This window comes from Lysobacter niastensis (assembly GCF_015453285.1).
GTDB classification, from domain to species: domain Bacteria; phylum Pseudomonadota; class Gammaproteobacteria; order Xanthomonadales; family Xanthomonadaceae; genus Lysobacter_J; species Lysobacter_J niastensis.
The window spans coordinates 54,929-110,735 of record NZ_JADLZT010000011.1; the positions used below are offsets into that span (position 1 = coordinate 54,929).

At 66.7% G+C, this 55,807-nt stretch carries 55 protein-coding genes, 5 tRNA genes and 1 pseudogene (2 of these 61 cut by a window edge); 19 read left to right on the plus strand and 42 right to left on the minus strand.

Annotation, left to right across the window (positions count from 1 at the left end; genetic code table 11):
* The 30 genes from rplB to IU514_RS17270 all read right to left on the minus strand — a co-directional run.
* Positions 1–623, minus strand: the 5' portion of a protein-coding gene (gene rplB, locus IU514_RS17125; protein WP_194932367.1) for a 50S ribosomal protein L2. The gene continues 205 nt to the left of window position 1, outside the view; only the first 623 of its 828 coding nucleotides appear in the window; its start codon is at positions 621–623; its stop codon lies off the left edge, out of view.
* Between the two features lie 10 nt (positions 624–633).
* Positions 634–930, minus strand: a complete 297-nt coding sequence (gene rplW / locus IU514_RS17130) for a 50S ribosomal protein L23 (protein WP_194932368.1) — start codon at positions 928–930, stop codon at positions 634–636.
* On the minus strand, positions 927–1,532 hold the full coding sequence (gene rplD, locus IU514_RS17135) for a 50S ribosomal protein L4 (RefSeq protein ID WP_194932369.1): 606 nt from the start codon (positions 1,530–1,532) through the stop codon (positions 927–929). The genes rplW and rplD overlap by 4 nt, the downstream gene beginning before the upstream one ends.
* 12 nt (positions 1,533–1,544) lie before the next feature.
* A complete protein-coding gene (rplC, locus tag IU514_RS17140) occupies positions 1,545–2,198 on the minus strand; it encodes a 50S ribosomal protein L3 (RefSeq protein WP_194932370.1) in 654 nt (217 codons plus the stop codon).
* Positions 2,199–2,208: 10 nt separating this feature from the next.
* Positions 2,209–2,520, minus strand: coding sequence for a 30S ribosomal protein S10 (gene rpsJ, locus IU514_RS17145; RefSeq protein WP_014161383.1), 312 nt, complete (start codon positions 2,518–2,520; stop codon positions 2,209–2,211).
* 478 nt (positions 2,521–2,998) lie between these two features.
* Positions 2,999–4,189: an elongation factor Tu gene (tuf, locus tag IU514_RS17150; RefSeq protein WP_194932371.1), complete on the minus strand. Its 1,191-nt coding sequence runs from the start codon at positions 4,187–4,189 to the stop codon at positions 2,999–3,001.
* An 81-nt stretch (positions 4,190–4,270) separates the two neighbouring features.
* Complete coding sequence (fusA, locus tag IU514_RS17155; RefSeq protein ID WP_194932372.1) at positions 4,271–6,391, minus strand: elongation factor G; 2,121 nt, start codon at positions 6,389–6,391, stop codon at positions 4,271–4,273.
* Between the two features lie 153 nt (positions 6,392–6,544).
* Positions 6,545–7,012 carry a 30S ribosomal protein S7 gene (gene rpsG, locus IU514_RS17160; RefSeq protein ID WP_194932373.1) on the minus strand — a complete coding sequence of 156 codons (468 nt, stop codon included), beginning with the start codon at positions 7,010–7,012 and terminating at the stop codon, positions 6,545–6,547.
* A 56-nt stretch (positions 7,013–7,068) separates the two neighbouring features.
* On the minus strand, positions 7,069–7,443 hold the full coding sequence (gene rpsL, locus IU514_RS17165) for a 30S ribosomal protein S12 (protein ID WP_194932374.1): 375 nt from the start codon (positions 7,441–7,443) through the stop codon (positions 7,069–7,071).
* A 270-nt stretch (positions 7,444–7,713) separates the two neighbouring features.
* A complete protein-coding gene (gene rpoC / locus IU514_RS17170) occupies positions 7,714–11,943 on the minus strand; it encodes a DNA-directed RNA polymerase subunit beta' (protein WP_194932375.1) in 4,230 nt (1,409 codons plus the stop codon).
* Positions 11,944–12,033: 90 nt separating this feature from the next.
* Positions 12,034–16,185, minus strand: coding sequence for a DNA-directed RNA polymerase subunit beta (gene rpoB, locus IU514_RS17175; protein ID WP_194932376.1), 4,152 nt, complete (start codon positions 16,183–16,185; stop codon positions 12,034–12,036).
* A 291-nt stretch (positions 16,186–16,476) separates the two neighbouring features.
* Positions 16,477–16,851 carry a 50S ribosomal protein L7/L12 gene (gene rplL, locus IU514_RS17180; RefSeq protein WP_194932377.1) on the minus strand — a complete coding sequence of 125 codons (375 nt, stop codon included), beginning with the start codon at positions 16,849–16,851 and terminating at the stop codon, positions 16,477–16,479.
* 65 nt (positions 16,852–16,916) lie between these two features.
* The gene (gene rplJ, locus IU514_RS17185; RefSeq protein ID WP_194932378.1) at positions 16,917–17,447 is read right to left on the minus strand and encodes a 50S ribosomal protein L10; all 531 of its coding nucleotides are present in this window, start codon (positions 17,445–17,447) and stop codon (positions 16,917–16,919) included.
* Between the two features lie 334 nt (positions 17,448–17,781).
* Positions 17,782–18,480 carry a 50S ribosomal protein L1 gene (gene rplA, locus IU514_RS17190; protein WP_194932379.1) on the minus strand — a complete coding sequence of 233 codons (699 nt, stop codon included), beginning with the start codon at positions 18,478–18,480 and terminating at the stop codon, positions 17,782–17,784.
* A gap of 3 nt (positions 18,481–18,483) precedes the next feature.
* The gene (rplK, locus tag IU514_RS17195) at positions 18,484–18,912 is read right to left on the minus strand and encodes a 50S ribosomal protein L11 (RefSeq protein WP_194932380.1); all 429 of its coding nucleotides are present in this window, start codon (positions 18,910–18,912) and stop codon (positions 18,484–18,486) included.
* A gap of 205 nt (positions 18,913–19,117) precedes the next feature.
* Positions 19,118–19,687 carry a transcription termination/antitermination protein NusG gene (nusG, locus tag IU514_RS17200; protein WP_194932381.1) on the minus strand — a complete coding sequence of 190 codons (570 nt, stop codon included), beginning with the start codon at positions 19,685–19,687 and terminating at the stop codon, positions 19,118–19,120.
* 3 nt (positions 19,688–19,690) lie between these two features.
* Positions 19,691–20,068, minus strand: coding sequence for a preprotein translocase subunit SecE (secE, locus tag IU514_RS17205; protein WP_194932382.1), 378 nt, complete (start codon positions 20,066–20,068; stop codon positions 19,691–19,693).
* An 88-nt stretch (positions 20,069–20,156) separates the two neighbouring features.
* Positions 20,157–20,232 (minus strand) — tRNA-Trp (locus tag IU514_RS17210).
* A gap of 142 nt (positions 20,233–20,374) precedes the next feature.
* A complete protein-coding gene (gene tuf, locus IU514_RS17215) occupies positions 20,375–21,565 on the minus strand; it encodes an elongation factor Tu (protein WP_194932371.1) in 1,191 nt (396 codons plus the stop codon).
* Positions 21,566–21,668: 103 nt separating this feature from the next.
* A tRNA-Thr gene (locus tag IU514_RS17220) sits at positions 21,669–21,744 on the minus strand.
* Positions 21,745–21,780: 36 nt separating this feature from the next.
* Positions 21,781–21,854: transfer RNA gene (locus IU514_RS17225), tRNA-Gly, on the minus strand.
* A gap of 108 nt (positions 21,855–21,962) precedes the next feature.
* Positions 21,963–22,048 (minus strand) — tRNA-Tyr (locus IU514_RS17230).
* A 130-nt stretch (positions 22,049–22,178) separates the two neighbouring features.
* Positions 22,179–23,270 (minus strand): redox-regulated ATPase YchF, encoded by a 1,092-nt coding sequence (gene ychF, locus IU514_RS17235; protein ID WP_194932383.1) that lies wholly within the window; start codon positions 23,268–23,270, stop codon positions 22,179–22,181.
* Positions 23,271–23,334: 64 nt separating this feature from the next.
* Entirely contained in the window at positions 23,335–23,916 is a 582-nt protein-coding gene (gene pth / locus IU514_RS17240; RefSeq protein WP_194932384.1) for an aminoacyl-tRNA hydrolase, read from the minus strand.
* Positions 23,917–23,979: 63 nt separating this feature from the next.
* On the minus strand, positions 23,980–24,633 hold the full coding sequence (locus tag IU514_RS17245; RefSeq protein WP_194932385.1) for a 50S ribosomal protein L25/general stress protein Ctc: 654 nt from the start codon (positions 24,631–24,633) through the stop codon (positions 23,980–23,982).
* Positions 24,634–24,751: 118 nt separating this feature from the next.
* Positions 24,752–25,711, minus strand: coding sequence for a ribose-phosphate diphosphokinase (locus IU514_RS17250; protein ID WP_194932386.1), 960 nt, complete (start codon positions 25,709–25,711; stop codon positions 24,752–24,754).
* Positions 25,712–25,793: 82 nt separating this feature from the next.
* Positions 25,794–25,870 (minus strand) — tRNA-Gln (locus IU514_RS17255).
* Between the two features lie 30 nt (positions 25,871–25,900).
* Positions 25,901–26,773 carry a 4-(cytidine 5'-diphospho)-2-C-methyl-D-erythritol kinase gene (gene ispE / locus IU514_RS17260; protein WP_194932387.1) on the minus strand — a complete coding sequence of 291 codons (873 nt, stop codon included), beginning with the start codon at positions 26,771–26,773 and terminating at the stop codon, positions 25,901–25,903.
* Positions 26,770–27,396 (minus strand): lipoprotein insertase outer membrane protein LolB, encoded by a 627-nt coding sequence (gene lolB, locus IU514_RS17265; protein WP_194932388.1) that lies wholly within the window; start codon positions 27,394–27,396, stop codon positions 26,770–26,772. Before lolB ends, ispE begins: the two co-directional genes overlap by 4 nt.
* The gene (locus tag IU514_RS17270; RefSeq protein ID WP_194932389.1) at positions 27,393–29,099 is read right to left on the minus strand and encodes a tetratricopeptide repeat protein; all 1,707 of its coding nucleotides are present in this window, start codon (positions 29,097–29,099) and stop codon (positions 27,393–27,395) included. The genes lolB and IU514_RS17270 overlap by 4 nt, the downstream gene beginning before the upstream one ends.
* 116 nt (positions 29,100–29,215) lie before the next feature.
* Here IU514_RS17270 and hemA point away from each other — a divergent pair, with 116 nt between their 5' ends.
* The 7 genes from hemA to ppk2 all read left to right on the plus strand — a co-directional run bounded on the left by hemA (position 29,216) and on the right by ppk2 (position 35,636).
* Positions 29,216–30,487, plus strand: a complete 1,272-nt coding sequence (gene hemA, locus IU514_RS17275) for a glutamyl-tRNA reductase (RefSeq protein WP_194932390.1) — start codon at positions 29,216–29,218, stop codon at positions 30,485–30,487.
* A 127-nt stretch (positions 30,488–30,614) separates the two neighbouring features.
* Positions 30,615–31,700 (plus strand): peptide chain release factor 1, encoded by a 1,086-nt coding sequence (gene prfA, locus IU514_RS17280; RefSeq protein ID WP_194932391.1) that lies wholly within the window; start codon positions 30,615–30,617, stop codon positions 31,698–31,700.
* 29 nt (positions 31,701–31,729) lie between these two features.
* Positions 31,730–32,182 (plus strand): GNAT family N-acetyltransferase, encoded by a 453-nt coding sequence (locus IU514_RS17285; RefSeq protein ID WP_194932392.1) that lies wholly within the window; start codon positions 31,730–31,732, stop codon positions 32,180–32,182.
* Between the two features lie 4 nt (positions 32,183–32,186).
* Positions 32,187–33,935 carry an O-linked N-acetylglucosamine transferase, SPINDLY family protein gene (locus tag IU514_RS17290; RefSeq protein ID WP_194932393.1) on the plus strand — a complete coding sequence of 583 codons (1,749 nt, stop codon included), beginning with the start codon at positions 32,187–32,189 and terminating at the stop codon, positions 33,933–33,935.
* Positions 33,936–33,962: 27 nt separating this feature from the next.
* A complete protein-coding gene (gene moaB, locus IU514_RS17295; RefSeq protein ID WP_194932394.1) occupies positions 33,963–34,484 on the plus strand; it encodes a molybdenum cofactor biosynthesis protein B in 522 nt (173 codons plus the stop codon).
* A 16-nt stretch (positions 34,485–34,500) separates the two neighbouring features.
* Positions 34,501–34,863 (plus strand): helix-turn-helix domain-containing protein, encoded by a 363-nt coding sequence (locus IU514_RS17300; RefSeq protein ID WP_194932395.1) that lies wholly within the window; start codon positions 34,501–34,503, stop codon positions 34,861–34,863.
* A complete protein-coding gene (ppk2, locus tag IU514_RS17305; RefSeq protein ID WP_194932396.1) occupies positions 34,860–35,636 on the plus strand; it encodes a polyphosphate kinase 2 in 777 nt (258 codons plus the stop codon). The genes IU514_RS17300 and ppk2 overlap by 4 nt, the downstream gene beginning before the upstream one ends.
* A 29-nt stretch (positions 35,637–35,665) precedes the next feature.
* On the opposite strand, the gene IU514_RS17310 is transcribed toward ppk2, so the two are convergent.
* The 3 genes from IU514_RS17310 to IU514_RS17320 are packed head-to-tail and all read right to left on the minus strand — an operon-like array spanning position 35,666 to position 37,807.
* Positions 35,666–35,935: an acylphosphatase gene (locus tag IU514_RS17310; RefSeq protein WP_194932397.1), complete on the minus strand. Its 270-nt coding sequence runs from the start codon at positions 35,933–35,935 to the stop codon at positions 35,666–35,668.
* Positions 35,932–36,537 (minus strand): TlpA family protein disulfide reductase, encoded by a 606-nt coding sequence (locus IU514_RS17315; protein WP_194932398.1) that lies wholly within the window; start codon positions 36,535–36,537, stop codon positions 35,932–35,934. The genes IU514_RS17310 and IU514_RS17315 overlap by 4 nt, the downstream gene beginning before the upstream one ends.
* A 1-nt stretch (position 36,538) precedes the next feature.
* A complete protein-coding gene (locus tag IU514_RS17320) occupies positions 36,539–37,807 on the minus strand; it encodes a YihY family inner membrane protein (RefSeq protein ID WP_194932399.1) in 1,269 nt (422 codons plus the stop codon).
* Between the two features lie 120 nt (positions 37,808–37,927).
* On the opposite strand from IU514_RS17320, the gene wrbA reads away from it, so the two are divergent.
* The 4 genes from wrbA to IU514_RS17340 are packed head-to-tail and all read left to right on the plus strand — an operon-like array spanning position 37,928 to position 39,738.
* Positions 37,928–38,521 (plus strand): NAD(P)H:quinone oxidoreductase, encoded by a 594-nt coding sequence (gene wrbA, locus IU514_RS17325; protein WP_194932400.1) that lies wholly within the window; start codon positions 37,928–37,930, stop codon positions 38,519–38,521.
* The gene (locus tag IU514_RS17330; RefSeq protein WP_194932401.1) at positions 38,518–38,847 is read left to right on the plus strand and encodes a DUF2069 domain-containing protein; all 330 of its coding nucleotides are present in this window, start codon (positions 38,518–38,520) and stop codon (positions 38,845–38,847) included. Before wrbA ends, IU514_RS17330 begins: the two co-directional genes overlap by 4 nt.
* A gap of 53 nt (positions 38,848–38,900) precedes the next feature.
* Positions 38,901–39,389, plus strand: a complete 489-nt coding sequence (locus IU514_RS17335) for an asparaginase domain-containing protein (RefSeq protein ID WP_194932402.1) — start codon at positions 38,901–38,903, stop codon at positions 39,387–39,389.
* Between the two features lie 4 nt (positions 39,390–39,393).
* Positions 39,394–39,738: a DUF488 domain-containing protein gene (locus IU514_RS17340; protein ID WP_194932403.1), complete on the plus strand. Its 345-nt coding sequence runs from the start codon at positions 39,394–39,396 to the stop codon at positions 39,736–39,738.
* A gap of 170 nt (positions 39,739–39,908) precedes the next feature.
* On the opposite strand, the gene IU514_RS17345 is transcribed toward IU514_RS17340, so the two are convergent.
* From IU514_RS17345 to sufT, 4 genes and pseudogenes are all read right to left on the minus strand, one after another.
* Positions 39,909–41,900 (minus strand): S8 family serine peptidase, encoded by a 1,992-nt coding sequence (locus IU514_RS17345; RefSeq protein ID WP_417498540.1) that lies wholly within the window; start codon positions 41,898–41,900, stop codon positions 39,909–39,911.
* Between the two features lie 348 nt (positions 41,901–42,248).
* Positions 42,249–42,629 carry a proprotein convertase P-domain-containing protein gene (locus IU514_RS19060; RefSeq protein ID WP_324187865.1) on the minus strand — a complete coding sequence of 127 codons (381 nt, stop codon included), beginning with the start codon at positions 42,627–42,629 and terminating at the stop codon, positions 42,249–42,251.
* Positions 42,609–44,324, minus strand: a pseudogene (locus IU514_RS17350) (S8 family peptidase); the annotation flags it as partial. The gene IU514_RS19060 and the pseudogene IU514_RS17350, both read right to left, overlap by 21 nt.
* A 496-nt stretch (positions 44,325–44,820) precedes the next feature.
* Complete coding sequence (gene sufT, locus IU514_RS17355; RefSeq protein WP_194932405.1) at positions 44,821–45,378, minus strand: putative Fe-S cluster assembly protein SufT; 558 nt, start codon at positions 45,376–45,378, stop codon at positions 44,821–44,823.
* Positions 45,379–45,564: 186 nt separating this feature from the next.
* Between sufT and IU514_RS17360 the strand changes: the two genes are divergently transcribed.
* Positions 45,565–45,987, plus strand: coding sequence for a hypothetical protein (locus IU514_RS17360; RefSeq protein WP_194932406.1), 423 nt, complete (start codon positions 45,565–45,567; stop codon positions 45,985–45,987).
* Between the two features lie 45 nt (positions 45,988–46,032).
* Here IU514_RS17360 and pdxR read toward each other — a convergent pair whose 3' ends face one another.
* A complete protein-coding gene (gene pdxR, locus IU514_RS17365; RefSeq protein WP_194932407.1) occupies positions 46,033–47,466 on the minus strand; it encodes a MocR-like pyridoxine biosynthesis transcription factor PdxR in 1,434 nt (477 codons plus the stop codon).
* 139 nt (positions 47,467–47,605) lie between these two features.
* On the opposite strand from pdxR, the gene IU514_RS17370 reads away from it, so the two are divergent.
* From IU514_RS17370 to IU514_RS17380, 3 genes are all read left to right on the plus strand, one after another.
* On the plus strand, positions 47,606–48,124 hold the full coding sequence (locus IU514_RS17370; RefSeq protein WP_194932408.1) for a hypothetical protein: 519 nt from the start codon (positions 47,606–47,608) through the stop codon (positions 48,122–48,124).
* Between the two features lie 388 nt (positions 48,125–48,512).
* Positions 48,513–49,019: a hypothetical protein gene (locus IU514_RS17375; protein ID WP_194932409.1), complete on the plus strand. Its 507-nt coding sequence runs from the start codon at positions 48,513–48,515 to the stop codon at positions 49,017–49,019.
* A gap of 95 nt (positions 49,020–49,114) precedes the next feature.
* Positions 49,115–49,576 carry a hypothetical protein gene (locus tag IU514_RS17380; protein ID WP_194932410.1) on the plus strand — a complete coding sequence of 154 codons (462 nt, stop codon included), beginning with the start codon at positions 49,115–49,117 and terminating at the stop codon, positions 49,574–49,576.
* 51 nt (positions 49,577–49,627) lie between these two features.
* Here the strand turns inward: IU514_RS17380 and IU514_RS17385 are convergent, their stop codons facing one another.
* Entirely contained in the window at positions 49,628–51,019 is a 1,392-nt protein-coding gene (locus tag IU514_RS17385) for an NAD(P)(+) transhydrogenase (Re/Si-specific) subunit beta (protein ID WP_194932411.1), read from the minus strand.
* The gene (locus IU514_RS17390) at positions 51,016–51,321 is read right to left on the minus strand and encodes an NAD(P) transhydrogenase subunit alpha part 2 (protein ID WP_194932412.1); all 306 of its coding nucleotides are present in this window, start codon (positions 51,319–51,321) and stop codon (positions 51,016–51,018) included. Before IU514_RS17390 ends, IU514_RS17385 begins: the two co-directional genes overlap by 4 nt.
* A gap of 128 nt (positions 51,322–51,449) precedes the next feature.
* On the opposite strand from IU514_RS17390, the gene IU514_RS17395 reads away from it, so the two are divergent.
* From IU514_RS17395 to IU514_RS17410, 4 genes are read left to right on the plus strand one after another with little or no spacing between them, the layout of a single operon-like run.
* Complete coding sequence (locus IU514_RS17395; RefSeq protein WP_228760828.1) at positions 51,450–51,800, plus strand: hypothetical protein; 351 nt, start codon at positions 51,450–51,452, stop codon at positions 51,798–51,800.
* An 18-nt stretch (positions 51,801–51,818) separates the two neighbouring features.
* Positions 51,819–52,415 carry an RNA polymerase sigma factor gene (locus IU514_RS17400; protein WP_324187861.1) on the plus strand — a complete coding sequence of 199 codons (597 nt, stop codon included), beginning with the start codon at positions 51,819–51,821 and terminating at the stop codon, positions 52,413–52,415.
* On the plus strand, positions 52,412–52,786 hold the full coding sequence (locus IU514_RS17405; RefSeq protein WP_194932414.1) for a hypothetical protein: 375 nt from the start codon (positions 52,412–52,414) through the stop codon (positions 52,784–52,786). Before IU514_RS17400 ends, IU514_RS17405 begins: the two co-directional genes overlap by 4 nt.
* A gap of 2 nt (positions 52,787–52,788) precedes the next feature.
* On the plus strand, positions 52,789–53,271 hold the full coding sequence (locus tag IU514_RS17410) for a DUF3106 domain-containing protein (RefSeq protein ID WP_194932415.1): 483 nt from the start codon (positions 52,789–52,791) through the stop codon (positions 53,269–53,271).
* 56 nt (positions 53,272–53,327) lie between these two features.
* Here the strand turns inward: IU514_RS17410 and IU514_RS17415 are convergent, their stop codons facing one another.
* A complete protein-coding gene (locus tag IU514_RS17415; RefSeq protein WP_194932416.1) occupies positions 53,328–54,449 on the minus strand; it encodes an NAD(P) transhydrogenase subunit alpha in 1,122 nt (373 codons plus the stop codon).
* Between the two features lie 75 nt (positions 54,450–54,524).
* Positions 54,525–55,807, minus strand: the 3' portion of a protein-coding gene (locus tag IU514_RS17420) for a DUF1631 family protein (RefSeq protein ID WP_228760829.1). Its footprint extends 895 nt past the window's final position; only the last 1,283 of its 2,178 coding nucleotides appear in the window; its start codon lies off the right edge, out of view — the gene reads right to left on this strand; the stop codon is at positions 54,525–54,527.

Below are 55,807 nucleotides of genomic sequence, written 5' to 3' on the forward strand. Positions count from 1 at the left end.
GCCTTACCCAGCTTCTCGAGGTTGTGCTCGTCGTTGCCGACTTCGCCGATGGTGGCGCGGCACTCGGCCGGCACCTTGCGCATTTCGCCGGAGCGAAGACGCAGCGTGGCGTAGCCCTGCTCGCGAGCGATCAGCTGGACGCCGGCGCCAGCGGCGCGGGCCAACTGGGCACCCTTGCCCGGCTTCATCTCGATGCAGTGCACCGTCGAGCCGACCGGGATGTTGGTCAGCGGCAGCGTGTTGCCGACGCGGATCGGGGCGTCGCGGCCCGCGATCACCTGGTCACCGCTCTTCAGGCCCTTGGGGGCGATGATGTAGCGGCGCTCACCGTCGACGTAGCACAGCAGCGCGATGTGGGCGGTGCGGTTCGGGTCGTACTCGATGCGCTCGACACGCGCCGGAATGCCTTCCTTGTCGCGCTTGAAGTCGATGATGCGGTAGTGCTGCTTGTGACCACCACCGACATGACGGGTGGTAATGCGGCCGTGGTGGTTACGACCACCGGTCTTGCCCTGCTTCTCGACGAGCGCCGCGTGCGGCGCACCCTTGTGCAGGCCCGGGGTCACCACGCGCACCGCGCTACGGCGGCCGGCGGAGGTGGGCTTGAAAGTCATCAATGCCATGGGTCTTTCCTCAGGCCTTGGCCATCACGTCGATCGACTGGCCTTCGGCCAGCTTCACGTACGCCTTGCGCCAGTCACCGCGACGGCCCATGCGGAAACGGAAGGCCTTGTTCTTGCCCTTCACGTTGACCACATTCACCGCCTCGACCTTAACGTCGAACAGCTTTTCCACGGCGACCTTGATGTCGGCCTTGGTAGCGTCCGTCGCGACTTCGAAGACGTATTGGTTGGAAACTTCCTGCAGACGAGCGGTCTTCTCGGACACGCGCGGCGCACGGATGATGCTGTAGAGCTTGGCGTCGTTCATGCCAGCCACTCCTCGATCTTCTTGACCGCGTCGGCGGTGACCACGACCGAGTCGGCGCCGACGAGGGCAACCGGATCCAGGCCCTGGACGTCACGCACTTCGACGTACGGCAGGTTGCGCGCCGAGAGGTACAGGTTCTCGGTGGCATCTTCGGTGACGATCAGCGGACGCTGGCCGACTTCCAGGCCCTTGAGCTTGGCGACCAGGTTCGAGGTCTTCGGCGCGTCGACGTCGAACGACTCGACAACCATGATGCGGCCCTGGCGGTTCAGCTCGGACAGGATCGCGGCCATCGCGGCGCGGTACATCTTGCGGTTGACCTTCTGCGCGAAGCTGCGCGGCTTGGCCGCGAAGGTCACGCCGCCGCCGACGAAGATCGGAGCCGTCAGCGCGCCGTGACGCGCACCGCCGCCCTTCTGCTTCTTCGACTTCTTGGTCGTGCCGTTGACTTCCGAACGGGTCTTTTGTGCCTTGGTACCGGCGCGACCGGCGTTGCGATAGGCAACGACTACCTGGTGGACCAGGTCTTCGCTGAAATCGCGGCCGAAGATCGCGTCGGAGACCGACAGCGTCTTGCTGCTATTGGTGATGGCGAGTTCCATCGTCATCTCTCCTTATGCCTTGCTCGAGGGACGCACGATGACGTCGCCGCCCGGCGCACCCGGCACAGCACCCTTGATCGCGATCAGGCCACGCTCGGCGTCGACCTTGACCACTTCCAGGCGCTGCGTGCTCTGGGTAACCGCGCCCATGTGGCCGGCCATCTTCTTGCCCGGGAACACACGACCCGGCGTCTGGCGCTGACCGATCGAACCCGGGGAACGATGCGACAGCGAGTTACCGTGGGTGGCGTCACCCATGGTGAAGTTCCAGCGCTTGATGGTGCCCTGGAAGCCCTTACCCTTCGTCACGCCCTGGACGTCGACCAGCTGGCCGGCCTCGAAGATGTCGGCCTTGATTTCGCCGCCCACTTCGAAACCGCCGATCTGGTCGGCTTCCACGCGCAGCTCCCACAGGCCACGACCGGCTTCGACCTTCGCCTTGGCGAGGTGACCGGCTTCCGGCTTGTTGACGAGCGCGGCGCGGCGCACGCCCACGGTCACCTGCACGGCGCTGTAGCCGTCGGTTTCCGAGGTCTTGATCTGGGTGATGCGGTTCGGGGTGGCCTCGATGAGGGTCACCGGAACCGACTTGCCGTCCTCAGTGAAGAAACGGCTCATGCCGGCCTTGCGACCGACGATGCCCAACGAATACTTCTTCGCGGTCATGGTGGCAGCCTCAGGTCAGCTTGATCTGGACATCAACGCCAGCCGCGAGTTCGAGCTTCATCAGCGCGTCCACGGTCTTGTCGTTGGGGTCAACGATGTCGAGCACGCGCTTGTGCGTGCGGGTCTCGTACTGGTCACGCGCATCCTTGTCGGCATGCGGGGAGACGAGGATGGTGTAGCGCTCGATCTTGGTCGGCAGCGGGATCGGGCCGCGCACTTGCGCGCCGGTCCGCTTGGCCGTCTCAACGATCTCGCTGGCCGAGCGGTCGATCAGGCGATGATCGTACGCTTTGAGCCGGATTCGGATCTTCTGGTCCGCCATGACGGTGTTCCTTGGTTAAAAGAGCGACGGGTCGGCCTCTGGGTGTGCCGAACCCCACAAAACGCCAAAACTCCGAAGCTACACCCTCGCTCCGGAGCATCCTTGCCTGAAAAACAAGGCAGGCCGGTTACCCGGCCCGCCCAGACGGAGGTGGAACGCACGAAGGGCCCCGTTTAGCGTTCCTTGGAAGCCCGAGGGCCCGGAACGTACGGAGCGCTGCCGTGCGACATTTCCCTGTCTGGCGAATACGAGACGCGTCCTGCATCTCATTTCGCTGGTCACGGCCCTCTGCAGATGCAAAGTGCCGCGGTAGTCCGACATTCTAATCGGATATCCACAGCTGGCGCAAGCGGGCTGTAGAAACCGGAAGGCCAAACCTGTTCAGCAAGCCCGGCACCCTGAAGGCGCCGGATCCCCGCCTTCGCGGGGATGGCGAACTGACACCCCTGCGCGCCGTTGGCGCGCAGGGGCCGGTTCATTACTTGATGATCTTGGCCACCACGCCGGCGCCGACGGTACGGCCGCCTTCGCGGATCGCGAAACGCAGGCCTTCGTCCATCGCCACCGGGTTGATCAGCTGGACGACCATCTTGATGTTGTCGCCCGGCATGACCATCTCGACGCCTTCCGGCAGCTGCACCGCGCCGGTGATGTCGGTCGTGCGGAAGTAGAACTGCGGGCGGTAGCCCTTGAAGAACGGGGTGTGACGGCCGCCCTCGTCCTTCGACAGCACGTACACCTCGGCCTCGAACTCGGTGTGCGGGGTGATCGAACCCGGCTTGGCCAGCACCTGGCCACGCTCGACGTCGTCACGCTTGGTGCCGCGCAGCAGCAGACCGGCGTTGTCGCCCGCCTGACCCTGGTCCAGCAGCTTGCGGAACATCTCGACGCCGGTGACGGTCGTCTTCTGCGTCGGACGGATGCCGACGATTTCGATTTCGTCGCCCACCTTGATGATGCCGCGCTCGATACGGCCGGTCACCACGGTGCCGCGGCCCGAGATCGAGAACACGTCTTCCACCGGCATCAGGAACGGCTTGTCGATCGCGCGCTCCGGCAGCGGGATGAACGTGTCCAGCGCCTCAACCAGCTTCAGGATCGCCGGCACGCCGATCTCCGACTGGTCGCCTTCCAGCGCCAGACGGGCCGAGCCGTGGATGATCGGGGTGTCGTCGCCCGGGAACTCGTACTTGCTCAGCAGCTCGCGAACTTCCATCTCGACCAACTCGAGCAGCTCGGCGTCGTCCACCATGTCGGCCTTGTTCAGGAACACGACGATGTACGGCACGCCGACCTGGCGCGACAGCAGGATGTGCTCGCGCGTCTGCGGCATCGGGCCGTCAGCGGCCGAGCACACCAGGATCGCGCCGTCCATCTGGGCAGCACCGGTGATCATGTTCTTCACGTAGTCGGCGTGGCCCGGGCAGTCCACGTGCGCGTAGTGACGGTTCGGGCTCTCGTACTCGACGTGTGCCGTCGAGATCGTGATGCCGCGCGCCTTCTCTTCCGGCGCCGCGTCGATCGCGTCGTATGCCTTGAACTCGCCACCGAAACGCTCGGCGCCCACCTTCGTCAGCGCTGCCGTCAGCGTGGTCTTGCCGTGGTCGACGTGACCGATCGTGCCCACGTTCACGTGCGGCTTGGTGCGCTCAAACTTACCCTTAGCCATGGTTGTCTCTCTTTAAAAGTTGTTACTTGTTGAACTGTTGTAGCAAGGCGCCGGCGGGGGCCGGCGCCTCGGGGACCTGCATTAACCGCCCTTCTTCATCACCGCGTCGGCGATGTTGTTGGGGGCTTCGGCGTAATGGTCGAACTCCATCGTGAACGTCGCGCGACCCTGGGTCAGCGAACGGATCGTCGTGGCGTAACCGAACATTTCACCCAGCGGAACCATCGCATTGATGGTCTTGCCCGACGGCGTGTCGTCCTGACCCTGCAGCAGGCCGCGACGACGGCTCAGGTCGCCCATGACGTCGCCGACGTACTCTTCCGGCGTCACGACTTCGACCTTCATCATCGGCTCGAGGAGAACCGGATCGGCTTTGCGGAAGCCTTCCTTGAACGCCATCGACGAGGCGAGCTTGAACGCCATTTCCGACGAGTCGACGTCGTGGTACGAGCCGAACACGAGCTTGACCTTGACGCCCACGACCGGGAAGCCGGCCAGCGGACCGCTGGTGATCGTCTCGCGCAGGCCCTTCTCGACCGCCGGGATGAACTCCTTCGGAATCACGCCGCCGGTGATGTCGTTGACGAACAGGAAATCGTTCTCGACATCCGGGTTGGCCTTGTCGGCCTCGTTCATCGGAGACAGCTCGATCACGACGTGACCGTACTGACCCTTACCACCCGACTGCTTGGCGTGCTTGTAGTCCGACTTCACGTCCGACTTGCGGATCGTTTCGCGGTAGGCGACCTGCGGCTTGCCGACGTTCGCCTCGACGTTGAACTCACGGCGCATGCGGTCGACGATGATGTCCAGGTGCAGCTCGCCCATGCCGGCGATGATGGTCTGGCCCGATTCTTCGTCGGTACGCACGCGGAACGAGGGATCTTCCTGCGCCAGACGGCCCAGGGCCATGCCCATCTTTTCCTGGTCCGACTTGGTCTTCGGCTCGACCGCCATCGAGATGACGGGCTCCGGGAAGGTCATGCGCTCGAGCGTGATGACGTGATCCTGCGCGCACAGCGTGTCGCCAGTCGTCACGTCCTTCAGGCCCACGGCTGCCGCGATGTCGCCGGCGCGGACTTCCTTGATTTCGTCACGCTGGTTGGCGTGCATCTGCAGGATGCGGCCCACGCGCTCCTTCTTCGACTTGACCGGGTTGAACACCTGGTCGCCGGAGTTGAGCACGCCCGAGTAGACGCGGAAGAAGGTCAGCGAACCGACGAACGGGTCGGTCATGATCTTGAACGCCAGTGCCGAGAACGGCTCGGTGTCAGACGCCTTGCGGGTGTCTTCCTTCTCGTCCTCGTCGATGCCCTGGACCGGCGGACGGTCGGCCGGCGACGGCAGCAGGTTGATCACGCCGTCGAGCATGGCCTGCACGCCCTTGTTCTTGAACGCCGAGCCGCAGAACACCGGCACGATCTCAACGCGCAGGGTGCGCTCGCGCAGGCCGGCGATGATCTCGGCCTCGTTCAGCTCGCCTTCGTTGAGGTACTTGTCCATCAGCGCTTCGGACGCTTCGGCGGCGGCTTCAATCATGAAGCTGCGCGCCTCTTCGGCCTTGGCCTGGAGGTCAGCCGGGATGTCGCGGTACTCGAACTGCGTGCCCTGCGAAGCCACATCCCAATGGATGGCCTTCATCTTGAGCAGGTCGACCACGCCCTCGAAGCCGTCTTCGGCGCCGATCGGCACCTGCATCGGCACGGCGTAGGCGCCGAGGCGGGCCTTCAGCTGCTCAACGACCTTGTCGAAGTTGGCGCCGGTGCGGTCCATCTTGTTGACGAACGCCATGCGCGGCACCGAGTACTTGTTGGCCTGGCGCCACACGGTCTCGGACTGCGGCTGCACGCCACCGACGGCGCACAGCACGAACACCGCACCGTCGAGCACGCGCAGCGAGCGCTCGACTTCGATGGTGAAGTCGACGTGGCCAGGGGTGTCGATGATGTTGAAGCGGTGCTCAGGCAGGGACTTGTCCATGCCCTTCCAGAACGCGGTCGTCGCGGCCGACGTGATGGTGATACCGCGCTCCTGCTCCTGCTCCATCCAGTCCATCGTCGCGGCACCTTCGTGCACTTCGCCGATCTTGTGGCTGACGCCGGTGTAGAACAGGATGCGTTCCGACGTGGTGGTCTTGCCGGCATCGATGTGGGCCATGATGCCGAAGTTGCGGTAACGCTCGATGGGAGTGGTGCGAGCCACGGGACCCTCTCGTATGTTTTCAAATTCCAGATGGCCGGACGCCGCCTCTGGGGCGGCCTCCGGTTCGCATGGCGGCTTTCTCGCCGCCGCGGCAGCACGGACGTGCTGCTGAGGCCCTGGACACCCTCAACGGGCGCCCGCGGGTCGCTCAGATCACCAGCGGTAGTGGGCGAACGCCTTGTTCGCTTCCGCCATGCGGTGGGTTTCTTCGCGCTTCTTGATCGCGCCGCCACGGTTCTCCGAGGCATCGATCAGTTCAGCCGCCAGCTTGCGCGGCATGCTGTTTTCGCCGCGCTTGCGGGCGGATTCGATCAGCCAGCGCATCGCCAGCGCCATGCGGCGCGACGAACGGACTTCGACCGGGACCTGGTACGTGGCGCCGCCGACGCGACGCGACTTGACCTCGACGGCCGGCGACACATTGCCCAGGGCCTTCTCGACCAGCTCGAGGGCGTTCGGGTTCTTTTCCCCGATCACGTCCATCGCGCCGTAGACGATCTTCTCGGCGACGGACTTCTTGCCGCTCTGCATGACCATATTGATGAAACGCGCGATCGTTTCGCTGCCGTGCTTGGGATCGGGCAGAACTGAACGCTGCGGAGTGGAGCCTTTACGCGACATGGTGCGTACCTATTCTCGTGATTCTTGTACGGCGACCGGTTGACCGGCCGACCGGATTATTTCTTCGGACGCTTGGCGCCGTACTTGGAGCGACCCTGGCGACGCTTGGCGACACCAGCGGCGTCGAGCGAACCGCGCACAGTGTGGTAACGCACACCCGGCAGGTCCTTGACGCGGCCGCCGCGGATCAGCACAACCGAGTGCTCCTGCAGGTTGTGACCTTCACCACCGATGTACGAGATGACCTCGTAACCGTTGGTCAGGCGCACCTTGGCCACCTTGCGCAGAGCCGAGTTCGGCTTCTTCGGGGTGGTGGTGTACACGCGGGTGCAAACGCCACGACGCTGCGGGCAGTTCGCCAGCGCCGGCGAGGCGCTCTTGTAGGTTTCAGGGCTGCGCGGCTTGCGCACCAACTGATTGATCGTCGCCATCTGGAGCTCTTTGATGTAAGGGCCGGGATGACCCTTGCGTGAAAACGAACGGCAAGCCGGGGAAACCCCAGCTTACCGAGACGAAAAAGTATAGCCCGCGCCAGACCTTGCGGTCAACGCGGACTAAACCTTGCGTCCGAAGCGGCCACTTTGAGCCGTCCGGACTATCTGCGATCCCGCCCTTCCTGGGCCGAACACGAGGCGCTCCATGCGCCTCATTTCGTGATCTGGATGGCCTCCGTGGAGGCCATCGAACTTGCGAATTGTAACTCAGGAAGCGCTGGAAGTGTCGACATCGGCCTCGGCGGCTTCCGTCGTCACCTCGACCACCGGGGCGGTCGTGCCTGCCAGCGTCTCTAGCTCGGACTCGGTCAGACCCGAGGCGCTGCGGCGACGCTGCTTGTGGTACGCCAGGCCAGTACCGGCCGGGATCAGGCGACCCACGATCACGTTTTCCTTGAGGCCACGCAGGCCATCGCGGGTACCGCGCACGGCAGCCTCGGTCAGCACGCGGGTGGTCTCCTGGAACGAAGCAGCCGAGATGAACGACTCGGTCGCCAGCGAGGCCTTGGTGATGCCCAGCAGGACCGGGTCGGCCTTGGCCAGAATCTCGCCCTTGGACTGCAAGCGGGCATTCTCTTCGACCAGGCGCTGACGCTCGACCTGTTCACCGTTGAGGAACTTGCTGTCGCCAGCATCGGTGATCTCGGCCTTGCGCAGCATCTGGCGAACGATCACCTCGATGTGCTTGTCGTTGATCTTCACACCCTGCAGGCGGTAGACGTCCTGGATTTCCTTGGTCAGGTACACGGCCAGCGGCTCGACACCCAGCAAGCGCAGGATGTCCTGCGGGCTCGGCTCGCCGTCCACCACGGTTTCGCCCTTCTCCACGTGTTCGCCTTCGAACACGATGATCTGGCGGTACTTCGGGATCAGCTCTTCGTGCTCGTTACCGTCGGTGTCCTTGATGATCAGGCGCTGCTTGCCCTTGGTGTCCTTACCGAACGACACGATGCCCGAACGCTCGGCCAGCACCGCCGGATCCTTCGGCTTGCGGGCTTCGAACAGGTCGGCCACGCGCGGCAGACCACCGGTGATGTCGCGGGTCTTCGACGCTTCCTGCGGGATCTTGGCGACGACGTCGCCCACGCCCACCGGCGAACCGTCCTGCAGGTTCACGATCGAGCGCGGCGGCAGCAGGTACTGCGCCGGCAGGTCGGTACCCGGGATGGTCAGGTCCTTGCCGCTCTTGTCGACGATGCGGACGATCGGACGCAGATCCTTGCCCTGCGAACCGCGACGCTTCGGATCGGTGATCTCGCGCGAGGCCAGGCCGGTCAGTTCGTCGGTCTTCTCGATGACGGTGACGCCGTCGACGAAGTCGATGAAGCGCACGAAACCAGCCACTTCCGACACGATCGGGTGGTTATGCGGATCCCAGTTGGCAACGGTCTGGCCAGCCTTGATCTCGGCGCCGTCCTTGACGCTGACGGTCGCACCGTACGGCAGCTTGTAGCGCTCGCGCTCACGGCCGTGGCCGTCGAGCACCGACAGTTCGCCCGAGCGCGACACCGCGACCAGGTGACCGGCTGCGTGGTCGACGTGCTTGAGGTTGTTGAACTTGATCGTACCGGTGGTCTTGACCGTCACGTTGTCGATGGCGGCGGCACGCGAAGCCGCACCACCGATGTGGAACGTACGCATCGTCAGCTGCGTACCCGGCTCACCGATCGACTGCGCGGCGACAACGCCGACCGCTTCGCCATGGTTGACCAGGTGACCACGACCCAGGTCGCGGCCGTAGCAATGTGCGCAGACGCCGAAGGCGCTTTCGCAGGTGATGGTCGAACGCACCTTGATCGACTGCACGCCGGCGTCTTCGAGCTTGGCGACCCAGCCTTCGTCGAGCAGCGTGTTGCGGGTGACGATCGGTTCCTCGTCGTTGCCCGGCAGGAACACGTCCTCGGCCACCATGCGGCCCAGCACGCGGTCGCGCAGCGGCTCGACCACGTCGCCGCCTTCGACGATCGGGGTCATCATCAGACCCTCGAGCGTGCCGCAGTCGGTCACGGTGATCACGACGTCCTGCGCCACGTCGACGAGGCGACGGGTCAGGTAACCGGAGTTCGCCGTCTTCAACGCGGTATCGGCCAGACCCTTACGGGCGCCGTGGGTCGAGATGAAGTACTGGAGAACGTTCAGGCCTTCGCGGAAGTTCGCCGTGATCGGCGTTTCGATGATCGAGCCGTCCGGCTTGGCCATCAGGCCGCGCATACCAGCGAGCTGGCGGATCTGCGCCTGCGAACCACGCGCGCCCGAGTCGGCCATGATGTAAATCGAGTTCATCGACTTCTGCGGGACCCGTTCGCCCTTGGCGTTGGTCACGGTGTCGGTGCCGATCGCGTCCATCATCGCCTTGGCCACGCGCTCGTTGGTGCGCGACCAGATGTCGACGACCTTGTTGTAGCGCTCACCGGCGGTCACCAGGCCCGACTGGTACTGCTCCTGGATCTCCAGCACTTCGGCTTCGGCTTCGTCGAGGATGCCCTTCTTTTCGACCGGGATCAGCATGTCGTCGATGCCGATCGAAACGCCGGCGCGGGTCGCGTAAGCGAAGCCGGTGTACATCAGCTTGTCGGCGAACACGACCGTGTCCTTCAGGCCGAGCATGCGGTAGCAGGAGTTGATCAGTCGGCTGATGTTCTTCTTGGTCAGCTCGACGTTGGCCAGCGCGAACGGCAGGCCCTCCGGCAGGATCTCGCGCAGCAGGGCGCGACCGACGGTCGTGTCGACGATCGAGGTCTTCTGCTCACTGGTGCCGTCTTCATTCTTGACGGTTTCGGTGATGCGCACCTTGCACTTGGCATGCAGCTGCACGACGCGGTTGTCGTAGGCGCGCTTGACCTCTGCCACGTTGGCGAACGCCATGCCCTCGCCCGCCTTGTTCTCCAGGGCGCGGGTCATGTAGTACAGGCCGAGCACGACGTCCTGCGACGGCACGATGATCGGCTCGCCGTTCGCCGGCGACAGGATGTTGTTGGACGCCATCATCAGCGCGCGCGCTTCCAGCTGGGCTTCCAGCGAGAGCGGCACGTGCACGGCCATCTGGTCACCGTCGAAGTCCGCGTTGAACGCGGTGCAGACCAGCGGGTGCAGCTGGATCGCCTTGCCTTCGATCAGCACCGGCTCGAACGCCTGGATGCCGAGGCGGTGCAGCGTCGGAGCGCGGTTCAACAGCACCGGATGCTCGCGGATCACCTCTTCGAGGATGTCCCAGACTTCCGCCTCTTCACGCTCGACCAGCTTCTTCGCGGCCTTGATGGTGGTGGCCAGGCCACGGCGCTGCAGCTTGGCGAAGATGAAGGGCTTGAACAGCTCGAGCGCCATCTTCTTCGGCAGGCCGCACTCGTGCAGGCGCAGCGTCGGGCCGACCACGATGACCGAACGGCCCGAGTAGTCGACGCGCTTGCCGAGCAGGTTCTGGCGGAAGCGACCCTGCTTGCCCTTGATCATGTCGGCCAGCGACTTGAGCGGGCGCTTGTTGGTGCCGGTGATGGCGCGGCCGCGACGGCCGTTGTCCATCAGTGCGTCGACCGACTCCTGCAGCATGCGCTTCTCGTTGCGCACGATGATGTCGGGCGCGTTGAGCTCCAGCAGGCGACGCAGGCGGTTGTTGCGGTTGATGACGCGGCGGTACAGGTCATTCAGGTCGGAGGTCGCGAAGCGGCCGCCGTCCAGCGGCACCAGCGGACGCAGGTCCGGCGGAAGCACCGGCAGCACGGTCATGACCATCCACTCCGGGCGGTTGCCGGATTCCAGGAAGGCTTCGACCAGCTTGATGCGCTTGGTGAGGCGCTTGAGCTTGGTTTCGCTGTTGGTCGAGGCGATCTCTTCCTTCAGCGTGACCATCTCCGACTGCAGGTCGATGGTGCGCAGCAGGTCGTAGACCGCCTCGGCGCCCATCGCTGCCTCGAAGTCGTCGCCGTGCTCCTGGCGCGCCTGCAGGAACTGCTCTTCAGTGAGCAGCATGCCGCGCTCGAGCGGGGTCAGGCCCGGCTCGGTGACGACATAGGCCTCGAAGTACAGGATGCGCTCGATGTCGCGCAGCGTCATGTCGAGCATCAGGCCGATGCGCGACGGCAGCGACTTCAGGAACCAGATGTGCGCGACCGGCGAGGCCAGGTCGATGTGGCCCATGCGCTCGCGGCGCACCTTGGCCAGCGTCACCTCGGTGCCGCACTTCTCGCAGACCACGCCGCGGTGCTTCATGCGCTTGTACTTGCCGCACAGGCACTCGTAGTCCTTGATCGGACCGAAGATCGCGGCGCAGAACAGGCCGTCACGCTCCGGCTTGAAGGTGCGGTAGTTGATGGTTTCCGGCTTCTTCACTTCGCCGTAGGACCACGAACGGATCAGGTCGGGCGAAGCCAGCGCGATCTTGATGGCGTCGAAATCGATCGCCGGCCGCTGCTGGTTGAACAAGTTAAGCAGGTCTTTCATTTCGTTCTCCAGTCGGAGGAATTCGTCGAGGGCTGTAAATCACGTCGGTGGAACGGGAGCGCGCGGAACGCAGCGCTCCCTTTCCGGACCTCAGTGCTCTTCCAGCTCCATGTTGATCGCGAGCGAGCGGATTTCCTTCACCAACACGTTGAAGGATTCCGGCATGCCGGCAACCATCTCGTACTCGCCGTCGACGATGTTCTTGTACATCTGGTTACGGCCCTGCACGTCGTCGGACTTCACCGTCAGCATTTCCTGCAGGGTGTAGGCGGCGCCGTACGCTTCCAGTGCCCAGACTTCCATTTCGCCGAAACGCTGGCCGCCGAACTGCGCCTTGCCGCCCAGCGGCTGCTGGGTGACGAGCGAGTACGGACCGGTCGAACGTGCATGCATCTTGTCGTCGACCAGGTGGTTCAGCTTCAGCATGTGCATGTAGCCGACCGTGACCGGGCGCTCAAAGGCTTCGCCGGTACGACCGTCGTGCAGCACGGTCTGACCGCTTAGCGGCAGATCGGCGAGTTCGAGCATCTTCTTGATCTCGGCCTCGGCCGCGCCATCGAACACCGGGGTCGCCATGGGCACACCGTCGATGAGGTTCTGCGCCAGCGCCAGCAGTTCGGTATCGCTGAACTGCTTGAGATCGACGCGCTCCTCGTGCGTGGTCCGATCGTGGTTGTAGATCTCGTCGAGGAACTTGCGCAGCTCGGCGACCTTCTGCTGTGCCTCCAGCATGCGCTGGATCTTCTGACCCAGGCCCTTGGCGGCCCAGCCCAGATGCACCTCGAGGATCTGGCCGATGTTCATACGCGACGGCACGCCTAGCGGATTCAGGACGATATCCACCGTCTGGCCATCGGCCATGTACGGCATGTCCTGCACCGGCACGATGGTCGACACGACACCCTTGTTGCCGTGGCGGCCGGCCATCTTGTCGCCCGGCTGGATGCGGCGCTTAACGGCCAGGAAGACCTTGACCATCTTCAGCACGCCCGGAGCGAGATCGTCGCCCTGGGTGATCTTGCCGCGCTTGTCGGCGAAGCGCTTCTCGAACTCTTCCTTGTGGACGTCGATCTGCTTCTGCGCGCGCTCGATCGCCTCGATGGCGTCCTCGTCCTTCATGCGCAGGCTGAACCAGTCCTTCTTGGACAGGCCGTCGAGCACGAGGCTGGTGACGGTGTCGCCCTTCTTCAGGCCGGCGCCGCCATTGGCGACTTTGCCGACCAGCTGGGACTTCAGGCGGTCGTAGATCGCGGCTTCGAGGATGCGGTACTGGTCGTCGAAGTCCTTCTTGACGCGACGGATTTCCGATTCCTCGATCTGGCGAGCGCGCTTGTCCTTCTCGATGCCGTCGCGGGTGAAGACCTGCACGTCGATGACGGTGCCGTCCATGCCCGGCGGCACGCGCAGCGAGCTGTCCTTAACGTCGGACGCCTTCTCGCCGAAGATCGCACGCAGCAGCTTCTCTTCCGGAGTCAGCTGGCTCTCGCCCTTCGGCGTGACCTTGCCGACCATGATGTCGCCGGCACGCACTTCCGCACCGATGTACACCACGCCCGACTCGTCGAGGCGGTTCAGCGCCTGCTCGGAGACGTTCGGGATGTCGGCGGAGATTTCCTCCGGACCCAGCTTCGTGTCGCGGGCAACGCAGGTCAGCTCTTCGATGTGGATCGTGGTGTAGCGATCCTCCTCGACCACGCGCTCGGAGAGCAGGATCGAGTCTTCGAAGTTGTAGCCGTTCCACGGCATGAACGCGACCAGCATGTTCTGGCCCAGCGCGAGCTCGCCGATGTCGGTCGAGGGACCGTCGGCCAGCACGTCACCGCGCGCGATCACGTTGCCCACCTTCACCAGCGGAGTCTGGTTGATGCAGGTGTTCTGGTTCGAACGCGTGTACTTGATCAGGTTGTAGATGTCGACGCCGGCATCGGTTTCGCCGGAGATCTCGTTCTCGTTGACCTTGACCACGATGCGGCCGGCGTCGATCTGCTCGATCACGCCACCGCGCAGCGCATTCACGGTCACGCCGGAGTCGCGGGCCACGGCACGCTCGATGCCGGTGCCGACCAGCGGCTTCTGCGCACGCAGCGTCGGCACGGCCTGGCGCTGCATGTTCGCGCCCATCAGTGCGCGGTTGGCGTCGTCGTGCTCGAGGAACGGCACGAGCGCCGCCGCGACCGACACGGTCTGCATCGGCGAGACGTCCATGTAGTGGATTTCGCTCGGCGGCTTCAGCAGCGACTCGCCCTGGAAGCGGCAGGCGACGAACTGGGCGGTGATGTGGCCCTTGTCGTCCTGCGGCGCGTTCGCCTGGGCGATGACGTACTCGTTCTCTTCGATGGCCGACAGGTAGTCGACGTCATCGGTGACGCGGCCGTCCACGACCTTGCGGTACGGCGTCTCGAGGAAGCCGTACTTGTTGGTGCGGGCGAACACGGCCAGCGAGTTGATCAGGCCGATGTTCGGGCCTTCAGGCGTCTCGATGGTGCAGACGCGGCCGTAATGGGTCGGATGCACGTCGCGCACTTCGAAGCCGGCGCGCTCGCGGGTCAGGCCGCCCGGACCCAGCGCCGAGACGCGACGCTTGTGCGTCACTTCCGACAGCGGGTTGTTCTGGTCCATGAACTGCGACAGCTGCGAGGAGCCGAAGAACTCCTTGATCGCGGCCGCCACCGGCTTGGCGTTGATCAGTTCCTGCGGGGTCAGGCCTTCGGACTCGGCCATCGACAGCCGTTCCTTGACGGCGCGCTCGACGCGGACCAGGCCGACGCGGAACACGTTCTCGGCCATTTCGCCGACCGAACGCACGCGACGGTTGCCCAGGTGGTCGATGTCGTCGACGGTGCCGCGACCGTTGCGGATCTCGGTCAGGACCTTGATCACGTCGAGGATGTCGGAGGTCTGGCCGCACGCTTCGCGCAGGCGGACGGACTCGTCGTCCTTGCGGTCGGCGAAGTACTTGGCGTCGTAGAGCACCGACGCGCCTTCGGTTGCCTTGCGGCCGAGGCGGCGGTTGAACTTCATGCGGCCCACGGCCGACAGGTCGTAGCGCTCGAACGTGAAGAACAGGTTGTGGAACAGGTTCTGCGCGGCGTCCTTGGTCGGCGGCTCGCCCGGACGCATCATGCGGTAGATCTCGACCAGCGCTTCCAGCTGGGTGCGGGTCGAGTCGATGCGCAGGGTGTGCGACAGGTAAGCGCCACGATCCAGGTCGTTGACCCACAGCGTGCCGACGGCGTCGATACCGGCCTTGCGGAACTTGGCCAGCTGGTCTTCGCTGATCTCGTCGTTGGCGGTGGCCAGCAGTTCGCCGGTGTTCGCGTCGACGACGTCATTGGCGAGGATGCGGCCAATGAGGTACTCGTCCGGCACGGCCAGCGCAGAGATGCCCGACTGCTCGAGCTGCTTGACGTGGCGCGCGGTGATGCGGCGGCCGGCTTCGACGATGACCCTCTCGCCGTCGGCGAGGTCGAAGTTCAGCGTTTCGCCACGCAGGCGTTCCGGGACGAGCTCGAGCTGCACGCCTTCCTTCGGATCGATGTGGAAGGTGTTGATCTCGAAGAACTCGCGCAGCATCTCTTCGTTGCTGTAACCGAGCGCGCGAAGCAGCACGGTCACCGGCAGCTTGCGGCGGCGGTCGATACGGGTGAACAGCGCGTCCTTCGGGTCGAACTCGAAGTCCAGCCAGGAGCCGCGGTAAGGAATGATGCGGGCGCTGTACAACAGCTTGCCCGAGCTGTGCGTCTTGCCGCGGTCGTGGTCGAAGAACACGCCCGGGCTGCGATGCAGCTGCGAGACGATGACGCGCTCGGTGCCGTTGACGATGAAGGTGCCGTTGTCGGTCATGAGCGGAATCTCGCCCATGTAGACTTCCTGCTCCTTCACGTACTTGATGGCCTTGGTCGACGACTCGCGGTCGTAGATGACCAGGCGCACGGTGACGCGCAGCGGGGCGCCGTAGGACAGGCCGCGGTTGCGGCACTCGCGCTCATCGAAGGCAGGGTCGCCGAGCTTGTAGCCGACGTATTCGAGAGCGGCGTTGCCGGAGTAGCTGGAGATCGGGAACACCGACTTCAGGGCGGCGTGCAGGCCGCGGTCCTCACGCTTGGCCGGGTCCGCGTTTTCCTGCAGGAACTCGCGATAGGAATCGACCTGGATGGCCAGCAGGAAGGGCACTTCGAGGATCGAACGGCGCTTGCCGAAGTCCTTGCGGATGCGCTTCTTTTCGGTGAACGAGTACGTCATGGTGAGCTACCGCCTCGGTTAGCTGATGGGCTGGAGAGCCGATGCCTCGGCTCCCCGCCGGTCCGCGCGTCCGCGGTCCGAGCCCTAGGGGAACGATGAATTGCCAGTGGGAAGTCGCTGGTATTGCCGGCACCAGCACGCCTTCTCCCGCTACTTCCGACTGTCAACTCGATGGGTACAGCGTGTTGCCTGGACGCCCGGGGAGCGAACTCCCTGGAACGGCCAAAGGCCGGGGACTTTCGTCCCCAGCCTCAGGTGGTCGCCAGTACCATCCGGCGACGCAAGTACTGCTTACTTCAGCTCGACGGTGGCGCCGGCAGCCTCGAGATCCTTCTTGAACTTGGCGGAGTCGTCCTTCGACACGCCTTCCTTCACGGTCTGCGGGGCGCCTTCGACGAGGTCCTTCGCTTCCTTCAGGCCCAGGCCGGTGATGGCGCGGACGGCCTTGATGACTTCGACCTTCTTCTCGCCGGCGGCCTTCAGGACGACGGTGAACTCGGTCTGCTCTTCAACCGGGGCAGCGGCAGCAGCCGGGCCGGCGGCCATCATGACCGGGGCAGCGGCGGTGACGCCGAACTTGTCTTCGATCGCCTTGACCAGGTCCATCACCTGGCTGATGGTCATGCCGGCAACGGCGTCGACGATCTGTTCGTTGGACAGGGACATGTTGTTAACCTCTGGAAATTTTTGAACTTACGAATCGGTTCACTAGCTTCGCGTCAGCGAGACGATCACGCCGTCTCGGTCGCAGCCTCGGCAGTTGCTTCTTCGCCGCCACCCTGCTTGTCAGCCACGGCCTTGACGACGCGGGCGAACATGGTGACCGGCTCGGCCAGGACGCGGGCCAGCATGGCCAGGGCCTGTTCACGAGTCGGCAGCGCGGCCAGCACTTCGACGTGCGAGCCCGGGAAGAGCTTGCCGTCGATCGAGACGACCTTCGCCTGCAGCTTGTCGTTGGTCTTGGCGAATTCCTTGATCAGACGCCCGGCAGCACCGGGGTCTTCCGCCGAAAACGCGTACAGCAGCGGACCGACCAGTGCATCCTTCGTGCACTCGAAGTCGGTGCCTTCGACGGCGCGCGCGGCCAGGGTGTTCTTGACAACCTTCAAGAACACGCCGGATTCGCGAGCCTTCTTGCGCATCGCGGTCATTTGACTGACCGTGGTGCCTGCGTACTCGGCAGCGACCAAGGAGTGGGCCTTCGAAGCGACTTCCGCCAGTTCGGCGACTACTTCTTGCTTCTGGGACAGATTGAGAGCCATTGCACTCCTCCAATTGAATTCCGCTCACGGCTCCTGCCGCTTGCGGTCCTGGGCGGCACCGGATCCCTGGCGCCGGGGATGCACACGCATCCCGGTGGTGGCCACTCCAGAAAAAATTTCCAGAAGGCACCATCTACGCAGGCCGACCCCGGACGGGTCCGGATTAAGCAATCCCGCTTCCACCGGCGGCGAATCCATGCCATGTCGAGCATCCATGCCCGTCGCCGGTAGGCGCTGACCGCACCTGCGGTCTTTGACGGCTGCCGCCACAGCGGACTGCGGCGACGCCCTCAAAACTTGCAGCCGGCGGCGCGAGCCACCGGCTTGAAACGAATTACTTCAGGGTCAGCGTGCCCTGGTCCACGGTCACGCCGGGGCCCATGGTCGAGCTGATCGAAATCTTCTGCAGGTACTGGCCCTTGGCGGTGGACGGCTTGGCCTTGATCAGGTCAAGCAGCAGGGCGTGCAGGTTGTCCTTCAGCGAGGCGTCTTCGAAGCTGGCCTTGCCGATGGTGCAGTGGATGATGCCGGCCTTGTCGGTGCGGTAGCGCACCTGGCCGCCCTTGGCGTTCTTGACCGCCTCGGCCGGGTTCGGCGACACGGTGCCGACCTTCGGGTTCGGCATCAGGCCGCGCGGACCGAGCACCTGGCCCAGCTTACCGACGACGCGCATGGCGTCCGGGGTGGCGATGACGACGTCGTAGTTCAGGTCGCCGGCCATCATCTTCTCGGCCAGGTCGTCCATGCCGACCGCCTCGGCGCCAGCGGCCAGGGCCTCGTCGGCCTTGGCACCGGCCGGGGCGAACACGGCCACGCGCACGCTCTTGCCGGTACCGGCCGGCAGCACGGTCGAACCGCGCACCTGCTGGTCGGACTTCTTCGCATCCACGCCGAGACGCACGGCCACGTCGACGGATTCGACGAACTTGGCCTTGGTGGCGGTCTTGATGATCTTGATCGCTTCGTCGATCGGGTAAGCCTTACCCGGGACGACGGCAGCCTTGATGGACTTCTCGCGCTTGGTCATTGCCATGTCTTAACCCTCCACCACCAGGCCCATGCTGCGGGCCGAACCCGCAATCGTCTTCACCGCTGCATCCAGGTCGGCCGCCGTCAGGTCGGCTTCCTTCTGCTTGGCGATGGCTTCGAGCTGGGCGCGGGTGACCTTGCCCACCTTGTCGGTGTTCGGGCGCTTGGAGCCCGAGGCAATGCCCGCGGCCTTCTTCAGCAGCACCGAAGCCGGCGTGCTCTTGGTGACGAAGGTGAAGGTACGGTCCGAATAGGCCGTGATGATGACCGGGGTCGGCAGACCCGGCTCGAGCTTGGAGGTCGCCGCGTTGAACGCCTTGCAGAACTCCATGATGTTCAGGCCGCGCTGACCGAGGGCCGGACCGACCGGCGGCGACGGGTTGGCCTGACCGGCCTTGACCTGAAGCTTGATGTAACCGACTACTTTCTTAGCCATTTTGATTGCTCTCCGGGTGCTAACGCCTGGGTCTCAGGCTCCCCATCGCGCCGGGAAAATCACGTGTCCCGACATCACGTTGTCCGTTGCGCAGACAGCCGCCTCGCGGCGGCTGCGTTCCCTGCTTACGGGCTCCCAAGGGAGCAAGCCCGCTAGTGTATCAGGTTTTTCGGACCATTCCGGGCAGAGCGCCCGGGGCCGGGGCTCAGGCCTTCTCGACCTGGCCAAATTCCAGCTCGACCGGGGTCGAGCGGCCGAAGATGAGCACGGCCACGCGCAGGCGGCTCTTCTCGTAATTGATCTCTTCGACCACGCCGTTGAAGTCGTTGAACGGGCCGTCGATGACGCGGACCATCTCGCCCGGCTCGAACAGCACCTTGGGCTTGGGCTTCTCCACGCCTTCCTGAACGCGCTGCAGGATGGCATCGGCCTCGCGGTCGGCGATCGGCAGCGGGCGGTCGGCGGTGCCACCGATGAAGCCCATCACCTTCGGGGTCTCCTTGACCAGGTGCCAGCTCTCGTTGTCCATGCGCGGAATGCCCGCTTCGTCATGAGTGGCGATCTGCACCAGGACGTAGCCCGGGAAGAACTTGCGCTCGGAACGGCGCTTCTGGCCGGAGCGCATCTCGACAACCTCTTCGGTCGGAACCAGCACTTCACCGAACCGGTCCTGCATTCCGTCGCGCACGATGCGGTCACGCAGCGCCTGCGCCACGGACTTCTCGAAGCCCGAATAGGCGTGGACGACGTACCAGCGTTTCTGCACTTCGGTCATTGCTTATTGCCCCAAAATTGCCTTTACCGCGAACTGGATGATCAGATCGAAGCCGGCGAGAATCAGACTCAGCACGGCCACGGCAATCATGACGACCCAGGTGGTGCGCATGGCTTCCTGACGGGTCGGCCAGACCACCTTGCGCAGTTCGAAGCGCGACTCGGAGAGGAACTCGCGGGTCTGCAGACCCTTTCCACTGGACAGGAACACCAGCGCGCCCAGCACCAGGCCAGCGGCCACAGCCAGCGCGCGCAGCGGGCCGGCCCACTGGTCGAAGTAGATATAGGCGGCAACGCCTGCGGCAACCAGCAGCAGCGCCACGACGTACTTGACCATATCGCCCGCAGACGCGGAGCCGGGTTGTTCGACCTTGCTGTTCATCCGATCCATCACGCGACGCAATGCCGCGTCTTTTGTTGGAAAGCCCGGCTATTCAGCCGGTCTTCTGCGGGAGGATCCGCATAGCAGGTGGCACGCCAGGAGGGACTCGAACCCCCAACCTGCGGTTTTGGAGACCGCTGCTCTGCCAATTGAGCTACTGGCGTACGTTAAACGGGTTTTCCTTAGACAGCGACGGCGAGCCGTTGCCGACTCGCCTGCTGAGTCACCGTCCTGATAACGCGCAGGCCATCAGACCATCGCACTATCGGAAAGTTGCCACGACAGCGGGCTGCCGTGGCGACGATCTTACTTGATGATCTTGGCCACGACGCCGGCGCCGACGGTACGGCCGCCTTCGCGGATCGCGAAGCGCAGGCCTTCGTCCATCGCCACCGGGTTGATCAGCTGGACGACCATCTTGATGTTGTCGCCCGGCATGACCATCTCGACGCCTTCCGGCAGCTGCACCGCGCCGGTGATGTCGGTCGTGCGGAAGTAGAACTGCGGGCGGTAGCCCTTGAAGAACGGGGTGTGACGGCCGCCCTCGTCCTTCGACAGCACGTACACCTCGGCCTCGAACTCGGTGTGCGGGGTGATCGAACCCGGCTTGGCCAGCACCTGGCCACGCTCGACGTCGTCACGCTTGGTGCCGCGCAGCAGCAGACCGGCGTTGTCGCCCGCCTGACCCTGGTCCAGCAGCTTGCGGAACATCTCGACGCCGGTGACGGTCGTCTTCTGCGTCGGACGGATGCCGACGATTTCGATTTCGTCGCCCACCTTGATGATGCCGCGCTCGATACGGCCGGTCACCACGGTGCCGCGGCCCGAGATCGAGAACACGTCTTCCACCGGCATCAGGAACGGCTTGTCGATCGCGCGCTCCGGCAGCGGGATGAACGTGTCCAGCGCCTCAACCAGCTTCAGGATCGCCGGCACGCCGATCTCCGACTGGTCGCCTTCCAGCGCCAGACGGGCCGAGCCGTGGATGATCGGGGTGTCGTCGCCCGGGAACTCGTACTTGCTCAGCAGCTCGCGAACTTCCATCTCGACCAACTCGAGCAGCTCGGCGTCGTCCACCATGTCGGCCTTGTTCAGGAACACGACGATGTACGGCACGCCGACCTGGCGCGACAGCAGGATGTGCTCGCGCGTCTGCGGCATCGGGCCGTCAGCGGCCGAGCACACCAGGATCGCGCCGTCCATCTGGGCAGCACCGGTGATCATGTTCTTCACGTAGTCGGCGTGGCCCGGGCAGTCCACGTGCGCGTAGTGACGGTTCGGGCTCTCGTACTCGACGTGTGCCGTCGAGATCGTGATGCCGCGCGCCTTCTCTTCCGGCGCCGCGTCGATCGCGTCGTATGCCTTGAACTCGCCACCGAAACGCTCGGCGCCCACCTTCGTCAGCGCTGCCGTCAGCGTGGTCTTGCCGTGGTCGACGTGACCGATCGTGCCCACGTTCACGTGCGGCTTGGTGCGCTCAAACTTACCCTTGGCCATGACAGTCGCTTCTCGCTAGAAGATTACGGGTGGATCGCCGCCGGATTATTCGCGGCGGACCCGCCGCGACCGGAGTGAAACCGAAACTACGATTACTTCGATGTGGTGCTCACGACTGGAATCGAACCAGCGACCTCCTCCTTACCAAGGAGGTGCTCTACCGACTGAGCTACGTGAGCGAAACATTTTCAAACAGGTTGGCGTTGCGTCTTCAATGGAGCGGGAGACGGGAATCGAACCCGCACCATCAGCTTGGAAGGCTGAGGTTCTACCATTGAACTACTCCCGCGCCGGACAGACCTGCTTGGGTACCGCGCCGATGGCTGGTAAATCCATCGGAGTTTACTGTTATTGCCACCCGTCTTGCGACCGGCCCAGCCTTTCGGCTGATTGAAACTGGTGGAGGGAGGTGGATTCGAACCACCGAAGGCGTAAGCCAGCAGATTTACAGTCTGCCCCCGTTGGCCGCTTGGGTATCCCTCCAAAAGAGCCCGCAATTCTGGCGCTGTGAATTGAGGTTGTCAACGCGTTTTGTTCACTTGTTTGCGGGCGGGGGGGATATTTCTTCTCGCACCCGCCCATCGCTACCCGCTGCCGGCGCACGAACCCCCGGTCAGACGTTGAAGCGGAAGTGCAGCACGTCGCCTTCCTGAACCCGGTATTCCTTGCCTTCCAGACGCAGGCGCCCCGCGTCGCGCGCGCCAGACTCGCCCTTGTACTTGATGAAGTCGTCGTAGGCGATGGTTTCGGCGCGGATGAAACCCTTCTCGAAATCGGTGTGGATCACCGCCGCGGCCTGCGGTGCCGTGGAGCCGGCCCTGACGGTCCAGGCGCGCACTTCCTTCACACCAGCGGTGAAATAGGTCTGCAGGCCCAGCAGCTTGTAACCCGCACGGATGACCCGGTTCAGCCCCGGCTCGTCCAGTCCGAGGTCGGCCAGGAAGGTATCGCGGTCGGCGTCATCGAGCTGGCTGAGCTCTTCCTCGATGGCGGCGCACACCGGCACCACTTCGGCGCCCTCGGTGACGGCACGGGCGCGGACGGCATCCAGGTGCGGATTGTTCTCGAAGCCGTCCTCCAGGACGTTGGCGACGTACATCACCGGCTTCAGCGTCAGCAGGAACAGGTCGCGCAGCAGCAGCTTGTCGTCGTCCGACAGGCCCATCCCGCGAGCCGCCTTGCCGGCGTCCAGGCCGGCGCGGACGCGGCCGAGCACCTCGACACGGGCCTTGGCGTCCTTGTCGCCGGTCTTGGCCGTGCGTTCGGCGCGCTGCAGGGCCTTCTCGACGGACTCCAGGTCGGCCAGCGCCAGCTCGGTGTCGATCGTCTCGATGTCGGCGATCGGGTCGATGCGGTTGCTGACGTGGATGACGTCCGGATTCTCGAAACAGCGCACGACGTGGGTGATCGCGTCCACCTCGCGGATGTGGGCCAGGAACTTGTTGCCCAGGCCCTCGCCGCTGGCGGCGCCCGCGACTAGGCCGGCGATGTCAACGAACTCGACCGCGGTCGGGATCAGCTTTTGCGGCTTGACGATGTCGGCCAGCGCATTCAGGCGCGGATCCGGCACCGGCACCACGCCGACGTTCGGCTCGATCGTGCAGAACGGGAAGTTGGCGGCGGCGATGCCGGCCTTGGTCAGGGCGTTGAAAAGGGTCGACTTGCCGACGTTAGGCAGACCGACGATGCCGCATTTGATGCCCATGACGCTGTTCTCGCTCTGATGCGGCGCCGGCCGGGCCGGCGCCATGAATTGGGGGATGAAACGATCAGGCCCGCGGCGTATGCAGCCGCTTCATGGCCTCGTTGAAGTCGCCGGCAACCGCCAGCGGCAGCACGTCCTCGGAATCGGCGATGGCGCGCAGGATCGCGGCCTCGTCGTCACGACCGGGACGGCCGAGCACCCAGGGGGTGACCTTGTCCTTGTGGCCGGGATGGCCGATGCCGACCCGCAGACGGTGGTACTTGCCATGACCCAGCAACCGGGTGATGTCGCGCAGGCCGTTCTGCCCGCCGTGGCCACCGTCGAACTTGAGCCGCGCGGTGCCCGTGGGCAGGTCCAGCTCGTCATGCGCGACCAGCATTTCCTCCGGCTCGATCTTCCAGTAGCGCAACGCCGCCGTGACCGACTTGCCGGAGAGGTTCATGAACGTGGCCGGCTTGAGCAGCCAGACCGGAGTGCCGGCGACGTCGATCTTGCAGGTCTCGCCGAACAGCTTGGATTCCAGCCCGAAGCGGCCGCCGAGGCGGTCCGCAAGGGCGTCAACAAACCAGAACCCGGCATTGTGCCGGGTCCGGGTGTGCTCGGGACCGGGATTGCCCAGCCCGACGATGAGGCGCAGCCCTGCCATCAGGTCGCGTCACGAAGCAATACGCACGCCGGTCCGCCCTCTGGACGGACCGGCGCGGCGTGATTACTTCTCGTCCTTCTTGCTGACCTTGGCGGCCGGCACTTCGGCAGAGCCTTCCTCGGCCGGAGCCTCGACCTCTTCCTTGCCGTGCTTGGCAATGACGACGGCGATGTCGTGTTCCTTGCCCTGCTTCAGCTCGGGGATCTCGACGCCCTTCGGCAGCTTCAGCTCCGACAGGTGGACGATGTCGCCGATCTTCAGCGCAGCCAGGTCGACTTCGATGAACTCCGGCAGGTCCTTCGGCAGGCAGCTGATCTCGACTTCGTTGAGCTCGTGCAGGATCACGATGCCCGCGGTCTTGCCGGCCGGCGACTTCTCCTGGTTGAGGAAGTGCAGCGGCACCTTCACGCGCAGGGCCTGGTTGGCGTCAACGCGCTGGAAGTCCAGGTGCATGATGATCTGCTTGAACGGATGGCGCTGCATGTCACGCAGCAGCACGCTCTCGACCTTGCCGTCGATGTCGAGGCTGAGGATCGACGAGTAGAACCACTCGTTCTGCTGCGCCAGCCAGATCTTCTCGTGGTCGAGCTGGATGGCCTGCGGAGCGGACTTGCCGCCGTAGACGATGGCCGGGATCGAGGCGGCATGACGAAGGCGGCGGCTCGCACCCTTCCCTTCGACGCTGCGGCCCGTGGCCTTGAGGATATGTTCGGACATTGGATTGACTCACTTGGCTTGCAATGGACCCGCCTCGCGGCGGGGTAAACGCTCACCCGCGACCAGGTGAGCGGCGATTTGCGGCGGCGACCAGAAGCCGGCGCCGCAGATTTCTTTATCAGTCGACGTACAGCGAGCTCACCGACTCGCCGAAGGCGACGCGGCGGATCGTCTCGGCCAGCAGCTCGGCCACGCTGAGCTGGCGGATCTTGCTGCAGGCCTTGGCCGCATCGGACAGCGGGATGGTGTCGGTCACCACCAACTCGTCGAGCTGCGATTTCGTCACGTTGTCCATCGCCGCACCCGACAGCACCGGATGCGTGCAGTACGCCACCACCTTGGTCGCGCCCTGCGCCTTGAGCGCATTGGCTGCGGCGCACAGGGTGCCGGCGGTGTCGACGATGTCGTCGACCAGAACGCAGGTCTTGCCGGCGACGTCACCGATGATGTTCATCACCGTCGCCACGTTCGCACGCGGACGGCGCTTGTCGATGATGGCCAGGTCGGCGTCGTCGAGGCGCTTGGCGATCGCACGAGCGCGCACCACGCCGCCGACGTCCGGCGAGACCACGATCAGGTTGTCAGTACCGTGCGCACGCCAGATATCGGCGAGCAGCAGCGGCGAGGCGTACACGTTGTCGACCGGGACATCGAAGAAGCCCTGGATCTGGTCGGCATGCAGGTCGACCGTCAGCACGCGGTCGGCGCCCACCGAACCAAACATCTTGGCCACTACCTTGGCCGTGATCGGCACGCGTGAGGAACGCGGACGACGGTCCTGGCGGGCGTAGCCGAAATACGGCACCACCGCGGTGATGCTGCTGACGGAGGCGCGCTTGAGCGCGTCGATCAGGACCAGCAGCTCCACCAGGTTCTCGGCACTGGGCGCGTTCGTCGGCTGGATCACGAACACTTCCTGCCGGCGCACGTTCTCCTCGATCTCGACCTGCACTTCGCCGTCGGAGAAACGGCTGACCAGGGCCTTGCCCAGGCGAATGCCGAGTTCCTTGCACACCGCCTCGGCGAGCGGGCGGTTGGCATTGCCGCTGAATACCAGCAGGTTGCGATCGTTCTGCACTGTCTTCTCCGCTTCGCTCTGACCGTGGGCGGGGTGACGTCCTGTCAGACCCGGGGCATCCGGACCAGTCCCGTATTCGAATTGGCAGGGGCGGTAGGATTCGAACCTACGAATGCCGGGATCAAAACCCGGTGCCTTGGGCCACTTGGCGACGCCCCTGCGGATGGTTTTCACCACCCCGGAGCTGACTCAGGGGCGATACGCTTCGAGCGCGGCGTGCAGCGGCGAACGCGCCGCACCGGCCACCAGCCAGACCCGCAGGCCCGGCGGCAATGCCGCCAGCGCCGCCTCGGCCGATTCGCGCGTGGCGAACTCGACGAAACAACCGCTGCCGGACCCGGTCAGGCGCGGCGAACCGACATGCGACAATGCCGCGAAAACAGCCTCCACGGCTGCTTCGCGGGCGCGCAATACCGGCTCGAACGCATTCCCGAGCGGCACACCCGAAACGAAGTCCGATATTGTCGCGGGCGCTGCATCCCGCGTCAATTCAGGAGACTGGAACAGGGCCTCGGTCGGCGCATGCACACCGGGGTCGGCCAGCAGATACCAGGCCGGTGGCAGTGACACCGGCGCCAGGCGCTCCCCCACTCCTTCGGCCCAGGCATTCTCACCGCGCACGAAGACGGGCACGTCCGCGCCCAACTGCAAGCCCAGCTCAGCCAATCGCTCGACTCCGAGCGCGGTTCCCCACAGCGCATCCAGCGCCACCAACACCGTCGCGGCATCCGACGAGCCGCCGCCGAAACCACCGCCGGCCGGAATGCACTTTTCGATGGTGATGTCGGCACCGGGCGCGGAATTGGTCGCCGATTGCAGCAGTTTTGCGGCACGAACCGTCAGGTCATCCGCCTCATCGACACCCGGCACGGACCCGCCGTGGAGACGCACCACGCCATCCTCGCGAACGCGCAGTCGTATGGTGTCGCCCCAGTCCAGGATCCTGAATACGGTCTGCAGCAGGTGGTAGCCGTCGGCGCGGCGACCGGTGATGCGAAGGAACAGATTGAGCTTGGCCGGGGCCGGCCAGGACGACCAGCCGTCGGAATCGATGGGTTTCATTCGATGACGCCGTCGCCCCAGCGGTCGATGATCAGCCTAACCTGCGCCTCGCCGCGGCGGGCGGTGAGCCGGGCCGGCAGGACCGGATCGGCCGACATGGCGTTCCATACATAGTCGATCGCCCAGCCGCCCTGCTCCAGGTGCGCGAGCCGGCCGTCGACGCCATAGGCAACGCGCGCCGGACCCAGCCCTGGCGCACGCGCACCACGCACCCATTCGGCCAGGGCGGCCACCGGGATCTCCCAGCCGGTGGCCTCGCGCAGCAGTTGCGCGGCATCGCTGCCTTCACGTGGACCGCCTTCTATGCCTTCCAGGCGGGCGCCGTCGCCGTCGCCACTGAGGCGCCAGCTCTGCCGGGTTACCGGCGCACTCAGCGCCACCTGGTAACGCGCCCCCTCCTGCCGCCAGTCAATGCGACCGCTGCCGCCCTTGCCCTGGTTGGCCACGGCGATGCGGCCCTGCAGCGACCACGCCGATTGCTCACGCAGCGCTGCCTCGCGCGCCACTTGCTCCGCTTCGGCCGAGGCGATCCGGTCGGGAGGCAACGTCGCTCGTGGCGCCGTGGCGGTGCAGGCGGACAAACAGGCCAATGAGACCGCGAGGACCAGCGCTCGTGCCGTCACGCGCCAACCCCGGTCGTGATCGCGGACGCGCCGGTGCGCTCAAGCGCGCGCTTCAGCGAGCGATTGTCCGGGTCGAGGCGGGCAGCCTCGTCGAAATACTTGCGCGCTTCATCGCGCTTGCCGAGCTCCCATAGCACTTCAGCGAGATGGGCGGCGATTTCCGCGTCTTTCTGCAGCGCGAAAGCGCGGCGCAACTCCACCAGCGCGTCCTGCTTGCGGCCGAGCCGATAAAGCACCCACCCGTAGCTGTCGATGATGGCGGCATTGTCGGGTTCGGCCGCGCGCGCGCGGTCGATCAGCTCCAGTGCTTCGCGGTAGCGCGTCGTGCGGTCGGCGAGCGTGTAACCCAGCGCGTTGAGCGCCGCGATGCTGTCCGGATCGGACACGAGGATCTTGCGGAAATCCGCTTCGGCGCGAGGGATGTCATCGCGACGCTCCCAGCCCAGCGCGCGGGCGTACAGCAGGTCGGCATCGTCCGGGAATGCCGCCAGGCCACGCGCGTAGGCGTCCAACTCGCCGGCATCGTTCTTGTCCTCCTGCCGCAGCGACGCCTCCAACAAGTAGGCGTCGCGGCGCGACTCGTCCTCGGCGGTCACGTCGGACTGGATCGCCTCGAGCTCGGCATAGGCCTCTTTCGAACGCTTGAGCTCATGCAGCACGTTGGCCGCGCGCAGACGCGCCTGCCAACGCTGGGGCCCGCCCGGTACGCCGCGGTACCAGTCCAGGGCTTCCTCGTTGCGCTCGAGGAACTCCGCCAACTGGCCCAGCAACAGGCGGCGGCTCGGTTCGGGCTTGCTCGCGGTGCCTTTCAACTCGTCATAGAGGCGCGTCAGCGTCAGCTTGTCTTCGGCCCGGGCGAGCAGCGAGGCCCGCAAGGCGTAGGTCTGGTCGTCCTGCGGCCCGCGCGCGAGCGTGGCGGCGGCGGCCTTCAGGTCGCCCAGGCTGTCGTACTCGCTGGCGATCGCGAGCCGGAGTTCGGCGTCGCTGCCGGCCTGCTCGGCCAGCGGCGCCAGCACCTGCCGCGCCTCGTCGGTCTTGCCGGCCTCGCGCAACTGGCTGGCACGCAGCAACGCGACCCGCGGCTCGCCCGGGAAGCGCCGCACCACCTCGGCCACGATCTGTTCGGCCAGGTCCGGCTGCTCCAGCTTCTGCGCGAGACCACCAAACGCCAGCCAGGCCTGCAAGCGCGGCGGGATCTGCCCGTCGTCGACCAGCTTCTCGAGCAGGCGCGCCGAATGCTGCGGGTCGCCGGTCAGCAGCACGCCGAAGGCCTGCCGCCAGCCATCGTCGCCGGGCTGCTGCATCAGGGCCACCAGATACTTGCGCGCCTGCCGGTCGTTGCCTTTACGCAGCGCCAGCGTGGCCTCGGCGGCCTGCAGGCTCGCGGTCTCGCCGGCCAGCCTGCGCCACAGCGCGATCGCTTCCGCCGCGCGGGCGTCGTCCTTGGCCAGCAGCGCGATCCGGGTGGCCCGCTCTGCCAGCGAGGCGTCGCCGGCGTCCTTGGCAGCCTGGAGGTACCAGCGTGCGGCGTCATCCAACTGGCCCGCCTGCAGGGCGAACTCGCCGGCCAGCAACGGCTCTATCGACTCGGACGCGGCGTCCTTCGGTGCGCTGGCGGACGCCCGTTCAGCCTGCGCGGGAAGGATCGACACGGTGCCCAGCAGGGCCAGGGCGAGTGCCGCGGCACGCGGGAAGGTCGACAAGCGAAACGCTGCGGGTATCGAAAGCTTCAAGCTGGTCGGAGTCAGGGCCGGTAGAATGGCGGCCTTCGGCAGCCAGCAGCTTATCGCAAGCACCTGAACGCAAGAGCCCGGCGTAGATGAGTTTGTTCGTCCTTGGCATCAACCACCAGACCGCGCCGGTCAGCCTGCGCGAACGCGTCGCGTTTTCGGCCGATACCGTGCCGGCGGCGCTCGAAGCGCTGCGTGCGTTGCCGCAGGTCCGCGAAGTAGCGTTGCTGTCGACCTGCAACCGCACCGAACTCTATGCCGTCGCCGACGACGATGGCCAGGCCTTGGCCGACTGGCTGGCCACGCATCCGGACGAAGTCGGCGACCTGCACGCCTACCTGTATCGCCATCGCGATGCCGATGCGGTGCGCCACCTGTTTCGCGTCGCCACCGGACTCGACTCGCTGGTGCTGGGCGAGCCGCAGATCCTGGGCCAGGTGAAGGATGCCTGGGCGACGGCGCGCAACGCCGGCAGCTTGGGCAACCACCTCGACCGGCTGTTCCAGCATGCCTTCACTACCGCAAAACGCGCCCGCACCGACACCCGCATCGGCGCCAATCCGGTGTCGGTGGCCTCGGCCGCCGTACGCCTGGCACAGGAATCGTTCTCCCGCCTGGAAGACTCCACCGTCCTGCTCATCGGCGCCGGCGAGACCATCGAGCTGGCCGCACGCCATCTCGTGCAGGCCCGTGCGAAGCGTTTGCTGGTTGCCAACCGGACGCTCTCCCATGCGCAGGAGCTGGCCAGCCGCCACGGTGGCGTCGCCCTGCCGTTGGGCGAGCTCGACAAGCATCTCGGCGAAGCGGACGTCGTGATCTCGGCCACCGCCAGCCGCGACCCGATCCTGCGCAAGCCGCAGGTCGCCGCCGCGCTGGCCCCGCGCAGGCATCGCCCCATGCTGCTGCTCGACCTGGCCGTGCCGCGTGACATCGCCGCGGACGTGGCCGAGTTGAAGGACGTGTTCCTGTACACCGTCGATGACCTCGAGCGCGCGATCGAGGACAACCGGCGCGGCCGGCGCGAGGCGGCTGCCGAGGCCGAAGCGATCGTCGAACTGCAGGTGGCACGTTTCAACGAAACGCTCGTTGCCAGCACCCGCACGGCACCGTTGAAACGCCTGCGCGCGCACGGCGAAGCGGCCAAAGCCGAAGTGCTGGCCAAGGCGCGCCAGCAACTCGCTTCCGGCGAGAATCCGGAGGAAGTGCTCAACTTCCTCGCACATACGCTGACCAACCGCCTGCTGCATGCGCCCACGGTCGCGCTGCGCGAAGCCGCGTTGACCGGCAACAGCGACCTCGCCCGCGCGGCCGACCGGCTGTTTCCCGCGCAGGACGGCCAGGACGACGACAGCGCCGGGTAGCGACGACGCGCCTGCGTCACCCGTTGTTGCCTCGCCCCCCGGATCCGCCGGGCTATCCTCAGATTCAGACGCTCCGGCATTGCCCGGACGCGGAGCACGGCTCCTTCTTCCACCATCCCAGGTTTCGATGACCCCCAGTCTGCGCCGCAAACTCGAAGCACTCGCCGAACGACGCGAGGAACTCGAACGCCTGTTGTCCGATCCGGGCGTGATCGGCGACGCCGAACGCTTCCGCAGACTGTCGCGCGAATTCGCCCAGCTCGAACCCGTCGCCAACGCATTGGCGGCCGAAGCGCAGGCGCGGCGCGACCTCGCCGGCGCCGAGGCGATGCGCACCGATCCGGAACTGCGCGAGCTGGCCGAAGAAGAAATCGCCGCCGCGCACCTGCGTCTGGAGCAGCTCGATGCCGAACTGCTCTCGCACCTGATCCCGAAGGACCCGCGCGACGAGGGCGACCTCTACCTGGAAGTGCGCGCCGGCACCGGCGGTGACGAAGCGGCGATCTTCGCCGGCGACCTGTTCCGCATGTACGCGCGCTATGCCGAACGGCAGGGATGGAAAGTCGAAATCGAGTCGAGCAGTCCCGGCGAGCACGGCGGCTTCAAGGAAGTGATCGCGCGCGTGGAAGGCCGCGGCGCGTATTCGCGCCTGAAGTTCGAATCCGGCACGCACCGCGTGCAGCGCGTGCCCGCGACCGAATCGCAGGGACGCATCCACACGTCCGCCGCGACGGTCGCGATCATCCCGGTCGAGGAAGGCGACCAGCCGATCGAGATCAACCCGGCCGACCTCAAGGTCGACACGTTCCGTTCCAGCGGCGCCGGCGGCCAGCACGTCAACAAGACCGAGTCGGCGATCCGCATCACCCACGTGCCCAGCGGGATAGTCGTGGAAAGCCAGACCGAGCGCAGCCAGCACGCCAACCGCGACAAGGCGATGAAGCGCCTGAGCGCGATCCTCGCCGAAGCACAGGCGGCCAAGGCTGCCGCCGCGCAGGCGGAGACGCGCAAGCTCCAGGTCGGCAGCGGCGACCGCAGCCAGCGCATCCGCACGTACAACTTCCCGCAGGGCCGGATCACCGACCATCGCGTCGAAGGACTCACCCTTTACGACCTGCCCCACGTCATCGAGGGCGACCTGGACGCGCTGATCGGCCGCCTGCAGCATGAACACCAGGCCGACGAACTCGCGCGATTGACCGCATCGGCGTGACACGCAAAACAACCAGCACGGGAGGCAGCATGAGCGAGGCAGTCGTCCATCGCGCGGGGCTCGACGATCTCGACGCGTTGGCGCCGTTGTTCGACCGATACCGCGGCTTCTACCAGCAGTCCTCCGACGAGGCGCTGGCCAGGCGCTTCCTCTCGCAGCGCCTGGAGCGCAGCGAATCGGCGGTATTCCTCGCGCAACTGGATGGATCGCCGGCCGGCTTCACCCAGCTCTACCCCACCTTCTCGTCGGTCCGCGCCGCGCGCGTATGGGTGCTCAACGATCTGTTCGTCGCACCGGATGCGCGCCGCCGTGGCGTCGCACAGGCGCTGATCGACGCCGCCGCGGCATTCGCCCGCAACGACGGTGCCATCCGGCTCGAACTGGAGACGATGCCCGACAACCGCACCGCCCAGGCGTTGTACGAAGCCGGCGGCTGGCAGCGTTACGACGAAACGTTGCGCTATCACCTCCCGCTGGCCTGATGCCGTGAACGCCGCCACTCCCTCCGACCCGCGCATCGGCCTGCGCCAGGCGCTGCAACGCAATCCGGGCGACGCCTTCGCGTGGATCCTGCTGGCCGAGCACGAACTCGACCATGGCGATGCGCGCGCCGGCGAGGAAGCGTCACGCCGCGCCCTGAGCCTGCAGCCAGGCCATCCGGAAGCCCTCGCCCGGCTCGGGCGCGCGCAATGGATGCAGGGCCAGCGTCACGAAGCAGTGGCCAGCCTCAGCGAAGCCGCACGCAACGCGCCCTACCACCCGGGCATCGCGGTCTGGCTTGCACACGCACTGGAAGATGCCGGCGAGGCCGAAGCCGCGCTTCAGGCCTATGCGCACGCGTACTCGCTGGCACCGGACGAGCCGCAACTGGCCGCCTACCTGCTGGCCTGGCGGCGCAAGCTGTGCGACTGGCGCGACCTCGACGGCCTCGCCAAGCAGGTGCGCGACGCCGTGAACGCAGGCCGCGCTGCCGTGGAGCCATTCGCGTTCCTCAGCGAGGACGCCAGCGCGGCCGAGCAATTGCGATGCGCACGGCTGCGTGCCAGCGCGCTTGCGCAGTCCGTGCGACCAATGCCGCCCGCTCCTGCGGCCATGGCGTCACCGACGGTGCGATTGGGATTCCTGTCCAACGGTTTTGGTGCGCATCCGACCGGCCTGCTGACCGCGGCGATGTTCGAGCAACTGCGCAGGCAGGCGGATATCGAGATCCATCTGTTCGCTCTAAACCGCGACGACGGCAGCACGATCCGGCAACGCCTGCAGGCGGCAGCCCACGTGCTGCATGACGTGTCGATGCGACCGCACGCGCAGGTGGCCGAAGCGATACGCAACGCCGGCGTCGAAGTGCTGTTCGACCTGCGCGGCTGGGGCGGTGGCGGTGCTCCCGAGGTGCTGGCGATGCGACCCGCCCCGGTGCAGGTCAACTGGCTGGCGTATCCAGGCACGTCCGGCGCGCCGTGGATCGATTACGTGCTGGCCGACCGTTTCGTGCTGCCGCAGTCGATGGCGGCCGATTTCAGCGAAGCGGTGACGTGGCTACCGCGTTGTTTCCAGCCCAGCGACACCGCGCGCGCGGTGCCGCCTGCGCCGTCGCGAGAGGCCTGCGGCCTGCCGGAACGCGGCGAAGGCAGCGAAGGTTTCGTCTTCTGCTGCTTCAACAACAGTTACAAACTCAACCCGCGCAGCATGTCGCGCGCGCTGGCGGTGTTGCGCGAAACACCCGGCAGCGTGCTCTGGCTGCTGTCAGGGCCGGGCGATGCGGACAACCGCCTGCGCGCGTTCGCGACGAGCCAGGGCGTCGACCCGAACCGGTTGGTGTTCATGGGCAAGCAGCCGCACGCCGAGTACCTCGCGCGCCTGCAACTGGCAGACCTGTTCCTGGACACCGAACCCTACAACGCGCACACGACCGCATCCGATGCCCTGTGGGCCGGATGCCCGGTACTCACGCGCCCCGGCAGCACGTTTGCGGCGCGCGTGGCGGGCAGCCTCAACCACCACCTGCGCCTGCCGTCGATGAACGTCAACGACGACACCACGTTCGTGGCACGCGCCGTCGCGCTCGCGCACGACCCGCAGGCGCTGGCCGCGCTGCGGCAGGAACTCGCGCAACGCCGGGCCGACAGCGGCCTGTTCGACATGGCGGCGTTCGCCACGCACTTCGCCGCCATCGCGCAGCAGATGGCGCAGCGTCATCGCCAGGGCCTGCCGCCGGCGCCGCTGGGACACGGCTGAACACCCGGATGCGGTAGGCTGCGCGCCATGACTGCCGAACGCGACCTCATTCCGCTCAACCTGTGCGTGCTGACCGTATCGGACTCGCGCACGCTGGCCGAGGACAGCTCGGGCGATTACCTGGTGCAGGCACTGATCGATGCGGGGCACCGCCTCGCCGATCGCAGGCTGTTGCCCGACGACCGTTACAAGCTGCGCGCCGTGGTGTCGCAGTGGATCGCCGACGACGGCGTCGACGGCATCCTGGTCACCGGAGGCACCGGCTTCACCGGCCGCGACTCCACGCCGGAAGCGCTGCTACCGCTGCTCGACAAGGAGATGCCCGGCTTCGGCGAGCTGTTCCGCGCGATCAGCTACGACGAGATCGGCACCTCGACGCTGCAGTCGCGCGCGTTCGCCGGCCTCGCCAACGGTACGTTCGTGTTCGCCCTGCCCGGCTCGACCTCGGCCTGCCGCACGGCATGGGACAAGATCATCGTGTCCCAGCTCGACGCCCGCACGCGTCCGTGCAACCTCGCCACGTTGCGGCCGCGCCTGAAGGAACGCTAGTCAAAGGAGTAACCCGATGCCGCTGGACACCACGCTGCGACTGCTCGCCAAAGCCCGGGGCCTGACCACCGCCGACATCGCCACTGCCATTCCGCGTGCCGGCGTCGCCACCGTCAGCGCCTGGCTGCGCGGCGACAAGATGCCCGGCAAGGAGCAACTCGACGCGCTGGCGCGCACCTTTGGCGTCCCTGCCGGCGCCCTGCTCGCCGAACTTGCCAGCACGCTCGACCCGGCGCGCACGCAGGGGGAACATGACCTGCTCGCGGCCTACCGCGCACTCAACACCCGCCAGCAGGGCGCACTGCTGGAAGTGGCCACGTCGATGGCGGGCAGCGCCCGCACGCGCGCTCCGCGCACGCGCGGGAAGCCGGCGCGATGAGCGAACTCAAGCGCAAGGAATACGAAACCGCTCTGGAACCGCTGCAATTGGAGCTGGTGGCGATGGCGCGTTGGGTGCAGCACACCGGCCGCCGCATGGTCGTCGTGCTGGAAGGCCGCGACACCGCCGGCAAGGGCGGCGTCATCAACACCATCGCCGAACACCTCAGTCCGCGCCAATGCCGCGTCGTCGCGCTGCCCAAGCCCAACGACCGCGAAGCGACTCAGTGGTATTTCCAGCGTTACGTGCCGCACCTGCCCGCGGCCGGCGAGATCGTGCTGTTCGACCGCAGCTGGTACAACCGCGCTGGCGTGGAGAAGGTCATGGGCTTCGCCACCGATGCGCAGGTCAAGGCGTTCCTCGCCACGGCGCCGGCCTTCGAGAAGATGCTGGCCGACGACGGCATCCTGCTGTTCAAGTACTGGTTGTGCTGCGACCAAGAGCAACAGGAAGCTCGCTTTGCCGAGCGGCGCAAGGATCCGCTCAAGCGCTGGAAGCTCTCACCTATCGACCTGAAGGCGCGCGAGCACTACGAGGACTACACGCGGGCGCGCGAGGCCATGCTCAAGGCCACGCACACCCGCCACGCACCATGGACGCTGGTCGACTTCAATGACCAGAGGGTCGGACGCCTCACGCTGATCCGCGACCTGCTCGCGCGCGTGCCCGACACGCAGGTGCCGGAAAAGCAGATCCACTTCGCCGCGCTGCCCGGCCGTCCGAAGAAGGAGCGCTGCGGCGTGCTCAAGCCGATCCGGAACTTCCGCGGCTGATCGCGCGGCGTTCCGGCTCCCAGGCAGGCTCAGGCCGTGACGAAACCCTCGCCCGCCTCATCCTCATGCGCGTCGAGGCGTTCGAGGTCGTCAACGTGCGCCATCGGCGGGCCTTGCCGCAGCCATGCCGCCAGCCGGTCGATCGCGGCCGGGTCACCGACCACCAGCACCTCGACACGGCCGTCGGGCAGGTTCTTCGCGTAGCCGCGCAGGCCCAGCGCCTGCGCCTCGTCGCGTGCGGAGGCGCGGAACCACACGCCCTGCACCTTGCCGCTGACGATGAAGCGCGCGGCGTTCATGACTTGGCCTCCCGGGGCGGCGGTCCGCCCGCCTTGGCGATCGCGGCCTCGATGTCGTGCGCGGTGACGGGGCCGAGGAACTTGTCGGCAACCTTGCCATCCGGGCCGATCAGATACGTCATCGGCAGGCCGCGCGGCGTGTCGAAATCCGCCGGCGGCGAATAGGTGTCGATGATCGCGATCGGATAGGCCACCGGGTGCTTCTTCAGGAACGCCTGCATGTCGGCCGTCTCGATGTCCTCGTAGGCCAGCCCGACCACTTCGACGTGCTCGCGCATCGTGTCGAGCGCGGAGAGCTCGGGCATTTCCTTCAGGCACGGCTTGCACCAGGTCGCCCAGAAGTTCACCACGACCCACTTGCCGCGATGCTCGGCCAGGTCGTACTGGCGGCCATCGGTGGTGGCGATCTTCAGGGACGGGACGACAACCTCGGCAGAGGGCGGCTTGTCGGCCGGTGCGGCCTGCGGGGCGGGCTCAGGCTTCGTGGCCGCTGCAGGCGCCTGGGCAGGAGCGGCCTCCTGCTGCGGCGCCGGCTTCTGGCAGGCGACGAGCAGCAAGGCCGGGGCGAGCGCGGAAATCAGCAGTGGGCGGCGTTGCGGCATGTCAGTTCTCGGGTTCGGCATGGATGGAGGAAGCGCGGCGCTTGAGCAGCTCGCGCAATGGCAGGCGCAGTTCGTCCAGGACGGCGACCGCGGAGCGGCCGAGCGAATCATCGCGGCAAGGCAGGTGCACCTCGGCGATCGGGATGCGCAGCTGGCAGGCTTCGTAGAGCTCGGCCAGCGTCAGCTCGTCCAGGTCGCGCGTAAGCAGCCATTCGCCGGTCTCGGCGCGCCGCACGACATTGATCTCGTGCAGCTGCGCCAGCATCTGCTGCACCAGCGCGTCGGTCAACATCGGCTCCATCTGCTCGATGTCGTCGCTGTGCAGGCCGCCCCCATCCTTGCGCACCTCGTTGAAGCGCGCGAGCAGGCGCAGCAGGCCGTACATCTCGAAGCCCAGCGGAAGCCGCATCGACGCGGGCTGGTAGCGGAACTCGGAGATCGACGACGCCAGCGATGCGCCCAGCAGCACCGCGACCCAGCTCAGGTAGATCCACAGCAGGAAGATCGGCACCACCGCCAGCGGGCCGTAGATGCGCGAATAGGAGTTGAAGCTGCCCAGATACAGGCCCAGCCCCCACTTCACCACCTCGAACAGCAACGCCGCCAGCATCGCGCCCGCGAACGCATGACGCCAATGGATCGTGCGGTGCGGCACCACGCGGTAGATCGCGGTAAAGGCGACCAGTTCGATCAGCATCGGGGTGCTGCGCAGCATCATGTTCTGCAGCAGCCGCCCCGACTGCGTCTCGAACAGCGACATCGCGAAAAACTTCGCCGAGATCGCCAGGCTGGCGGCGGCCATCAGCGCGCCCAGCGTCAGCACGGTCCAGTAGACCAGGAAGCGGCCGAGGCGAGGCCGCGCCGACTTGACGCGCCAGATCCGATTGAACGCCGACTCCACGCCGGTCAGCGTGATCAGCAGGGATACCACCAGCGCGATCACGCCGGCCGTGGTGAGCTGGCCGGCATTGGCCGAAAACTGCTTCAGGTACGCCTGCACCGAACGCGCCGCGGTCGGCACGAAGTTGGAGAAGATGTAGTCGCTGAGCCGGTCGCTCCACTCGTTGAAGACCGGAAAGGCCGACAGCACGCCGAACACCACCATCGACAGCGGCACCAGCGCGAAGATCGTCGTGTACGAGAGCGCACCGGCGGCCTGGAACAGGTCGTCCTCGAGGAAGCGTCGCGCGAGGAAGCGGAAGAACGTCCCGACGCGTGCGCGGTCGCGCAGGCGTTCGCCCCATCGATTCAAGGTGTCCAGCGGTTCCATCGGGCGGAGGGTAACCGATGGGCGGTCATGAAGGAGCAAGCCCTGGCGAGGCATTTCGGCGCGGCAGCCTGCGCCCGGCGGTCGCGATCCACTATCCTTGCGGCCTCACGGGAGAAGGCGATGACCGAAGTTCTGGTGCTCTATTACAGCCGCGGCGGTTCGGTATCGCGCCTGGCGCGGCAGGTCGCGCGCGGCATCGGCGAGGTCGAAGGCGTCAGCGCGCGGATTCGCAGCGTGCCTCCGGTCGCAGCGGTGACGCAGGCCGCGGCGCCTCCCGTGCCGGACGAAGGTGCGCCTTATGTCGAGCCGCGCGACCTCGCCGAATGCGCAGGCCTGGCGATCGGCAGCCCGACCCGATTCGGCAACATGGCAGCACCAGTGAAGCACTGGTTCGATGGCCTCGGCGCGGAATGGGCCAGCGGCTCGCTGGTCGGCAAGCCGGCGGCGGTGTTCACGTCGACCGCGACGATGCACGGCGGCCAGGAAGCGACGCTGCTGACGATGATGGTTCCGCTGTTGCATCACGGCTGCGTGCTCGTGGGCATTCCCTATACGGAACCCGCGCTCACCACCACGCGCAGCGGCGGCACGCCCTACGGCGCCAGCCATGTCTCGGGCAGCCAGGACGATCCGCAGCTGACCGACGAGGAGGCACAGCTGGCGCGCGCGCTCGGTCGCCGCCTCGCCGCGCTCGTCGCAAAGGTGTCGGCATGAACGCCCGCCAGGTCATGGTCGTGGCGCTGCTGGCGCTGAGCGGCCTCTTCATCGCGTGGTTCGGGCCGCAACCCTCGCCGCTGGTCTCGCTGGTCGTGTTCGCGCTGCCGCCGCTCGCGCTGGCGGCCGCGGCCCTGCATGGACGGCGCGCCGCCAGCTTCTGGGCGGGCGTGCTGGCCCTGGGGTGGTTCAGCCATGGCGTCATGGTGGCCTACACCCGCGCACCGGAACGCGGTTTCGCCCTCGGAGAAATCGCTCTGGCGCTGGTCATCGTGTTCGCCGCCAGCCTGCCCGGCCTGCGCGCCCGCTTCGCGCGGAAGCGTTGAGCGTCGCGGCCGTATAATTGCGGCCGCCCTCATCCCTGCCAGAACACGTTCCGATGGACCAGCTCTGCATCGTCACCACCGGCGGCACGATCGACAAGATCTACTTCGACGACAAGTCGGACTACCAGATCGGCGAACCGCAGATCGGCGGCATCCTGCGCGAGCTCGGCGTCGCGTTCCAGTTCAACGTGATCCCGATCCTGCGCAAGGATTCGCTGCATATCAGCGCCGACGACCGCGAACTGATCCGCGCGACGATCGCCGCACAGCCGGCGCAGCACGTGCTGGTGACGCACGGCACCGACACCATGGTCGAGACGGCCAAGGTGCTGGCCAGCCTCACCGACAAGACCATCGTGCTGACCGGCGCACTGAGCCCGGCACGCTTCCGCGGGTCGGATGCCGAGTTCAATGTCGGCTGCGCGGTCGGTGCGGTGCAGTCGCTGCCGCCGGGCGTGTACATCGCGATGAACGGCCGCATCTGGGATCCGGGCAAGGTCCGCAAGAACGTCGCCGCCAACCGCTTCGAGTCCGCCAGCTGAGGTCATGCCGGCGCCGCGGATCAAGCGGGTCTACGACGAGGCGGACGCCGAAGACGGCCTGCGCATCCTGGTCGACCGGCTGTGGCCGCGCGGCATCAGCAAGGCGAACGCTCGCATCGACCACTGGTTGAAGTACGTGTCGCCCAGCGACGCGTTGCGCAAGCGCTTCCATGCCCGTCCCGAACTCTGGGACGAGTTCCGTCAGGCCTATCGCGCGGAGCTGGCCGAAAGCCCGGCCCTGGACAACCTGCGCAAGCTGGCGCGGCACGAGCGCGTGACGCTGCTGTATGCGGCGCGCGATACCGAGCACAACAATGCCGTCGCTCTCGCGGAAATCCTGAAGAAATAGCCAGGCACGCACGTCGCCAAGGCTGAGAGCGCACTCGCGACGTCGCACATGGATGCCGGCTTTCGACCGAAGGAGTCGTGTTGCGTCACCCCGCGCCGCGCAAGTCGCTGTCGAAAAAAGCCCCGGCGCAAGGCCGGGGCTTGAGAGAGAGACCGCATTGCAGCTCGACTTCAGAACGTGATGCTCCAGCTGTCGATGTAGCCGGTGTCGCCCGAGAACATGTCGCGCACGCGCAGCCGCCACGTGCCGTTCAACGTTTCGGTGGACAGGTTGACGGTGTAGGTGGCGATCACGTTGTCCGCGCTGTCGGACGAGCTGCTGTTCTTGACGCGGTAGGTGGACCCATCCGGAGCGACGACATCGATGCGCAGATCGCCGCGGAAGGTGTGGATGATGTTGACCGCGACCTGGGCGTTGTTCGGCGCATTGCCGGTACGCCCCGACACCGCGATCGCGCTTTCGACGGTGCCACGATCCGGAATGCTGACGTCGGTGCCGTTGGTGTACGTCTGCACGCCGCCGCCCGAGCTGACCGTCACCGACGAGACCTTGCTGTTGGTCGCTCCGAGGTTGTCGGTCACCGTCAGGGTCACGCTGTAAGTGCCCGCGGCGGCATAGGTGTGGCTGGGGTTGGTGGCCGTGGACGTTCCGCCGTCGCCGAAGTTCCAGCTGCGCGAGGCAATCGAGCCATCGCTGTCGGTGGAGCTGTCGGTGAAGGTGACCGTGAGCCCGCTCGTGGCGACGCTGAAGTTCGCAACCGGCGCCACGTTCCCGCCACCGCTGCCGGCCGCGTCGACCACGCGCTTGGCATCGAGGATGCCCGGTCCGATGGTCTGTGTCGGCGTGACCGGGAACGGCCGGAAATTGCTCTTGATCAACGACTCGACCTGCGCCGGCGTCTTCGGCGTGGCCGAAACGGATTGCAGCAGCGCGATCACGCCAGCCACGTGCGGCGTTGCCATCGAGGTGCCGTTGTAGGTGGCGTAACTCGCCGCGCCCGGCGTAGTGGTGCCAGCATTGAGCGTCGAATAGATGCCCGACCCGGGAGCGGCGATGTCGATCAGCGCGCCGTAGTTGGAGAAGCTCGAGCGCTGGCCGCCGCTGTCGATCGAGGCGACGGCGATGACGTTGTTGCAATTGGCCGGGGTGAAGCCGGAGGTATTGGCGTTGGAGTTGCCCGCGGCGATCGCCAGCGTCGTGCCGCGCGATACCGCGCCGTTGATCGCGTTCTGCATCGTCGCGCTGCAGGAACCGCCGCCGCCGAGACTGAGGTTGATCACTTCCGCCGGATTGGCGTTCGCTGGCACACCACTGACGGTGCCGCCGGAGGCCCAGGTGATCGCGTCGGCGATGTCGGAGATCGAACCGCCGCACTTGCCCAACACGCGTACCGGCGAGATCTTCGCGTTGAACGCAGTGCCGGCCACGCCGACTGCATTGTTGGTCAGCGCCGCGACGGTGCCCGCGACATGGGTGCCATGCCAGCTGGAGTTGGAGCCGAAGATCTGGCCGCACTCGCCGGCGCCGTACCAGTCGCCCTGGTCGGCGGGATTGGAGTCGCGGCCGTTGCCATCGCGCGCGGCGGTGGCGTCGCTGATGAAGTCGTAGCCGGCGATGACATTGGCGGCGAGGTCGGGATGCGTGGTGATGCCGGTATCCAGCACGGCGACGACCACGCCGGTGCCGCTGGCCGTGTCCCACGCCTCGTTGGCGCGGATGCCCGCGTCCGCGTCCTGGTAGCCCCATTGCTGCGGATAGCCGGGATCATTGGGCGTCAGCACCGCCTGCAGCAGGCGGTCGACTTCGACGTACTCGACATCAGGATTGGCTGCGATCTGCCGCATCAGCGCTTCCGCTTCGACGCGGTCCAGCTTGCGGCTGGCGCGTACGACGTCGCCGCCCACCGAGAGCCGGCGCAGGTGTTTGAGGCCCCACCCCGCGGCGCCCGCTCCGTGAGCGGCCGTGTCCAGGGCGCCCTGCAGGCGTGCGGCGTTGCCGACGGTCGTGCTGCCGTCGCGGTATTTGACGATGAACTGGTCGTAGCGCTCGGCCGATGCGAGGCCGCTGAGGTCGACCCGGCCGCCGGCCACGGCCGATGCGGTCCCGAGCGCCAGCAGCAGGCCTGCCGCAAGCGCGTGGATGCGTGCTGTATTGCTGTTCACGATGAACCCCCGAACGATGAAATTGATTGGCCGCCACCCGCGGCCTCGCACTTCCGGTTGTGCATCCCCTCGCCGCTGCCGCCCCGCTTGCCTGCAGCACGTGCGCGCCTCGTGGATGGTCGCGACCCCCAATCAGCCGGCGACGTGGGGACGCTAGACCCGCGGGCTTGTGCGTGCCGTGAAGGCCGTATGGGCGGCCCCGGCAACCCGCGTTCATCATTCCGCGCCGCAGCAATCGCCCGCCTGCCCGGGCTTCCGCGCATAAAAAAGCCCCGGCTCGTGGCCGGGGCTGAAGGAGAGACGCGCCTTCTCAGAACATCTTCATATGCATCATCGCGACAGGCGCGATCAGAACGTGACGCTCCAGCTGTTGATGTAACCGGTGTCGCCCGCTGCGTTGTCGTTGACGCGCAGCTTCCAGGTGCCGTTGAGCACTTCGGTCGACAGGTTCAGCGTGACGGTCTTGACCACGTTGTCGGCACTTCCGCCGGTACGGTTGTGGATGTTGTAGAGGCTGCCATCGGGCGCGACCAGGTCCACCTTCAGGTCGCCCTGGTAGGTGTGCACGATGTTGACGGACACCGAAGCGTTGCTCGGCGCGTTGCCGCTGCGGCCGGACACCGTGATCGGGCTGTCGACCGTGGCGTTGTCGCTGATCGTGTAGTCGGCGGTGTTGCTGTACGTCTGCGCGCCACCGCCGCCGGTGCTGTAGTCGCCGACCAGGCTCACGCCCGAGAACGCCGCGTAGGCCTTCAGGTTGACGTAGTACGTGCCGGCCTGCGGAGCGGCGATGGTGCAGGTCTCAGCATTGCCCGACAGGTACGGACGGCAGTCGTAGACGGTGTCGGTCGGCTCGCTGCCGAACTTCACGTACATGTCCGAATCGCCGGTGCCGCCGGAGGTGGTGAAGGTCAGGTTGGTCGCGCCGGCCGGCACCACCATCGTGTACTTCACGTAGGCACCGGTCGCGGCCGACAGACCGGTCGCGGCCACGCCCTTGGTCAGCACGCCACCGGGCGGCGGCGTGGTGCCGTTGGTGGCATCGACGACGGCCTTGGCGTTGAGGATGCCCGGACCGATCGGCTGCGACGGCGTCGACGGGAACGCGGTCACGTTGCCCTTGATCAACGCCTCGACCTGCGCCGGCGTCTTCGGCGTGGTGGCCACCGACTGGATCAGCGCGACGACACCAGCCACGTGCGGGGTCGCCATCGACGTACCGTTGTAGGACGCGTAGGTCTCGGCACCCGGCGTGGTCGTGCCGGCGTTGAGCGTGGACAGGATGTTCGAGCCCGGCGCAGCGATATCGATCAGCGAACCGTAGTTGGAGAAGCTCGAACGCGCGCCGGTGCTGGTGATGGACGCCACCGCGATGACGTTGGCGCAGTTGGCCGGCGAAGCGTTGGAGACGTTGGTGTTGTCGTTGCCGGCTGCGATGACCAGCGTCGTGCCACGACCGACCGCGCTGTTGATCGCGTTCTGCGTGGTGGTGCCGCAGGCGCCGCTGCCGCCGAGGCTGAGGTTGATCACCTCGGCCGGATTGGCGTTGGCGGGCACGCCGCTGACGGTGCCGCCCGAGGCCCAGATGATCGCGTCGGCGATGTCGGAGTCGTAACCGCCGCACGTGCCGAGCACGCGGGCCGGAACGATCCTGGCACCGTGCGCGACGCCGGCCACGCCCTTGGCGTTGTTGGTCACCGCCGCGATCGTGCCGGCCACATGGGTACCGTGCCAGCTCGAGTTCTGCGCGGCATGCGTGCCACCGCACTGGTTGGCGGCCACCCAGTCGCCCGGATCGCTCGCATCGCTGTCGCGGCCGTTGCCGTCGTTGGACACGGCGGTGTCGCCGATGAAGTCGTAGCCGGGCAGGATGTTGGCGTTGAGGTCGCTGTGGTTGGTGATGCCGGTGTCGAGCACCGCGACCACGACGCCGGTGCCGTTGGTGACGTCCCAGGCCTGGTCGGCCTTGATGCCGTAGGTGCCCGAGTAGCCCCACTGCTGGCTGTACTGGGTGTCGTTCGGCGTCATCACCGGCTTGTTGAGCCGGTCGACTTCGACGTATTCGACGCTGGCATCGGCCGCGATCTGGCGCATCAGCGTTTCCGCTTCGGCGCGATCGAGCTTGCGGTCGGAGCGCACGACGTCGGCACCGGTGGCGATGCGGCGCATGTGCTTCACGCCGAGCTTCTTGCCGCCGCCGGCCGAATTGGCGGCTGCGGACAGCGAGCGCTGCATCGTGGCGCCATCGGTCTGGTCGCGGTACTTCACGATGAAGCGGTCGTAGGTTTCAGTGGACTGCAGACCACTGATGTTGACGCGGCCGGCAGCGAATGCCGGTGCGGCCATCAGCGTTGAGGAGAGCACGATCGACGTAGCAACAGTCAGAGCGTGCACACGCAGGCCACGCGATTGGAACTGAGACATCTGTTAAACCCCCGAAGCAGTAAAAAAGCCGCATTGCGCGGCGAAAGAAGCGACAGAAGACCCCCGGTGCGGCCAGCCTTGGCCGATCGCACCCGGCGCTCTGCGCGGATGCGCGGACTGACAAAAAATGTCCGCTTGGTGACGCTAGACAACCACTCATCGGCCAACAAGCCGGGATTCAGCCGAAAGTCGAGGTGATTTCGTGACCTGCGTCGCGAATTAACATTCCTCCAACAACGCTGAACAGCCAAACTCGGCAAAGTCGGCCGGATTTGCTGCTGTGCGGCATGCGCACAAGGGGAGGGCTTCGGGAGCCCGTTCAATGACGCTGCCGGAGCTTTCGGCATTCCCTGCGAGGCGGGTGTCTTAAAGCGGCGTCGTGCGCAGTCCGGCCGATCCGGTGCGGTAATCGCACGTCGAACGAACGCCTGGTTGTGCAAAAAAGAAAAGACCGGCCGGAGCCGGTCTTTTCGTGCGCGATCGAACGGATGCAGCGTCAGAACATGCCTGTTTCCAGGCGCGCCGCTTCCGACATCATGTTGCGATTCCACGGCGGGTCGAACACCAGTTCGACATCGGCCTCGGCCACGGTCGGAATCATCTCGAGCTTGTCGCGCACATCCGACACGAGGATGTCGCCCATGCCGCAGGCAGGCGCGGTCAGGGTCATGCGAACTTCGACGCGGCGCTGGCCGGCCTTGTCCGGGTGCGGGTGGATGCTCGCCTCGTAGACCAGCCCCAGATCGACCACGTTGATCGGGATTTCAGGATCGAAGCAGGTGCGCAGCTGGCGCCAGACCAGCTGTTCGACGGCTTCATCGTCCGCGCCTTCCGGCAGCTCTAGCGGTTCCGGCGGTTCCTTGCCGATGGCGTCGGCATCGCGCCCGGCGACGCGGAACAGGTTGCCCTCGACGAACACCGTGTAGCTGCCGCCCAGGGCCTGGGTGATGTAGCCGACGCTGCCAGCGGGCAACGTCACCTGCTCGCCCTGTGGCACGAGGACGACGGCGCAATCGCGCTCGAATCGGACGGGTTCGCTGCTGCGGGAATACATGCTTGAAAGATATGGGTGCCGCGGTGCAGCACAAGGCGGCCATTCTAGGGCCTGGGCGCTGAAAACCCTAAGGCCGGGCGGGATCGCGCGGGCGGGAAGATGCGTTCCATGGCACGCGCCCCGGGCGCCGGAGCGTCGTGCCCGGCTATGCTGTGCGGATTACCTGATGCCTCCGACCTGCACCGAATGACCTCCCCGTCCCCGCCGCCCGCCCGCAGCGCCTCGTGGCTCTCGTGGTTGCTCCTGCTGCTCGGCACCTGCGGCTTCACCGCGATCTGGGTGGTGTTGAGTCTGTTCAACGACGCGCAGAACAGCTGGATGGCGGTGCTCGGCGCGCTGGATGTCGCCTGGCTGCTGCGCCTGGGCCGGTGCCCGGGCGGTCCGCGGCGGATGGCGCTCGCGATGGCCGCGACCGTCGCGATAGTGGCCATGGCCAATTGGGGAATCATCGCCGCCCAGCTCGGCGCGGTTCTGGGCCTGCAGCCATGGGAATCGGCGGTGCGGCTCGGCCCCAACCTCGCGTGGACGGTGTTCCAGCTCGCCAACGGCGCCATCGACCTGGCCTGGTGCGTGGCTGCGTTGGTGGTGGCTGCGTTCGCCTCGCGCTGATCGCGGCGGCTGTCCGAAGCGAGGGCCGTCAGAAGCGACGGGCCGTCAGAACTCGTCCAGGCAGGCCGCGAACCGCTCGACCGCGTCGACTATCTCCGCCACCGACAGCGCGCAGTAGCCCAGCAGCAATCCGGCGCGATCGGGCGGATCGAGGTAGTACGGCGCGATCGGATACAGCCCCAGGCCGAGGCTGCGCGCACGCGCGATGAAAGCCTCGCCCTCGGCGCGCGAGCGATCCTTCAGCCACACCACCAGGTGCATGCCGGCATGCGAGTCGCTGATCTCCAGCCGGCCCGCGCTGCAGCGATTCAATCCATCGAGCAGCGCCGAGCGCCGCTCCTTGAGCGTCTTCCAGGTGCGACGCAGGTGGCGCTCGAAACCGCCCTCCACCATGAACCGCGCGAGCGCGGCCTGTTCGATGCCGGGCGACCCGAAGTCGTCCTGCCACTTCGCATTGACGAAGTCGCCGCGCAGGCCCGCGGGCACCACGACGTAGCCGAGCCGTAGCGACGGAAACATCACCTTGGAGAAGGTGCCGACGTAGATGACACGGCCGTATTCGTCCAGCGAACGCAGCGCTGCCAGCGGTTGCGCGTCGTAGCGGAACTCGCCGTCGTAGTCGTCCTCGAGGATCCAGCTGCCGTGGCGGTGCGCGTAGTCCAGCAGCTCCAGCCGCCGCGCCAGCGACATCACCACACCGGAAGGGAACTGGTGCGACGGCGTCACGCACACGAGCTTGGCGCCCTGCTCCGGCAGCGATTCGCACAGCAGGCCCTCCTGGTCCACGCCTACCGTGTGCAGGCGCGCACCGTGGATCTGCAGTGCTTCGCGGATCGACGAATAGTGCGGCTCCTCGAGCACGGCGGTGTCTCCGGCATCGAGCAGCACGCGCGCGGCCAGCGACACCGCCTGTTGCGTGCCATCGACGATCACCACGTCCTCCGGCTGGGCCTGCACGCCCCGGCGCCTCGCCAGGTAGTCGCACACCGCCTCGCGCAGTGCCGGCAGGCCCTGCGTCATTGGATAGTTGGGCGCCGTGTAGGCGGCGGCATGCGCAAGTTCGCGTGCCCAGGCGCTGGTCAACGCCGGGTTGGTGATCGGCACGCCGTACTGGAAGGAATAACGCACGCCCTCGATGCGCCGGCCCGGGATGCGCAGGTGGTCGTGATAGAGGCGGCCGCGACGGGCGAACTCGGATTGCGGCGCCAGCGGGGCATCGACCGCACGCACCGAACGCAGGGCCTGCAGCGGCGGCGTCACGTAGCTGCCCGAACCGACCCGGCCGTCGACGAAGCCCTCGGCACGCAGCTGCTCGTAGGCCGCGAGCACCGTGTTGCGGGAGATGCCGAGTTCGCGGGCGAGCTGGCGGGTGGCCGGCAGGCGCGCGCCCTGGTGGACGCGGCCGGCAAACACGGCCGTCTTGAGCGCGCGGGTCAGCTGGGCGTGCAGCGGTCCGCGACCGTCGAGTTGCAGGTGCATGGCCGGCTCCGTGGATGGCCGATTGGCGGGTCCAACCGGATTGGCCCTATTCGATCCCGGTCAAATGGACCTTGCCAGTGCCAATTCTAGCCCGTCTGATGGGGCCATTCCCGCCCGCCACTGGCCGCCGGAGCTCCCCATGAAAGCCTCGCGCATCCTGCAAGCCGACGCCTCATCCCTTCCCCGCTCGCGCCTGCCCCTGTGGGCCTGGCTGCTGTTCGGCGGCGTGCTCGTCGGCACACTCGACCTGGCATTCGCGGCCGGGTTCTGGTGGCTGCGATCCGGTGTCGCACCGATCCGCATTCCACAGTCGATCGCCTCGTGGGTGCTGGGTCGCGAAGCGGCCCTGTCGGGGGGAATCGCCACCGCGATGCTGGGCATGGCGCTGTACTACTACCTGACCACCGCGATGGTGACGGGCTATCACCGCCTGGCCCAACGTCATCCGCTGCTGCTGCAGCGGCCGCTGACGATGGGCGCGCTGTACGGCATCGCGCTTTACGCGCTGTTGTTCAAGGTCGCCGTGCCGTTGTGGTCGGCCGCCGCGCCGCGGCCGGAGCCTCTGGAATGGACCCTGGCCTGCATCGTCGCCTATGCACTGCTGATCGGCATCCCCGCCGCGTTGTTCGCCCGCCGCTGGCACGAGCGACAGTCCTGACGCGAGACCTGGCTGGCTCCGGCTCGCTCCATCGATAGCCTGCCTCACCCAACGGCGCCGACCGGGGGCGGCTTCCGGCCGCCGTGCGGTGAAGGCACGAACGCGGGCATAACAAATGGCGGCGCAAGCTGGTGCCGTCTGTGGTGCTCGTCTCTCTCTCTCCAGCAAGGTAGACAACTCGTTCCACACGCTCGACTCCAAGGAACGAGCGCGCCACCGTCCACAGGCATGCCCGGGACCGCGTTCCCGGGCAATTTTTATGTGCAGCTTTTTTCTTGATCGCCACCGGCGGATTGGCTCCGCTGGGTGAAGCCGGATTGGTTCTCCAGTTTTCGCAAAAGCCCGCTAGTTTTCTGGGCCATTGGGAACTTCTGGAGGCTTGCCGGCCATGGCGTCGATCACACGCACCGCATTGGGCTGGATCCTGTTCGGCGGCATGCTCGCCGGCGCGCTGGACTTTGCCTTCGCCACGGGATTCTGGGCACTCAAGGGCGTATCGCCGCAACGCGTCTGGCAAAGCGTGGCCGCGGGCCTGCTCGGCCGGGGCAGCTTTGAAGGCGGCACCGCCACCGCGCTGCTCGGCGTCGCACTGCACTACCTGATCGCGATGTCGATGTCGCTGGCCTATGCGCTGGCGGCACGCCGGTTGCGCGCGCTCGTGCAGCGGCCGTGGCGGTATGGCGCGCTGTACGGCCTGCTCCTCTACGCGGTGATGAACTGGATCGTGGTGCCGCTTTCCGCCGCACCTGCCGGCGGCGCCAACAACCCCACCTGGATCGCCTGCAGCATCGCCGCCCACGTGGTGCTGGTCGGCTGGCCGTGCGCATGGTTCGCGCGCCGCGCCCTCATCGGAAGCAACGCCTTGCGCGCCCGACAACCCGCGATGGGGTCCTGACGGCCTTCATCCGGATCACGCCTCGCGCGCTCGGCAGGGGGCTTCGCCAGGGACCAGGCCGCGCACTGGCCCTTTCATCAGCAACGGAGAACGTCATGAAGATCGTGTTTTCGTGCCTGATCGCCGCACTTGCCATCGCGGCCACACCGGCACAGGCCGGCCAATGCAAGAAGATCCATGCCGACCTCAGTGAGGTAAGCGCTACGGAAGGCTGCAACCCCGGCCTGGCCTCGTGCTTCCTCGGTGAAGTCGACGGCAACCATGGACTGCGTGGCACCACGCATTTCGCCGCCGACAGCGCGCGCGCCGGCCCGGCAACCTCGCCGACCTTCATCTCCTACAGCGGTCCGTTCGAATACCGCACCGCCAACGGCAACCTGAGCATGCGCGAGACCGGCGTGACCACCAGCGGTTCCGAAGGCGTGGTCACCGCCTACCAGCAGATCGTCGGGGCCACCGGCCAGTACGAGGGCGCAACCGGCTATTTCTTCGTCAGCGGCCACAAGACCGGCGGCATGGTCACCACCTTCGTCGAAGGCGAGATCTGCTATCCGTGACGCTCTTCCTCCCCTTGCCCGCGCAGCGGGCAGGGGGACGTTGGAAGGGCCTCAGTGCCCGCCGCCGCCGAGCGCCTTGAGCTCGCTGACCAGCGCGCTCGCCATCTCGGCACCGTCGCCGTAGAGCATGCGCGTGTTGTCGGCGTAGAACAGCGCGTTCTCGATGCCGGCGAAACCGGTGCCCTTGCCTCGCTTGATGACGATCGTGTTCTTCGACTGGTTCACGTCGAGGATCGGCATGCCGTAGATCGGCGAGGCCGGATCGGTCTTCGCCACCGGGTTGACCACATCGTTGGCGCCGATGACCAGCGACACGTCGGTGTTGGCGAACTCCGGGTTGATGTCGTCCATGTCGGCGATCAGGTCGTAGGGCACGCCCGCTTCCGCCAGCAGCACGTTCATGTGGCCGGGCATGCGGCCGGCGACCGGATGGATCGCGAACTTCACCTTGACGCCGCGCTCGATCAGCTTTTGCGTGAGTTCCCAGATCTTGTGCTGCGCCTGCGCCACCGCCATGCCGTAGCCGGGCACGATCACCACGCGCTCCGCATAGGCCATCATCGCCGCGACGTCGCCAGCTTCGATTGGTTTCTGCGTGCCGCTGATCTCCTGCGCCTGCCCGCCGCCGCCGAAGCTGGAGAACAGCACTCCGTGGATCGGCCGGTTCATCGCCTTGGCCATCAACTGCGTCAGCAACGTACCGGCTGCGCCGACCATGGTGCCGGCGATGATCAGTGCCTCGTTGCCGAGCACGTAGCCTTCGAACGCCACCGCCAGGCCGGTCATCGCGTTGTACAACGAGATCACCACTGGCATGTCAGCGCCGCCGATCGGCAGGGTCATCAGCACGCCGAGGGAAAGCGCGAGCACGAAGAAGGCGACGATGGCCGGCACCGAGAGCGTGTGCACGACGATGCCGCCCATCACCAGCATCGCCACGAAGACGACGAGGTTGAACAACTGCTGGCCCGGGAATACCACGCGCTTGTCGAGGCGCCCGTCGAGCTTGGCCCAGGCGATGATCGAACCGGACAGCGAGATCGCGCCGATGGCCGCACCGATCACGCCGAGGATCAGCGCCACCATCGAAGGTGCGCGTCCTTCTCCAGAGAAACGCAGCAGTTCGACCGCGCCAATCGCAGCCGCCGAGCCGCCGCCCATGCCGTTGTACAGCGCGACCATCTGCGGCATGTCGGTGATGGCGACCTTCTTGCCGGAGATCCACGCCGCGGCGGTGCCGATCACCAGCGCCAGCACGATCAACGGCAGGTTGTGCAGCCCCGGCAACAGGAACGTCGCCACCGTGGCGATGACCATGCCCAGTCCGGCCCAACGGATGCCGCTGCGCGCCGTGACCGGCGAGGCCATGCGCTGCAGGCCGAGCAGGAACAGCGTGGCGGCGACGAAATAACTGGCGGACGCAATCCAGGCCAGAACGCTCATGCCTTGCCTCCGGCGGAAGGCTTCCTGCTGGACTTGAACATTTCCAGCATGCGTTCGGTGACCACATAGCCGCCGGCCGCATTGCCGGCGCCGAGCAGCACCGCGACGAAGCCGATCGCCTTCTCCAGCGTGGTGTCGGCATGGCCGAGTACGACCATCGCGCCGATCAGGACGATGCCGTGGATGAAGTTGGAGCCGGACATCAGCGGCGTATGCAGGATCACCGGGACCCGCGAGATGATCACGTGGCCGGCGATGGCCGCCAGCATGAAGATGTACAGCGCCACGATCCCGTCGCCCATCATCCGTCCCCATCGCAATGTCGTCCGCATCATAACCGCACCTGAATCCGGCGCCAGCGGCGTCAACCGCAGGCCGTGACGGGCGTTCTCCCAAGCGCAGGGTCGTCCTGCCTTCCGGAGAGATGGCAATGGAAAAGACGAAGAAGCGGCGGTCCGCGGCGCTGGCAATGGCGCTGGGCCTGATGAGCCTGGCCGGCGCGGCGTCCGCAGGCGACCTCGGCGATCGCGTGGACAGGAGGCTGGACCACCGTGGCGACCGCATCGACACGCGTCTGGACGTGAAGGGCGACCGCATCGACCACCGCCTCGACCGCCGTGCGGCGTACCAGGATTCGCTCGGCCATGAACGCCGGGCGTTCCGGCTCGACCGCAAGGGCGACCGCATCGACCGCCGTCTGGACCATCGCGGCGACCTCGCCGATGCACGGCTGGACCGGCGCGGCGACCGTTTCGACCGTTTCTGGGATCGCAGGCACTAAGTCCTTATGCTGCGGCACGTGAGCCGAGAAGCCGACGACGCTCCGACCGCCACCGCGGCGGAGGCCCATGCGCAGGCCGCTTCCCGCGAGGAGGCGGCCGCGCGGCTGCCCGGCTCGCTGGAGGAATTCCTGGCGGGCATCGGCACCCGCGCATTCCGCTTCGCCGAGCTCGGACTGCGGCACCGCGACGATTCGCTGGATGCGGTGCAGGACGCGATGATGAAGATGCTGGCGTACCGGGATCGCCCGGCCGGGGAATGGACCCCGTTGTTCTGGAGCATCCTGCGCAGCCGCATCGTCGACACGCAGCGCAGGCGCACGTTCCGGTTGCGCTGGCTGTCGCCGGCACCGGAACGCGACGACACCGCCCTGGACTGGGCCGATGATGCACCCGACCCGTCGCGCGCGTTCGATGGCCGCGAGGCTTACGGACGGCTGGCGGAGGCGTTGTCGGCGCTTCCCCGTCGGCAGCGCGAGGCTTTCAGCCTTCGCGTGCTGGAAGAACTGGACGTCGCCACGACCGCGCGGGCGATGGGCTGCAGCGAAGGCGCGGTGAAGACACATCTGTCGCGGGCGCGCGAAGCGCTGCAGCGGCAACTCGAGGACTGGCGATGAACCCTAACCATCCACAAGCAGGCGAAGACGAACGTTTCGACCAGGCCATGCGCGAGATCCATGCGCAGGCCGTCGGCCAGGTGTCTTCCGCCACGCGCGCACGCCTCCGCGCGGCTCGCTTCGAAGCGGCCCGGCCGCGAGAGCGGCGTGGCTACGGCTGGGTGCTGGCCAGCGGCTGCGCGGCGGCGTTCGCGCTGGTCGTCGCACTGCAACTGCAGCCCCCCCCGGCCGCTCCGCCCGCTGCACCGGTGCTGGCGACGGAAGCCGTTTCCTACGACGCCGACACGGCGCTGGCGACCCTCGACGAAAACCCCGACCTGTATCTCTGGCTGGCATCCAACGACGATGCCCTGCCTGCCGCGGAGCAATGACCATGCGCTTTCCGATTCCATCCTCCCGCCTGTTGATCCGCGTGCTGGCGCCGCTTGCGTTGGTGTTCGCGACACTGCCGGCATTCGCCGCGGATCCGCCGGCGACGCCGACGGCGACGACGCTGCCTGCGTGGGAACAACTGACGCCGGCCCAGCGAGAGCAGCTGATCGCGCCCATCCGCGAGCGCTGGAACAGCGAGCCGGACCAGCGTCAGCGCATGCTCGATCGCGCCCAGCGCTGGAAGCAGATGACACCCGAACAGCGTGAGCGTGCCCACCGTGGCATGAAGCGCTGGGAGCACATGAGTCCCGAACAGCGAGACCAGACGCGCGCGCTCTACGCGAAGATGCGCGCGCTGCCGCCTGCAGAACGCGAGGCCTTGAAGGCCCGCTGGAGGCAGATGACACCGGAACAGCGCAGCGAATGGGTGAAGGCCAATCCGCCGCCGGCCGATGCGCGGCCCATGCGCGAACCGCAGCACTGACTCAAGGCAAGGAGCCGCTCAACCCGGACTGCGCGGCACGCCGCGCAGCGCGACATTCACTGCGACGCCGCGCGCTCCGGCCACACCGTCTTCGCCAGCAGCTCGTCGTTCCAGTCGTAGGAAAGCGCACCCGACTCGGCGGCCTTGTCGTCGAGCAGCAGACTGACGAAGTTCAGCACGTTGCGCGCGTACATCTCGCTGGCGTGCACCGCGCCCTGGCTGGCGAGGTTGAGCGGCCCGGCCACGGTGACGCCGTCGCTTTCGATGGTGTCGCCCGGTCGCGTCAGCTCGCAGTTGCCGCCGGTCTCGGCAGCGAGATCGACGATGACGCTGCCCGGCTTCATGCCGGCCACCATCGCCGCGGTGATGATCTTCGGTGCGGGACGCCCCGGCACCGCCGCAGTACAGACGATGACGTCGATCCCCTTGAGGTGTTCGCCGAGCCGGCGCTGCTGCTCGGCGCGTTCCTCTTCGGTCAGCTGCCGCGCATAGCCACCCTCGCCCGCCGCGCTGACGCCCAGGTCGAGGAAGCGGCCGCCGAGCGATTCGATCTGCTCACGTGTTTCCGGACGCACGTCGAACCCCTCGACCTGCGCACCGAGCCGCTTGGCCGTGGCGATCGCCTGCAGGCCCGCCACGCCGGCGCCGACGACCAGCACCTTCGACGGCCGGATCGTGCCGGCGGCGGTGGTCAGCATCGGGAAGAAACGCGGTGCCAGCGTCGCGGCGATCAGGACCGCCTTGTAGCCGGCCATGCCAGCCTGCGAACTAAGCACGTCCATCGCCTGCGCGCGCGTCGTGCGCGGAAGGCGCTCCAGCGGAAACGCGACCAGCCTGCGCGCGACGATCGCTTCGCCACGCGCCGCATCGGCTTGCGGAGCCAGCAGCCCCACCAATGCCGCACCTTCGCGGATCTGGCCCAGCGCGGCCGCATCCGGCGGTTGCACGCACAGCAGCAGGTCGGCGGCCGACAGCACGGACTGCGCGTCGTCGACTAGGGTCGCGCCGGCGTCGGTATAGGCCTCGTCGCTGAAAGAGGCGTGCCGTCCCGCGTCACGCTGCATGACGACGCGGGCACCGCGGGCGACCAGTTTCTTGCAGGTTTCCGGCGTCATCGCCACGCGACGCTCGCCCGGCGCGGTCTCGCGCGCCACTCCTACCGTGATGACTGCCGTCATGCTGAGCTCCGCGTCGGTTCACCGCATCCTAGCGAATGCGGTCGCGGCGCTCTAGGGCCGGTTACCGTGCAGGCCCTAGCAACGGCCGGCGACGCGTCCCAGGCGATGGCGAACCTGACGCATGGCTTCATCGAACGGCGTGCGCTCGGCCTCGACGCTCACCCGGCCCTGCGCCGCCAGCGCCGCCAGTTCTTCCGCCGATGCCACCAGCACGCGGATGCCGCGCCGGTTCACCAGCAGCATGCGCGAGGTGAGCGGGCTGACCCAGGCCACCTTGGCCGCGATCGCTTCGCCCTGCGCGTCGGTGATGCGCACCCATTCGCCCGGAAGCAGCCGGCGCATGCGCTCGGCCAGGGCAGGGTCGTGCGCGATCGTCGCGGTACCTCCAGCCAGCCACAGGCGGCGCTCTTCGCCCGCTTCGTCTTCGTGAGGGGTGTTTACCGGCATCAGCTGGTGCACGCGACGCGTCACGTCGGGCCAGGCCAGCGAATGCACCAGGCCGGCCAGGCCGTGCTCCGACGCACTGTCGTCGAGGCCGGAGCTGGCCAGGCATTGCACGATCGCCGACTGCAACGTCACCAGCCGGTCGGCAACCGCGCGGCCGCGGTTATCCGAGGCGAACTCGTCGACCACCACCAGCGCGTCGCCCAGCATCAGGGCTTCGGCATGACGCTCGGCGTCCTGCCCCTCGCGCAACAGCGTCTGCACCAGGTGGTGGCGCCACGGCGTCGACAGGAAATCGCCGACAGCCTGCGTCAGCGGCTGCGCCCGGAGGCGGTGATTGACGATCTCGTCGGCGCGCGCACGCGCATCGGACAGGCGTTCGCGTCCGAAGGCGGCCTTGGCAGCGCGCTCTTCCTGCAGTTCCACGCGGCGGCGCTGCTGCGTGAGCAACGCGTCCAGTTCGGTATGGGCCAGTTCGAAGATCGCCAGGTCTTCGTTGTAGTCCGCGACGATGCGCTGCGCGACCGCGGCGGCACGTTCCAGCAGCTCGCGGTCCTGCGGCGTCGCAGCCGAATTGCCTTCGCAGGCTTCGGTGATCGCATCGAGCAGGCGGCGCGCCGGATGTTCGCGCGACGCGAACAGCGAATGATCGGTCAGCGCGACCTTGACGTACGGCAGCACGAGGCGCGCGTACAGGCGGCGCGCACGGTCGAGCAGCGAGTGGGTGCGGAACAGCGATTCGAACAGCATCGCCACCAGGTCGATTGCGTCTTCCTCGGCGACGCTGAGGCGGGTCTGGTCGGGATTGATGCCCAGGCGCCGGGCGCCGTCGCTGAGATGGTCGCGGATCGCGTCGCCGAGCAGACCGCTACCGGCCAGCGCACGCGCGAACACGTCGGGCGGCTCCGACTGCA

What these genes read in the sequence shown, in the direction of transcription:
- tuf (WP_194932371.1), bottom strand. Translation starts at nt 4,189, where the DNA reads ATGGCTAAGGGTAAGTTTGAGCGCACCAAGCCGCACGTGAACGTGGGC.
- rpsL (WP_194932374.1), bottom strand. Translation starts at nt 7,443, where the DNA reads ATGGCGACGATCAATCAGTTGGTGCGCAAGCCGCGCAGCCCTGAAACC.
- IU514_RS17340 (WP_194932403.1), top strand. Translation starts at nt 39,394, where the DNA reads ATGCCGGCGCCGCGGATCAAGCGGGTCTACGACGAGGCGGACGCCGAA.
- rplA (WP_194932379.1), bottom strand. Translation starts at nt 18,480, where the DNA reads ATGGCAATGACCAAGCGCGAGAAGTCCATCAAGGCTGCCGTCGTCCCG.
- moaB (WP_194932394.1), top strand. Translation starts at nt 33,963, where the DNA reads ATGACTGCCGAACGCGACCTCATTCCGCTCAACCTGTGCGTGCTGACC.
- rpoC (WP_194932375.1), bottom strand. Translation starts at nt 11,943, where the DNA reads ATGAAAGACCTGCTTAACTTGTTCAACCAGCAGCGGCCGGCGATCGAT.
- wrbA (WP_194932400.1), top strand. Translation starts at nt 37,928, where the DNA reads ATGACCGAAGTTCTGGTGCTCTATTACAGCCGCGGCGGTTCGGTATCG.
- IU514_RS17410 (WP_194932415.1), top strand. Translation starts at nt 52,789, where the DNA reads ATGCGCTTTCCGATTCCATCCTCCCGCCTGTTGATCCGCGTGCTGGCG.
- IU514_RS17285 (WP_194932392.1), top strand. Translation starts at nt 31,730, where the DNA reads ATGAGCGAGGCAGTCGTCCATCGCGCGGGGCTCGACGATCTCGACGCG.
- IU514_RS17370 (WP_194932408.1), top strand. Translation starts at nt 47,606, where the DNA reads ATGAAAGCCTCGCGCATCCTGCAAGCCGACGCCTCATCCCTTCCCCGC.
- IU514_RS17390 (WP_194932412.1), bottom strand. Translation starts at nt 51,321, where the DNA reads ATGGGCGACGGGATCGTGGCGCTGTACATCTTCATGCTGGCGGCCATC.
- rplD (WP_194932369.1), bottom strand. Translation starts at nt 1,532, where the DNA reads ATGGAACTCGCCATCACCAATAGCAGCAAGACGCTGTCGGTCTCCGAC.
- IU514_RS17395 (WP_228760828.1), top strand. Translation starts at nt 51,450, where the DNA reads ATGGAAAAGACGAAGAAGCGGCGGTCCGCGGCGCTGGCAATGGCGCTG.
- pdxR (WP_194932407.1), bottom strand. Translation starts at nt 47,466, where the DNA reads ATGCACCTGCAACTCGACGGTCGCGGACCGCTGCACGCCCAGCTGACC.
- ispE (WP_194932387.1), bottom strand. Translation starts at nt 26,773, where the DNA reads ATGAAACCCATCGATTCCGACGGCTGGTCGTCCTGGCCGGCCCCGGCC.
- nusG (WP_194932381.1), bottom strand. Translation starts at nt 19,687, where the DNA reads ATGACCGAAGTGCAGAAACGCTGGTACGTCGTCCACGCCTATTCGGGC.
- IU514_RS17415 (WP_194932416.1), bottom strand. Translation starts at nt 54,449, where the DNA reads ATGACGGCAGTCATCACGGTAGGAGTGGCGCGCGAGACCGCGCCGGGC.
- pth (WP_194932384.1), bottom strand. Translation starts at nt 23,916, where the DNA reads ATGGCAGGGCTGCGCCTCATCGTCGGGCTGGGCAATCCCGGTCCCGAG.
- hemA (WP_194932390.1), top strand. Translation starts at nt 29,216, where the DNA reads ATGAGTTTGTTCGTCCTTGGCATCAACCACCAGACCGCGCCGGTCAGC.
- rpoB (WP_194932376.1), bottom strand. Translation starts at nt 16,185, where the DNA reads ATGACGTACTCGTTCACCGAAAAGAAGCGCATCCGCAAGGACTTCGGC.
- tuf (WP_194932371.1), bottom strand. Translation starts at nt 21,565, where the DNA reads ATGGCCAAGGGTAAGTTTGAGCGCACCAAGCCGCACGTGAACGTGGGC.
- rplC (WP_194932370.1), bottom strand. Translation starts at nt 2,198, where the DNA reads ATGACCGCGAAGAAGTATTCGTTGGGCATCGTCGGTCGCAAGGCCGGC.
- rplK (WP_194932380.1), bottom strand. Translation starts at nt 18,912, where the DNA reads ATGGCTAAGAAAGTAGTCGGTTACATCAAGCTTCAGGTCAAGGCCGGT.
- prfA (WP_194932391.1), top strand. Translation starts at nt 30,615, where the DNA reads ATGACCCCCAGTCTGCGCCGCAAACTCGAAGCACTCGCCGAACGACGC.
- IU514_RS17245 (WP_194932385.1), bottom strand. Translation starts at nt 24,633, where the DNA reads ATGTCCGAACATATCCTCAAGGCCACGGGCCGCAGCGTCGAAGGGAAG.
- secE (WP_194932382.1), bottom strand. Translation starts at nt 20,068, where the DNA reads ATGAACAGCAAGGTCGAACAACCCGGCTCCGCGTCTGCGGGCGATATG.
- IU514_RS17320 (WP_194932399.1), bottom strand. Translation starts at nt 37,807, where the DNA reads ATGGAACCGCTGGACACCTTGAATCGATGGGGCGAACGCCTGCGCGAC.
- rplJ (WP_194932378.1), bottom strand. Translation starts at nt 17,447, where the DNA reads ATGGCTCTCAATCTGTCCCAGAAGCAAGAAGTAGTCGCCGAACTGGCG.
- IU514_RS17315 (WP_194932398.1), bottom strand. Translation starts at nt 36,537, where the DNA reads ATGCCGCAACGCCGCCCACTGCTGATTTCCGCGCTCGCCCCGGCCTTG.
- IU514_RS17330 (WP_194932401.1), top strand. Translation starts at nt 38,518, where the DNA reads ATGAACGCCCGCCAGGTCATGGTCGTGGCGCTGCTGGCGCTGAGCGGC.
- ychF (WP_194932383.1), bottom strand. Translation starts at nt 23,270, where the DNA reads ATGGGCATCAAATGCGGCATCGTCGGTCTGCCTAACGTCGGCAAGTCG.
- sufT (WP_194932405.1), bottom strand. Translation starts at nt 45,378, where the DNA reads ATGTATTCCCGCAGCAGCGAACCCGTCCGATTCGAGCGCGATTGCGCC.
- rpsG (WP_194932373.1), bottom strand. Translation starts at nt 7,012, where the DNA reads ATGTCGCGTAAAGGCTCCACTCCGCAGCGTTCAGTTCTGCCCGATCCC.
- ppk2 (WP_194932396.1), top strand. Translation starts at nt 34,860, where the DNA reads ATGAGCGAACTCAAGCGCAAGGAATACGAAACCGCTCTGGAACCGCTG.
- IU514_RS17310 (WP_194932397.1), bottom strand. Translation starts at nt 35,935, where the DNA reads ATGAACGCCGCGCGCTTCATCGTCAGCGGCAAGGTGCAGGGCGTGTGG.
- IU514_RS17375 (WP_194932409.1), top strand. Translation starts at nt 48,513, where the DNA reads ATGGCGTCGATCACACGCACCGCATTGGGCTGGATCCTGTTCGGCGGC.
- IU514_RS17335 (WP_194932402.1), top strand. Translation starts at nt 38,901, where the DNA reads ATGGACCAGCTCTGCATCGTCACCACCGGCGGCACGATCGACAAGATC.
- IU514_RS17405 (WP_194932414.1), top strand. Translation starts at nt 52,412, where the DNA reads ATGAACCCTAACCATCCACAAGCAGGCGAAGACGAACGTTTCGACCAG.
- IU514_RS17380 (WP_194932410.1), top strand. Translation starts at nt 49,115, where the DNA reads ATGAAGATCGTGTTTTCGTGCCTGATCGCCGCACTTGCCATCGCGGCC.
- rplW (WP_194932368.1), bottom strand. Translation starts at nt 930, where the DNA reads ATGAACGACGCCAAGCTCTACAGCATCATCCGTGCGCCGCGCGTGTCC.
- IU514_RS17360 (WP_194932406.1), top strand. Translation starts at nt 45,565, where the DNA reads ATGACCTCCCCGTCCCCGCCGCCCGCCCGCAGCGCCTCGTGGCTCTCG.
- rpsJ (WP_014161383.1), bottom strand. Translation starts at nt 2,520, where the DNA reads ATGGCGGACCAGAAGATCCGAATCCGGCTCAAAGCGTACGATCATCGC.
- IU514_RS17300 (WP_194932395.1), top strand. Translation starts at nt 34,501, where the DNA reads ATGCCGCTGGACACCACGCTGCGACTGCTCGCCAAAGCCCGGGGCCTG.
- IU514_RS17385 (WP_194932411.1), bottom strand. Translation starts at nt 51,019, where the DNA reads ATGAGCGTTCTGGCCTGGATTGCGTCCGCCAGTTATTTCGTCGCCGCC.
- rplL (WP_194932377.1), bottom strand. Translation starts at nt 16,851, where the DNA reads ATGTCCCTGTCCAACGAACAGATCGTCGACGCCGTTGCCGGCATGACC.